The organism is Chryseobacterium sp. 2P, assembly GCF_059579425.1.
Genome location: NZ_CM184194.1, coordinates 1,729,686 through 1,787,356 on the forward strand (window position 1 = coordinate 1,729,686; position 57,671 = coordinate 1,787,356).

Consider the following 57,671-nt stretch of genomic DNA (forward strand, 5'->3'; position numbering starts at 1 on the left):
CAGAGTGGTCGTTCCGTTTCCTATCTCCTGTGGAAGCTGTTTTTTTTGTCAGCACGATCTTCCCACCGCCTGCGAACACAGCAATCCCGAACATTACGGTCCGGAAGGAGGAATTGTTACGGAAAAAGGAGGAGCGCTTTTCGGATACTCAGATCTTTACGGAGGGTACGACGGCGGACAGGTGCAGTACGTGAGAGTTCCTTACGCTCATGTGGGACCGAGAAAAGTTCCTGAAAACCTAAGCGATGAACAGGTTTTATTCCTTACGGATATTTTTCCTACAGGTTACACCGGAGTACTTTGGGGAGAACTGAAAGGAGGAGAAACGGTGGCGATTTTCGGCGCAGGTCCTGTAGGCTCCATGTCTGCAAAAAGTGCCATCCTGCACAATGCCAGAAAAGTGATCGTTATAGATACCCAGCAATACCGTTTAAATCAGATTAAAAACATTACAGGCTGCGATACAATTCTCTGGGAAGACGCAAAAGATGTCATCCGGCAGATTAGAGATATGACAGAAGGACGGGGTGCGGATGTCTGCATTGATGCAGTAGGATTTGAGCCCGACAGAAATTTACTGGACAGAGCCAAAGCGGTTTTAAACCTTGAAAAAGGTTCTGTTAAAGTGCTTGAAGCTTGTATGAGTGCCGTAAGAAGAGGTGGAATTGTTTCTGTTTTGGGAGTTTATCCCGTGAACTACGATAATTTCAAATTAGGACAGATTTTCGATAAAGGAATTACAATAAAGGCAGGACAGTGTAACGTTCATGCGATTATTGATGATCTTATGGATCATGTTCAGAGCGGTCGGGTTGTTCTCGATGATATCATTACGCACCGTCTGTCTCTTACCGAAGTTGCCAAAGGCTACGAAATTTTCGATAAAAAAGAAGATGGCTGTGTAAAAGTGGTTCTTGATCCATGGAAATAATTAAAATCATCAATCTTTAAATCACTTAAAATGAATATGAAAAACCAATATGCCTTAATAACCGGCGCAACCAGCGGAATCGGTTACGAACTGGCAAAAATTTTCGCTAAAAACGGCTACGATCTCGTAATTGTTGCCCGAAATTATGACGAGCTGAAAAAGAAAGCCGCAGAACTGAAAAGCTTTGGAGTAAATGTAATCACCATAGCTAAAAACCTTTTTAATCAGGAAGATGCGTATTCTTTGTATTCTGAACTGAAGCTGAACGGAATAAGCCCTGAAATTCTTGTAAATGACGCAGGACAGGGAGTGTACGGAAAATTTCAGGAAACCGATATTCACCGTGAAGTAGACATCATCAATCTGAATATTGTCTCCGTAATTATTTTAACCAAATTATTCTTAAAAGACCGTTTACAGAAAGGTTCAGGAAGAATTTTGAATCTTGCTTCCATCGCGAGTAAAGCTCCCGGACCTTGGCATTCTGTATATCACGGTACAAAAGCCTTTGTTTTATCTTGGTCTGAAGCCATAAGAGAAGAGCTGAAAGATTCGGGGATTACCGTAACAGCACTTTTGCCGGGACCTACTGACACAGATTTTTTCAACAAAGCAGATATGAACGAAAGTAAAATTCTGGATGATCCCGATAATCTTGCCTCACCCGAAGACGTAGCAATGGATGGGTTTAATGCTTTAATGAAAGGAGAAGACAAAGTAATTTCAGGATTGAAAAATAAACCCTCTGTTGCCATGACGAATATAACAACAGATCAAATGGCGGCTCACAGAATGTCGGAAATGCAAAAACCTTCAAGCGAAAATAAAAACAATTAAACTGAAACTTTTATGAAATCAATTGCCACCATACTATTGGGAATTTTTTGCGGTTTTGTTTCCCTGTCCTGCAGATGCGATCCGGATCAGGACGATCCCAAAGAAAACACAGAAACCAATGCCGAAAATAAAATTTTAAATAAGCACTATACAGAATCCGATTCTGCTGTTGTAACCCAAAAATAGAGCCTGAATTTCAGGCTCTATTTTCATTATTTAATCAATAGTAATTGTGAATACTCTGAAAGATGTAAAAATTAATAAAATATTTTTCGGTTTTCAATTCTTAACTGATGGTTGTCATGCATTTTTTTAATCGTTCTGATCACCGTTTCCACACGAAGTCCCGTTAAATTGGCAAGCTGTTGTCTCGTAAGAGGAACCTGAAAAGAATATTTATCTCCCGATTCACCTTTCAGGCTTTCCATAACGGTTTTTATTTTGTACGATGGATCCGGCGAAGAAATATTAAAAAGCATGATGTACTTATCATACAGTCTGTCTGCAAGACATTTGAACATTTTTGCGGAAACTTCAGGATTCTGATTCAGAAGGCTGAAAAAATCATTCTTGGGAAGTTTAAAAATCCTGCAGGCTGTTTTCGCAGTCGCATTGGTGGGATAAACTTTATCATCAAATAAAAAAGATTCTCCCAGACTCTGTCCATCCGATAATATATTCTGGGTAAACTCTTTTCCGTCTTCATGGTAATTATTCAGTTCCACGGTGCCGCTGTCTATCTGAAAATAATATTTGGGCAAATTTCCTTCATGAAAAACGGTTTCGTTTACATTGTACATCTCATAGATTGCACCATATGCTAACAATAAATCTTCACTAATTATCATATATTGAATTTTAATGTTAAAAAAATGAATATTTAAGCTTTATTATTTCTTAAATAATTACAAATAGCAAACCATAACAGGAAATATTTACAATAAAAAATACCACATTTATGGGAAATATTGTGAGTTTTCTTCAATTTAAATCATCAATTATGAGAGAGATCATAAAATATCACAGGAAGTCCTTATTATCTTTGAATAAGCATACTTTATCATTTTTGCACTTATTCTAAACAGGCTTCCCGATTCGGGAAGCTTTTTTAATTAACGTAAGCTCGGCGTAAAAACAATTAAATCTCTGTAAATCTGATTTTCAGAATAAGCAAAAGTCACCAATGGCAAACAAAACCTTTGGCGTATGGTTAAATAAAAAGTTTAATGAGACTTATTGTGACCTGCATCATAATTTTTTCGTTTTCCGATCCTTAAGTTTGATAATCAAATCCAGATTAATATGAAAAATTTAGCATCACTTATCTTTATGTTATGCATTTTGTCGTCGTGCACAAAATCCGAAACGCAGTATACAGATCAGAACAATAAGAAAGAAACGGTAAATGATAAAGCTTCGGATACTATTCAGACACTGAATGAAGTTTCAGATACGGCAAATACGGCAAATACCGCGAAAGACAGAACCCATGTGAAAACGGATAATGAATAAGGGAACATTCGCCCATCCGAAAGGCAGACTCATCATTGCCGGCGGGAAAGTTCAGAAAGAAGTTCATGATACTGAAGAGTTTTTCCCGATCAGAGAAGTATTAAAGTTATTGTACGGTCAAAAAGATGAGGAAATTGCAGTGATTATATTTTCACAGGATTTGGAACCGAAAGAAAAAATTTCTGAATTACTTTCAGATCATGGATTTGCAGATATTTTATTTATTGATCCTGAAAATTATCAACATGAGCATCTGTTAAAGCTTTCTTCTGCGAAAGCAGTTTTTCTCACCGGAAACAAAACGGAACTTTGTGAAAACTTTAAAAAGTCATCCCTTTCAGAAATTGTATACCAAAAATACTGTACGGAAGAAGATTTTACACTGGCAGGAACCGATGATATTGCAATGTTTATCCCCAGAATTACCGTAAGCCCCTCTTTTGGAGAAGAAGGTCTGAACTTTATCAGCAACTGTATTATAGATAATCAGTTTGCGCACGGTTTGCGCTTCAGAAATCTGGTGAAAGCGGTTATACAACATCAGGAATGTTTAGGTTTCGGAATTGGAAAGCAAATGATCCTGATTATTGAAAAAGGCTACAGGATTTCATGCATCGGTAATGGCTCCGTAATGGTTGTTAACGCTAAAAACGTTAAAAAAAGAAGACTGAAAAAAGGAGCTTCCGTGTATATGAAAAATCTTAAAGGACATATTCTGATTCCGGGATCTGTTCTTAATCTGCACAATGGGAAAATCATGAATGAACAGATATTCGATTATAATTTAAATTTTACAAACAGAAATATCATTATTTAATTAAAAGACCTGAACTATGATTCCAAAAGGACGATTATTAATTATAGGCGGTAAAGAAGACAAAGACGGAAACGAGCCTGAAATAGAGAAAAAGAATAATAATTTTTCGCCCAATGAGATTCTTAAACTATTGGTGAAATCCAAAGATGACCGCATTGAAGTTATTACCGCTGCAAGCACAGAGCCGGAAGGAATGCGCGATACCTATACTAAAACTTTCGATGAGATAGGATTTACAAATTTTGATTTTCTTGATATCTGCGACGATCAGGTACATTCTGATTATCATCTGAAAAGGTTAGAGGAGGCGAAGACGGTTTTCTTTACGGGAGGAGATCAGAACAGAATCTTTGAGACTCTTCAGCAGTCGGTTTTAACGGATCTCCTGAAAAAGAAATACTTTGAAGAAGAAGATTTTATGATCGCAGGGACAAGTGCGGGAGCGATGTGTATGCCTAAAACTGCCATTCTTGAAGCAGTAAATGGTGAAGCAATTCTGGAACATGATATCGAACTGGTTTCCGGACTGGGTTTTATTGAAAACTGCATTATTGATACCCACTTTGTGCATCGTGCGAGATTCGGGAGGCTGGCTCATGCCGTTATTCTTCATCAGGAATGTTGGGGAATTGGTCTGGGAGAAGATACCGCGCTGATTATTAAAGAAGGCTGCAAGGCAGTCTGCCGCGGATCCGGATCGGCGTGGATCATTAATGCAAGAGAAATCGGAAAAACCAATACTTCGGTGGTTCAAAAAGGATTTCCTGTGTATGCTGAAAATCTGAGAGTTCATATTTTAACAGACAACTGCACTCTTGATTTCAGTACCAATACTTTTAAAGGAACATCTACCGGAAATCAATAAAAAAAGGAAACTGCTTTGGTTTCCTTTTCTTATCATGAAAATGTTTTTTTTATAATGCCTTGCTGTTGAGATTGGTATCTGCAACTTTTGTAAGCAGTTCATCACATTTCTTTTCTTCTTCCAGAGTACTTAGAAGATGCTTCATACAGTCTTTTTCTTCCAGTACTTTTGCAAATGCCGCCAGAGTTCCGTAGGTTGCGATTTCGTAATGTTCCACTTTCTGTGCTGCGGCAATAATTCCGGCATCTCTTACAGGTCCCGGTTCCGTTTCTTCAATAATGCTTTTTCCCTCATCCAGTAAACCCTGCATAGCGTCACATTTTTTAGCCTGAGCTTTTTTACCCAAAGCTTTGAAGCATTCCTCCAGTCTTTCAACATGCCCTTCAGTTTCAATAATGTGGTTTTCTATTGCTTTTTTCAGCTTTTCGTGAGTTGCATTTTTCATCATCACAGGCAATGCTTTCAGCAGGGCTTTTTCTGCCCAGTAAATATCTTTCAGAGAATCTTCAAAAAGATCCTTGAGTTCTTTTGCTGCATTTTTCTTTGCAGGTGTTTTGGCAGTTGCCTTTGTTGAGGTTTTCGCATTGGATTTGGCTGCTGTTTTAGCCGGTGTTGTTTTTTTAGCAGGCGCTTTTTTAGTTGCGGTCTTCGTTTCCATAATATAATATTTTAGTGTTTGGCTGCTGAGGTTTCTGCAACTATAAGACCATTTTTAACCAAAGTACCGAACTGTGGTATCTAAAATTCAGACATGAATTTTTCTGTTGATGATTTTCAGATATTTTTCTTTTTCCAGCCTTTTCACTGCTCTTACGACGGTTTCCACTCTTAAAGCGGTTATAGCAGCAATTTGCTGTCGGGTAAACGGGACTTCATAAGAATATTTCGACTGATCTTCATAAAAGCTTTTATGATAATCCAGTACGCCTACAATCCGGGTATCCGGTCGGAGAGAAGAATTATTTTCCAGCATGATGTATTTATAGTAAAGCCTTTCCGATAAAAATTTATTGATATCCCTCGAAATTTCAGGATTGTCGTCCAGCATTTTTATAAATCTTTTTTTAGGAAGCTTCAGAATAGTACATTTTTCAAAAGTTACAGCATTTACAGGATAGGTCTGGTCTATAAACAAAAGAAGTTCACAAACGCTCAGTCCTCTGTCCAGAATAGCAAGAATAAGTTCCCTTCCCTCATCGTTGTAATGGTTCAGCTTTATTCTTCCTTCCACCACCTGATAATAATATTGAGGTTTATCTCCTTCATTAAAAATGGTGTGATGGCGCCCGAAAGTTTCTTCTTCTGCACCGTAATCGAGTAAAAGTTCTTCTGATATAAGCATATATAAGGTTTTAGATGTAATGAATTTGTTGAAGTAAGCTGAATTAAATGTAGAAGTAAAAAAATTATACCAATATGACTGAGATCATAATTTTACTTTTCTTGTCTAAGAATTTTAATACCGAAAAATTTTCTCTCTGTATCTAAAGAATTATGATGAGCATCATAAAATAAAGATCGCTTTTCGCCTAATTTTAATTTTACTAAATCAAAAATAATGACGCTGAGAAAAAATCTGAATCTTACTTTAAAAATCTGGAGACAGAAAAACAGAAAGGTTAAAGGAAAATTTGAAATCTATAAAATTTCGGATATTTCCACAGACTCTTCTTTTTTAGAAATGCTGGATATTCTTAATGAAAAACTGATTAGCGAAAATAAAGAACCGGTAGCCTTTGACCACGACTGTCGGGAAGGAATCTGCGGAATGTGTTCGCTGTACATTAACGGAAGAGCGCATGGACCCGATACAGGAATTACGACCTGTCAGCTTCACATGAGAATGTTTAAAGACGGAGAAACCATCGTTATTGAACCCTGGAGAAGTATTGCCTTTCCCGTGATTAAAGATCTGATTACAGACCGGAGCGCTTTCGACCGGATTATGGCTGCAGGAGGATTTATTTCCGTCAATACTTTAGGAAATACACTTGATGCCAATGCAGTTGCAGTTCCTAAAGAAGATGCCGACAAAGCAATGGATGCCGCTTCGTGTATAAGTTGTGGTGCCTGTGTTGCGTGCTGTCCGAACGGAGCTGCAATGCTTTTTGTGGGAGCCAAGGTTTCTCATTTTGCATTGCTCCCGCAGGGAAGAACAGAAGCCAAAAGAAGGGTTCTGAATATGGTTAAGGCAATGGATGAGGAAGGCTTCGGAAACTGTTCCGTAATCGGAGCCTGTGAAGTAGAATGTCCTAAAAATATTTCGCTGGATAATATCGCAAGGATGAACCGCGAATACATGTCCGCATGGCTTGATAAAAAATAACCTGCCATCAGTTTTTATCCGTTCGTTTAAAACTTTCAGACTTTTTGCTGTTTGAAAGTTTTAAACGAAACCTTTGATATAGATCTGAAGATTATAGACTTGTATCAACTTAATAACTGTAATCATCAATCCTTGTTAAAAATCTTTGATTTCTTGCACCTTGAAGATTTTAAGCAATAAAAAAATCCTGTGTCTTTGCTTTTTCCAACAGAAATATTTTATTTGAAAAAGCTTAAACAAACTCTATTTCTGATCTCTGTTGTAAGCTATCAGATCCATTACTTTCACAATATCTTCATTTCGGTATTCAGAGTACACATGAGAATGGAAGTCATTCAGTTTTCGCAGCAGCTCAAGAAGTTCTGCTTTTTCCTTATTTTCCAGTTTACCGGCAAGAATTCTGGAGGTCATGTTCACTTTTTCAACAGAACGGTGGAAGTAATCTTCCCCTTTCGCCGTAATGTTGAGGCGTTTGCTTCTTTTGTCTTCGCTGTCGTTTTTCTCTTCAATTAAGCCATATTCAAGAAGACGTTTGATGATCTGCGTTCCTGTCTGTTTCTCGTGCCCGTTTCGTTCAATAAGCTGAATTTTGGTAAGATTCGGCTCATCTTTCAATCGGTAGAGATAGGTAAATTCTTCATTGGCAAGTTCAGGGAAATCATTGAGACCCTTTCGGATCAGTTGTTTAGAATATCGTCCCAGAAGCAGAACCTGTTTGCAGATTTCATTCTCTGTGAACGAAACCTGATGCTGTTCATTTTTAAAAAGCTTGGTCGGACTCTCTTTTCTGTATTTTTTATCATTCAGCCACAACCGGAAATCTTCGACTGTAGAGTTAGGTCTGTAAGCATCGGAGTTTTCAAATTCTTTAACCTGATGAAGCAGATCAATGAAAAAGTCGGTATTCATAATGCAAATTTAATCTAAGTATTTTTAATAATGTAACAATTTAATAGTCTGGAGATGTATCAATGTATAAAGTCATAACTCCAAAACTCAAAAACCCTCAAACTCTCCAACTAAAGTTTCACACTTCCCATTCCGCCATCGATTCCGAAAATCTGTCCTGTAATCCACGAAGATTTATCTGAAACTAAAAATGCCGTCATTTCCGCGATTTCTTCCGCAGTTCCCACTCTTTGTAACGGATGTCTTTTCGCAGAGGCTTCTCTTTTCTCAGGCGTAGCCAAAAGCTGTGATGCTAAATTCGTGTCCGTTAAAGAAGGTGCAATCGCATTCACCCTGATTTTCTGTGCCGAAAATTCTGCCGCCAGACTTTTCGTAAGACCTTCCACCGCATTTTTACTCGCCGCAATCGAAGCGTGAAAAGTCATTCCCAGTTTTGCCGCCACGGAACTGAAAAGCACAACAGAGGCACTTTCCGACTTTTTAAGATTCGGCAATAGTTTCTGAATAATTTTTACCGCTCCCAAAACATTAATTTCAAAATCATTCTTAAAATCATCTACAGAAAGTCGGTTAAAAGGTTTCAGATTAATACTTCCCGGCGCATAAACCAATCCGTCCACAATTTCCGGAAAACTGATTTCATCTAAATTTCCCGAAAGAATATCCATTGTGTGGAATTCAATATTCGGATGATTCAGTTCAGGATTTTCCGTTCTGGAAATTCCAATGATTTTGTGTTGTTCTGAAAGGATTTTTGCTGTTGCTAATCCAATTCCTTTTCCGCAACCGATAATGACGATATTTTTCATAATTTTTATTTTTTTGAACACGAGGTTCACAAGGTTTTTATTTTGAGACACTTCGACAAGCTCATTGTGACATCTCTAATACTATTCACTTAATAATCTGAATTGTCGGACTAAGCTTATTAAAGTCTTTATTCACAAAGCTTTTTTGCTCTTTGATAAAACTTATCTTCAGACAATTCTTTTGTGCCTTTTGCGGTTAAATCAACTACCTTTTTGAGATTTTATTATTGCTGATAACTCTTTGTCTGCTGCATTTAAAGCGATCGATTTTTTCACTTCTTTTCTTCAGGTGTTTCTGGCTTACTCCCGAATTCACTCTTTTTCTCCAAAGCTTAAAGCTCGATTCCTTCAGTTCCGAACGCATCAGTTCAATCACTTCCGATTCACTGATTCCGAACTGAAATTGTATCGCTTCAAACGGCGTTCTGTCTTCCCACGCCATTTCTATGATTCTGTCGATTTCTTGTATGTTGAGGTTTTTATTCATTTTTTTTGATTTTTAACGCAAAGTCCGCAAAGATTTTTCTTTAAAATTTTGAAAATATTTTTTGTTCGCAAAGGCGTTTCACTCAGCAAAGTCTTTTTATAGAATCTTTTTTGCTCTTTTGAAAACTTTTTACCAATCAATTCTTTTGTGTCTTTTGTGGTTAAAAAATCATTTCAAATTTCCCATAACTTCCTTCGCTGTTTTAAAATGCTGTTTTCGTTTTTCTTCCGGCATTTTCTCCAATGTTCTCAGCATCATTCCCAACCTTGGATTTTTAGCAAAAAAATCTTTGTTGTCATTGATGAAATTCCAAAATAATGCATCCCATTGTTCCGCCCATTCTCCATCGGGATAATCGCTCATTTTTTTGATGTAATTGCTTCCGCTGATGTACGGTTTCGTGCTCATCTTTCCGCCGTCAGAAAAACTGCTCATTCCATACACATTCGGAACCATTACCCAGTCGTAGGAATCGATGAACATTTCCATAAACCATTGATAGACTTCATCCGGATCGAACTGAACAAGATTCATAAAATTGGCAAAAATCATCAGTCGTTCGATGTGATGCGCATAACCTGTTTTCAGGATTTTCTGAAGCGAACTGTCAATCGGGCGGATTCCTGTTTTGGCAGTGTAGAAAGACTCCGGAAGTTTTTTGTTGTGTTTCCAGTAATTTTTATTCCGCTGATAAGTTCCCTGATAAACATAAACCCCGCGAACAAATTCTCTCCAACCCAGAATCTGGCGGACAAAACCTTCCAGAGAATTCACCGGAATACCGTTGTCTTTTGCAAATAAAATCGCTTTTTCCAGCACATTTTCAGGTGTTAAAAGTCCGACATTCATTAACGGAGAAAGCACGCTGTGATGCAGAAAATATTCTTTTTCAACAATACTGTCCTCGTAAACGCCAAATTCGAGAAAACGGTTTTCGAGAAACTGTTCCAGCCACTGTTCCGCTTCCTTAAAAGTAGTCGGGTAGAGCTGTTCATCTGTAAGAATTCCGTAATTCCCCGCAAAATGCTTTTCGGTGTATTGTTTTGCTTCCTCGTAAAATTCATTGTTTTTCGGAAAATGAATCGCGGGCGCTTTTTTATTTTTCGGATATTTTTTCCGGTTTTCGGTGTCGTACGTCCATTTTCCGCCCAAAGGTTTTCCTGCTTTCATCAGGATATTTCGGGTAATTCTCTGCTGCTTATAAAAATCAGTCTGATGATAGGCTTTTTTACCTTCAAAATAATCTTTCAGGTCTTCTTTGCTGTTGATGAAAAGCGGACTATCTAAAATTTCGAGTTCTAATTTCGTTTCCTTTAATCTTTTTTCCAGCCAGTTGTCGCAAACATCCGTTGTTTTTATTGTTGTAAAATTTTCTTTTTCAAGCTTCGGAATTAAATTTCGGATGTCTGAATATTTGGATGAACCTTCTATATATTCAACTTCAAAACCTGACTTTTTTAGTTCATTTTCATAAAACTTCATTGTCGTACGGTGAAACGCAATCTTCTGTTGATGGAATGAATACTGTTTAAAAAACAAGAATTCCTCTATCAAAAATACAGGCTGACTTTTATCCAGATAATCCGTATCCTCGAAAAGCTGATGCGGAAAAATCAATTGGGCGGTATGTTTTACTGCTTTAGCCATAATTTTCTGAATTCTTGGTTAGAATCATACATTTCTGCCTGTTTTTCTGGGTTAAAAGTCCGGTCACGATTGTCATTTCCGACTCCGGCAAGATACATCCAGTTGCCATAATTGCTGTGAACATCATAATCAATCAGCATTTCTTCAAAATACGCCGCTCCGATTCTCCAATCCTGTTTCAGAATTTTGCAGAAGTAGGAAGCCACATTTTGACGACCGCGATTGCTCATCCAGCCTGTATTTTTCAGTTCAAGCATATTCGCATTCACGAAATCGGAATCCGTTTCTCCATCCTTCCATTTTTGAATCAATGTTTTATTGTTTTCCGCGAAATATTTTTGATGATTGATTCCGCTTTTCCAGAAAATCAAATCTTTATACTGTAAAGAAACATATCTGAAAAAATCCCTCCAAAGCAATTCAAAAATCAACCAATACGTTGAATCATTGGCTCCGAATTCCTCCTCATATTTTTTTATTTCGTAGTAAATGGTTACCGCAGAAAGACTTCCATCTGACAGCCAAGCGGAAAACTTTGAACTGTAATCTGTTCCCACCAAACCGTTTCGGGTTTGTTTATATTGACTCAGATTTTGCGTTTCCGAGAAATAATGATGCAATCTTTTCAATGCTTCATTTTCTCCGCCTGAAAATGGAAAAGCTGTTCTTTCATCTGTTTCAAAATCTTCAAAACCGAGCGATTTTAATGAAATGGTATCACTTTTAAAATGAATTTCCGGTTTATCGTACATCAAATCTTCCGATTCAAATTCAGGGCGGATCAGCAGATTTTTTTCAATTTTCTGCCGGAACGCGGTAAAAAGCATCGGAATTTTATCCAAAGTTTTAAAAACAAAAAGCGGATGAACAAGAAATTGAGAATACGATTTTTCCCAAACGGCAGCCGGAACCACACTTCGGATTTTTGTCTGAAGATCGGTTTCCTCTTTTGTCCATTCTTCCTGACAGAAAATCTTCACGATTTCAAATTCCTCGGAAATGTCTTTAAAAACGTCTTCCGTTTTGCCGTATTTGACTATAAAAGGAATCTTCTGTTTCGCTAAATTTCGGTTTAAATCTTCCACACTTTCCAGCAAAAATTTTGCACGGTATTTTCCGATTTTTCTTGAACCGAACTGTTTTTGAGCAAAAAATTCAGAGTCAAAAACATACATTGCAAGAAACGGCAAATCTTCCTGCATCACTTTGTATAAGGATTCTGAATCTCTCGTTCTCAAATCTTTGGTGAACCAGAGGATGTTGATTTTTTGTTTTTCCGGCATCTTTCGCTGCAATATTTTACTTCGTCCCAGTTTTTCTTCCACTTTTTGCGCCAGTTGAAGGGCAGTCCGCAGACTTCACAGATTTTGGACGGTAATTGTGAAGGCATAATTTTTATATTAAACTTTAATTCAAATACAATTGTAATATTAACAGGTCGCTCCTACGGAGCTTCCTTTTTACGGCTTTCTATTTTCTATTAACAGTCAATTCCTACGGAATTTTATAATGCTCCGATAGGAGCTGACTATTAATAGCTAACATTTTTATTTTTAGAAGATGAGAGCTCCGTAGGAGCGACCTGTTAATGATCCATTTATTCCAAAAAAAATCGTTTCAAACCTTTTTTGTTCTTTGAACAATTTAAATTCATCAAAATCTTTTGTGAATTTTGGCTCCGTCGAATCTTCGATTTGTGGTTAAATATCACTTATAATAATTTTTAAAATTATTAATCGCTACATCTTTCGCTTTCAGATCGTGCATCATATTATACAGTCCGAAAAACGTACGGTTCAGGTAAATAAAATGTCGGGAACCGCGGTTGGTGTTCATTCCTTTCATATCACTTGCTTTCGCATATTTTTGTCCCAAATCGGCAATCTCCTGAAAGAATGATTCGTCTGAAAAATCGAATTTTTCCTGATTAAATGGTCTTGTAAACAATTCAAGCAATTCGTAGAATAATTTGGCAAAAAACTCCTTTTCCTGTAGCGAATCTTCTTCACGCAAAATTTCCAGCGTAAATAATTTCTCACGGAAAATCTCAGGGTTTTTTAAATTTTCTTCTTTTGCCAGTTCAAAATAAGGAATATAAAAATCTTCCGGAATCTCTTTGATACAGCCAAAATCGATAACCAATAATTCCTTGTTTTCCGAAATCAGGAAATTTCCCGGGTGCGGATCGGCATGAACTTTTTTTAGGATATGCATCTGATACATATAAAAGTCCCAAAGCATCTGTCCGATTTTGTTCAAATCTTCCTGAGAATTCTGCTTTTTGGTAAATTCCGAAAAATGAATTCCGGACATCCAGTCCATTGTGATGATTTTCTCACACGAAAATTCCGGATAATAATGCGGAAAATTTACATTCGGAAGATGACTGCATTCTTCTGCAAAGTGTTGACTTCTTTTCAGTTCCAGATTATAATCTGTTTCCTCAAATAGTTTGTCTTCCACTTCCTGAAAATAAGATTCCGAACCTTCCTTTTTGATGTTGAACATTTTCATCGCAATCGGTTTTACCATTTTAAGGTCGCTCGAAATACTTTCTCTTACGCCGGGATACTGGATTTTAACCGCCAGTTTCTTGCCGTCTTTTTTTGCAGTATGAACCTGTCCGATACTCGCGGCATTAACCGATTCGGCGGAAAATTCATCAAAAATATCTTCAGGATTTTTCCCGAAATATTTTCTGAATGTTTTCTTCACCAAAGCACCCGACAATGGCGGAACCGAAAACTGTGAAAGCGAAAATTTCTCCACATATTCCACCGGAAGAATGTTTTTTTCCATACTCAGCATTTGGGCAACTTTCAGCGCGGAACCTTTTAATTCTTTTAGTGAGTCGTAGATGTCTGTTGCATTATCCTCATTCAGGATTTTGCGGGCTTCATCTTCATCTTTCGTGATTTTATTTCCGTAATATTTCAGGTAATTGACACCGACTTTTGCTCCTGCTTTAAGCAGGCTGCTTGTCCGTTCTAATTTTCCTGTAGGAATTTTATCTAATGTTTTCATTTTTAAATTTTGTTTGTCAAATGTTTTTAACGCAATGTCGCAATGATTTTTTTAATTGCTAACTGTTTTAAGTTCGCAACGGTGCTTCGACAAGCTCAGCATAACTATTCATTTCTTAAGCTCCTTTAGGAGCTTTATCTGTGTAGAAAAAGGATATATTTCCCATTTTGGAGCACTCCGTAGGAGTGCTATTTTTAATTCATCTTTGAATTTTCAGATTGAACTCCTACGGAGTTCTCTTCAACACAATTATTCGTAATTTCTACACAGATTCCGCACCTACGGAGCGTAACATCCTTCTATCTATTTTCTTTCATTTTTCGCAGCCGAAGTGCTTCATTTTTTTATTTTTAATTCTTGAGTCGGTAAATCTCGCAGCCCGACCTGAACGTAGCTCTTTTTGTAAATTAATGGCTGAGGAATCAAAGTCATTGGTTTGCAAAAAAGCGGGAGTGGAGGGCGGAAATAGCTGCCCAAATAAAAAATAGCTTTATTTGAAGCCAAAAGCCATTCATCAACTCATTTTAAACTTTTCCTTCCAAAGAAACTTTCCAAGGTCGAAAACTTTTCTTAACGGTTCATTATCCATTAATTCAAAACCGGTGTCAATGGTTTTTTCGATGAAAATATCGGTTTTTTCAAAATCGGGAGAAGTGTCTTTTTTCCAGAAATCAATGGCGGAAATCAAATGGAGCCAAAGTGCTTCCTGTCTTGATTTTTCGTTGAATTTTCGGATGTCTTCCTTCGCTTTTTCAATCATTTCCCATTCGTTGAAGTTGAGCGTATTGACAAATTGTTTGTGGGTTTCCCTAAGATTCTGAAGGGTTTTAATGTTCTGGATTTTATTGCTTCCTAAAATAGATAAAACTAAAGAACGGTTCATCGTCATATTTTCAAAGAAAATATAATATACATTCAGGAGTTTTTCTTTGGTTGTCACTTCGCTCGAAGAATTCACTTCCGAAGCGAGTTCCAGAGATTTCGTGAAAAGATGATTCAATATTTCTTTTTCAATCTGCTCGAATCCTGAGAAATAATGATAAAACTCTTTCTCCTCAAAATTATTTTCTTTCGCAAAAAGGTAAACGTTTTTCGGTTTTTCTCCGTGATTCAAAAGATAATCTCCGTATAATTCAAATAATTTTTCCTGCGTGATATTGGCTTGTTCTTGCATAATAGAATTTATTTATTGACAAATTTAGTAAATAAATTTACATTTAATTAAAATAAAGTATAAATTTGTACTATATAGACCATTTAATTTTTGAATTATGTTGACAATACAGGCACAATCGAATATACCTACAGATTTTGGAATGTTTACTGTTTATGCGTTCTCAGAACACGAAGAAGACTGGAATCCGCACTTGGTTTGGGTGGCAGAAAATACAGATTTCAGCAAAACGGTGAATGTCCGTTTTCACTCGGAATGCATCACAGGTGAGATTTTTCATTCTAAAAAATGTGAATGCGGACAGCAATTAGACGCTGCAATGAAATATATGTCGGAAAACGGAGGAATGATTATTTATCTTCGACAGGAAGGTCGTAATATCGGAATCATCAATAAGTTAAGAGCATATGCGCTTCAGGAAAAAGGTTTTGATACGGTGGAAGCCAATTTAAAGCTGGGTTTGCCCGCAGACGGAAGAAATTTTGATGTGGCAGTTGAAATGCTTAAGATTCTGAATGTGAAAGAAATTAATCTGCTGACGAACAATCCGGATAAGCTTAAATCTCTGGAAAACAGTGGAATTATTCTGAATCATAGAGTTCCTTTGGAAATAGAATCTAACGAGGTTAACGAAAGTTATCTTTCAAAAAAGAAAGATTATTTTGGACATCTCTTAGAAAAGGTATAATTTTCTCATTACGCTGAAAATAATTTCCATTCACCAAAACCAATCTTATGAAAAAAATTCTGCTAACCGGAGCCACCGGATACATCGGGAAACGAATGATTAACGTAATCGCTGCACAAGGTTATCAGGTAATCTGCTGCTGCAGAGATAAAAACCGTTTTTCCAAAAGTGTGGACATAGACGACGCTCAGATTGAAGTGGTGGAAGTGGATTTTCTGAAATCTGAAACATTGGAAAATATTCCAAAGGATATTTCCGGAGCGTATTACCTTATGCATTCGATGAGTAACAGCAACGATTATGCAGAAATTGAAAGACAATGCGCCGTTAATTTTTCAAATTATATTGAAAAAACTGATTGCAAACACATCATTTATCTTTCGGGTCTGGCAAATGAAAAAGAATTATCACAACATTTAAGTTCAAGATTTGAAGTTGAAAAAATCCTGATGAAATGTAAAGTTCCGGCAACCGTTTTAAGAGCGGGAATTATCATTGGTTCAGGAAGTGCATCTTTCGAAATCATCAGAGATCTGGTGGAAAAATTACCGGTGATGGTGGCTCCGAAATGGCTCCACACAAAATGTCAGCCGATAGGAATTGCCAATGTTCTGGATTTTCTAATCTTTACTTTATTTAAAGAACAGGCGTATCACAGAAATTTTGACATTGGCTGTGATAATGTTTTGACCTACAAAGAAATGCTTTTGGAGTTTGCTAAAATCAGAGGACTGAAAAGAAAGATTTTTACCGTTCCTGTAATGACTCCGAAATTGTCTTCATACTGGCTCTATTTTATTACTTCAACATCTTATAATTTAGCTTCTGCATTGGTCGGAAGCATGAAGATTGAAGTCATCTGCAGACCGGAAAGCCTTGCGGAAATTAAACATATTACCGGAGTTCAGCCTTTTTCTTATGATACGGCTTTAAGAAGAACGCTGGCTAAAATTCAGGACAACGAAATTGCCTCAAGCTGGAAGGACAGTTTTATCAGCAGCAGAAGCGATTCCACCCTGAAAGATTATCTCGATGTACCAAAGTACGGCTGCTTTGTAGATTTAAGAACTGAAGAATATGATGACCGTGAAAAATGTCTCTACAGAGTTTTTTCTTTGGGTGGCGCAAACGGATGGTACGGTCAAAGTCTCTGGAAGATCCGTGGTTTTATGGATTTATTGGTTGGCGGACCGGGATTGAGACGCGGCAGAACGCATCCCGATAAACTTCATGAAGGCGATGCACTGGATTTCTGGCGTGTTCTATATGCCAACAAAGAAGAAGGAAAACTCATTCTCTTCGCTGAAATGAAGCTTCCCGGAGAAGCGTGGTTAATGTTTAAAGTCTACAAGGGTAAACTTTGGCAAAAAGCGGTTTTTCGACCTCATGGATTAACCGGAAGATTATATTGGTATTCTGTTTTGCCGTTTCACGGGATTATTTTTAAAGGAATGGTGAGAAGACTGGCAGGAAAAATTTCTTGATTTCAAATATATCCGATTATTTTTTGAGAATTGGCAACGCAGATATGTGTTGCCGGTTTTTTATCGAACAGGATAAACAATTGAGGATGATATTTTTAAGCAAGTTTTAAAATTCACCTTAAACATCAGATAGAAAATTTTTATGAATCATATTTCGGTATCACTTTCATAATGCTTAATTTTAAAGCTTTAAACGTTTAAACATTCACTAATACATCATCATAATGGAAAAATACAGTTATGGTATGATCGGACTGGGAGTTATGGGGAGAAATCTCCTGTACAACATCGCCGATCACGGATTTTCTATTGCAGGATTTGATCTTGATCATGAAAAAATAAAAGATTTGGAAGAACAGAAAACTTCCGGTATGAATATCAAAGGAATACCTTCTCTGGAAGATTTTGTATCGCAGCTGGAAACACCGCGAAAAATTATTCTGATGGTTCCTGCCGGAAAACCGGTAGATGCGGTATTAGAAAATCTTAAACCGATTCTAAGTGAAGGAGATATCGTAATAGATGCCGGAAATTCTTATTTCAAAGATACCGACCGACGTGTGGCAGATCTGGCTTCCAAAAAACTTCATTTTATGGGAATGGGAGTTTCGGGAGGTGAAAAAGGAGCGAGAACGGGACCAAGTATTATGCCGGGCGGAGATCAGGAAGCTTTTGGACTTTTACAGCCGATGCTCGAAGCCATTGCAGCCAAAGTAGATGGCGATGCGTGTACAGCCTATATGGGAAAAGGTTCTGCCGGAAATTATGTAAAAATGGTTCACAACGGGATTGAATATGCCATTATGCAGCTCATCAGCGAAGCGTATGATTTACTGAGAAAAGGAGCAAAGCTTACAAATGATGAGCTTTATGAAGTGTTTAAAGAATGGAATAACGGAGAGATGAATTCTTTCCTGATCGAAATTACAAGAGACATTTTCCAGCAGAAAGATTCTTTAACCGATGGTTATCTTGTTGATCAGATTTTAGATAAAGCAGGTGCTAAAGGAACCGGAAAATGGACTTCCGAACAGGCAATGGAAATCGGCGTTTCAATTCCGACGATTGATATTGCAGTAACTTCCAGAATTTTATCAGCTTATAAAGACGAAAGAATAAAAGCTTCTCAACTGTATTCTCACAGTGAAGTTGTAACTCCAGAGAACAAAGAAATTTTCATTAAAGAAGTGGGAGAGGCTCTGTATTTGTCTACACTAATCAGCTATGCACAAGGTCTGGCTTTACTCGTAAAGGCTTCTGAAGAATATCAGTTTGAAATTCCTCTGAAAGATGTGGTAAAAATCTGGAGAGGAGGATGCATTATCCGTTCGGTTTTACTGGAGAAATTCTACACTGCTTATACAAAAAATCCTCAGCTTTCTAATATTCTGCTTGATGAAAATATCGCAGCTATCGTTAAAGAAAAGGTTTCTTCATTGAGAAAAACAGCAGCTTTTGCAGTTTCAAACGGTATTTCAAGCTTAGGACTTCAGACGGCTTTAGGATATTTTGATGCCTATACTACAGAATCTCTTCCGGTGAACCTGATTCAGGCGCAGAGGGATTATTTCGGAGCGCACACTTACCAGAGAACCGACAGAGAGGGAGTTTTTCATACCAACTGGGAAAGTTTTAATCATTAAAATTAAGAAATGAGCGAAAATAAAGTTTTGCAGCCAACAACAATTATCATTTTTGGCGCAACAGGAGATTTAGCAAAAAGAAAACTTTTTCCTGCTTTTTACAATCTTTATATTGATGGAAGAATGCCGAAAGGCTTCAATATCATTGCTTTGGGAAGAGCAGATAATTCTGACGAATATTTCAAAAATTACATCAGAGAAAACCTGAACAGCTTTTCCAGAAAAAAAGTAACTTCAGAAGACTGGGCGGGATTTCAGGCACATATCACCTATTTTCAGCATCAGCTTGATGAAGAAAATTCCTATAAAAATCTTAATCAGAAGCTGGAAAGTTTTGATAAAGTCTACGGAACAAGAGGAAACAGACTTTTTTACCTTTCAATAGGTCCTAATTTTGTCGCTACTATTTCCAATCATATCAAAAATGCATCGCTGGCTTCAGATCCTAAAAAAGACCGTATTATTATCGAAAAACCTTTCGGACACGATAAACAGTCTGCGATTGAACTGAACAGCCTTTTGGCAGATGCTTTTGAAGAAGAGCAGATCTACAGAATCGATCATTATCTTGGAAAAGAAACTGTACAGAATATTCTTGCCTTCAGATTCGGAAATGCTATTTTTGAACCTTTATGGGATCGTAAACATATTGAATCTGTACAGATTACGGTAGCGGAGGAAGTAGGAGTGGAAACCAGAGGAAGCTTCTACGAGCAGACCGGTGCGCTCAGAGATATGGTTCAGAATCATCTTTTGCAGATTCTCTGTATGGTGGCAATGGAACCGCCTGCTTCACTGGAATCCGGAGAGATCAGGGATCGTAAAGTAGATGTCTTAAAATCTATCCGAAGAATTCCTGCGGAAAAAGTAGACCATTATGCCGTGAGAGGACAGTACGGAAAAGGAACGGTAAATGGCGAAAAAGCAAAAGGTTACAGACAGGAAGAAGGAATTGCACCGGATTCTAACACAGAAACTTTTGCCGCCGTAAAATTTTATCTGGATAACGAAAGATGGCAGGATGTTCCTTTCTACGTAAGGACAGGGAAAAAGATGAAAGAAAAACATTCTTACATCACCATTCAGTTTAAGCCGCTTCCGCATTCTACGTTTTCAGAAAGTTTACAGCATTTGTCTGCCAATAGACTGATTATCAATATTCAGCCTTTAATGGATATCAGACTGCAGTTTATGGCAAAAAAGCCGGGACTTTCTCTGGTTTTAAAACCTGTGGAAATGATTTTTGATAATTTTGCCTGTCAGGAAGACACTCCGGAAGCGTACGAAACCTTATTGCTGGATGCTCTTTTAGGAGATTTAACACTCTTTATGCGTTCCGATCAGGTAGAAGAAGCATGGGATGTGGTGAAAACCATTCAGGAAGCGTGGGCAAATGAAAAAGATACTTCTTTCCCGAATTATGAAGCCGGAAGCTGGGGTCCGGAAGAAAGTACGGCTCTGGTAGAAAGACAGGGGCATCACTGGGTTTAAAATTTAATAAAGAAAAGTAAAAATGAAGATTACCGTATTTAACGATTTAGATACATTATATAAAAAATCCGCAGATCGATTTGTAGATTTGGCTGAAAAGTCCATTAAAAATCACGGTCGTTTTGTAGTGGCACTAAGCGGAGGTTCTTCTCCGAAAGCTATCTTTAAACTTTTGGCTTCCGAGGAATATGCAGATAAAATAGAGTGGAGCAAAGTCTTTTTTTTCTGGGTAGACGAAAGATGGGTTCCGCTGAATGACGAGAAAAGCAATGCTAAAATGACATTCGATACCCTTCTCGATCATGTTTCCGTAACTAAAGATCACATTTTCCCGATGTATAAAGACGGAGTTTCTGCAGAAGAATTTGCTGCGGAATATGAAAATCAGATCAGAAATGTTCTGGGAAATGACGGACGTTTTGATTTTATTCTGTTGGGAATGGGAGACGACGGACATACAGCATCACTGTTTCCGGGAGAAAAAGTGCTTTGGGAAAAAGAAAAGTGGGTGGATGCGTATTACCTGAAACCTCAGGAAATGTTCAGAATCACTCTTACAGCTCCCGTCATCAACAACGCAGAAAATATTCTGATTGTTACCTTTGGAGAAAACAAAAAACACGCTCTGAATGAAGTTTTGAACGGAGTTTATAATCCGGAACAATATCCGATGCAGCTTATTGAAAAAAGAGATTGTGTAGAACTTTTCACAGACGAAAAAGCAAAAGGGTAATCATTAAGTTTAAACTTGTTTAAGCTCTTTATTTGAACCACAAAAAAGGACAAAAGATTGAGCTGCTGTAGTTAAAGTTAATAAAGATTTTTAAAGTTTTTTAAAACAAAAATATTCTTGTTGGAAAATGCAAAGACGCAAGATTTCTATTAGTCTCAAATCTTTAAGGCGCAAGAAAATCAAAGATTTTCAATAAAGAATTGATGTTTAATTTTATCGTAGATAAAATCTTTTCTGGTTAAATTAATAATTGTTTAAATAGGTATCGCATATATTAAGCAGCGACGGCACTTGTGCCGTCGCTGCTTTCTTTAAAACCATAGTATAAATATTTACTTACCCTTTATGATACGGACAGCCTGATGTCACAGCCGGAGCATTTAAGGATATATTTTGCGAAGCTTTTGTTCCTTCAAAAAACTGCTCTTCTATAATTTTTCTCTGATCTTCAGGAATATCCTCCAGTTTTCGCAGCGTGTTCACCTGAATATGCGGCCAGCTTGTCGTTCCGCCGTCATCTCCGAAATGGAATTCAAAAAGAATAATCTGCTCATACTGAAGCTGAAGAATCTCTCTTCCGTTTTCTACCACGGTTTCAATCCACATTCTGAAATTTACCTCTACGGTTGGAACAAAACGGTTTACGAAAGGAACATTTAAGATCCCGCCTTGTGCGCCGGTCTTATTTTTGGAAGACATCTGAAGAAAAACATAATTCTTAACTTCCTGTCCGCTGAGTGTATCTCTCAGTCTCAGATCCGGTCTTACGGAATAAGGATAAAGATCGTGTGCAAGAATTCTCTGCGTGTAAATTTTATTTTCTCCCGGATCATTTTGGTCATTCAGCGTTTCGTGAACCCACGCCGGAGCGGGCTCATCCAGATTGATAGGATGGGTTTCACTCGCTCCTGCTCCTCCCATCGTTGGCGAAACAGAAAGGAAATCATAATTCCATGCCTTATCGCCTTCCGGAAACTGCGGAGCTCCCTGTATAAGATAATTGGATTGGGAAGGCACGATATCGCCCAGTAAAGTAATCGTGCTTCCGTGAGGAATCACTCCGCTTCGCGAAATAGAATAATCGGGAATAAAATACGGTCCGCGATTACCGGCTCCCGGTTTCAGTTCTTTTGCCGGAATGATCTCATAATATTCCTGATCTTCCTTCAGTTCGCTCATCAGAATATACTGAGGATTTCCGTTTTCATCTTTTACCTGCACCAAAGGTTCGTTTCTGTATTCGCCTTTGTACCCGTAGTTTTTGTAATCTTCCTCATCAAAAGCATGAATTCCGCGGTCTCTTTCTATAGATTCTTTTGTGGCTGCGTGATTGTAGACATCACTCAGCCAGAGATACATCCCGTTTTCTTCATGAATAGGCGTGTACAGCAAATCCGGATTATCTTTTTGGGTATTCACACTTTTAATGCTCTGCTCATACTTTACAGCACCGCAGAACAGCTCATTTGCACCGCCCCGGTTACGCACACCTCCCGGAACAAGAGAAAAAACCAGTTTTTCAATGTATTCTTCACATTCGAAGCTGAATTTTCCCGGAATTGTTCCCGAATTGGTTCCCGGCGAAGGCATAATCGTGGTATGAACGCCGCTTCCGTTCATTATTCTGTCGATATTTTTATTGTAATCGGCGTTGTAGCTCACCCAGGTTCCTTCCAGTGCTTTTAAAATTCCGTAATCCACATTATCTGCAATCTGGTTCAGGTCTTTTTCTCTGAAAGGAATCAGCGGATCATCAATCGTAAGTTTAGAATAGCCTTTCATAAGATTCTCCAGAAATCCCTGAGAACTGTCTGCTGTAGTTCTTAGAAACAGGCTTTCCTGCTCAATACTTTCTTTTTGTCTTTTCAGCATGGTAATTTCGTTTTTATAATGGTTAGTATTTCTGATTCTGAAAATTATTCAAACTTCAAAATAGAGGTCTGAATCTTTTCGGAATCGTCAGTTTTATGCATCCAAAATTAATGAGTTTAAGAAACAAAAAACTCAGTAGTTTTACTTAATTGTGCAGGGTGAACAGAATATTCCGTACTTTAAAAATTCAACGATAAATTGTAAATACATATTTTTCATTTGTTTGAATTTCTTAACTTTGAAGCATGAAAGACAAAGTAAAAAGAACCGTTTCGGATTTTAACAGTGAACTGAAATTAAAAGGATTCCGTGCTTTTCAGATAGAGCAGGATACCAATGAAACCCGTACTTACAGCCGTAAAGAATTCTACAAAATTTGTCTTACTACCGGTAAAAGCAAAATTCATTATTCAGATAAAACCTTTGAGCAGGAAGGAACCATACTGTTTTTCGGAAACCCGCATATTCCGTATTCCTGGGAAACTATTTCTTCAACTTATGCAGGCTATACCATTCTTTTTTCTGAAGAGTTTTTTAAAAATTCCGAACGTTCAGAAAGTCTTCAACAGTCTTCATTTTTTAAGATCGGAGGAACTCCTGTTCTGAAAATCACCGAAGAACAGAGAGATTTTCTCAACACCCTGTTTCAAAAAATGATTGCCGAGCAGGAAAGCGATTACCTTTATAAAGATGAGCTGATCCGAAATTACATCAGTCTTATTATCCATGAATCTTTAAAGCTTGAGCCTGCTGAAAATATAGATCATAATCAAAATGCGGCATTCAGATTAACTTCCGTCTTTTTAGAATTGCTGGAAAGACAATTCCCGATTGAAACAACAGATCATCCGCTGCAGTTGAAATCTGCTCAGGAATTTGCGAAAAGCCTTAATGTTCACGTTAACTATCTTAACCGTTCTGTAAAGGAAATCACCGGGAAATCCACCACATCGCATATCACCGAAAGAATTCTTACCGAAGCGAAAGCTCTTTTGCAGCACACCGACTGGAATATTTCTGAAATTGCCTTTGCATTGAGGTTTGATTATCCTACTTATTTCAACAATTTTTTTAAAAAACAGACCGGAACCAATCCGAAAGCTTTCAGATCTGCTGAAGTTTGATTTTCTTAATTTTTGGTTTGATTATCATTACCTGCTGCACTGCTGCGGTTTCTAATTTTGTACCATCAATTTTTAATTTAAAATGCGGATATGAAAATAGTAACAACTGCGGTGGTTTTGTCCTGTATGCTCATCGGGCAGACCTTTGCACAAAAGAATCAAACCAATCAGAAAAAAATGAATGCAACGGAACAAAAAGAACATTACACGTTCACCCTGAGCGATAAAGTGGTAAGAAAGAAAGTCAGCTTTAAAAACCGTTACGGAATTGTACTTTCAGGAGATTATTATCTTCCTAAAAATAAAGAAAATGAAAAGCTTCCTGCTTTGGCGATCAGCGGACCTTTCGGAGCAGTGAAAGAACAGTCTTCGGGCTTATACGCGAATCAGATGGCAGAAAAAGGGTTTGCGGTAATTGCATTTGATCCTTCTTATACCGGCGAAAGCGGAGGAGAACCGAGAAACATTGCTTCTTCGGACATCAATACGGAAGATTTCAGCGCGGCAGTAGATTTTCTGGGTTTACAGAAGAATGTTGACCGGGATAAAATCGGGATCATCGGAATCTGCGGTTTCGGAGGATTTGTACTGAATGCAACTGCCATAGACAAAAGGGTAAAAGCGGTTGCCACAACAAGTATGTATGATATGCCCCGCGTTTCTTCAAAAGGATATTACGATAAAATGACTCAGGAAGAGCGGGATAAAATTTTAAAAGAAATGAGCCTGCAGCGATGGAAAGATGCTGAAAAAGGCAGTCCTGAATATGGAAACAGCCCTAACCCAAATGTTCTGAAAGGTGATGAACCACAGTTTGTAAAAGATTATTTTGATTATTATAAAACGCCGAGAGGATTTCACGAACGCTCTGTAAATTCAAATCAGGCATGGACGAAAACAAATGGTTTTTCTCTGATGAATATCCCGATTTTAGCCTATGTGAAGGAAATTTCTCCAAGACCGCTTCTTTTGATTGCCGGAGAAAATGCCCACTCCAGATATTTTTCTGAAGATGTTTATAAAATGGCTGCAGAACCTAAGGAATTAATGATTATTCCTAATGCAGTTCATGTTGATCTGTACGATAAAACGGACATTATCCCTTTTGATAAACTCGAAAGTTTTTTCAGAACATATTTGAAATAATTGAACGATCCGCCGATGAAAAGGCGGATCTTATGTTTACCCCTAAAAATATCAGATTTGAATAGTAAAGAAAGTATCTTCAGCAGATTACAGAATGGCGGGACGGTTTTGCCGGATGATCCTGAAATCCATCATTTGAGAGAAGCATTTTATGAAATCAAAAATAAGCTCAATCAGTTGAATAATTCTTCCGATCCGGATAAGATTTCAGAATTGTTAAGTGAGATTACAGAACAGAAACTTGAAAATGTAACGGTTTTCACGCCGGTTTACATCAATTATGGAAAAGGGATTACCATCGGTAAAAATGTGTTCATCAATTTCGATTGTACTTTTCTGTCTTTGGGAGGAATCACAATAGAAGATGATGTTCTGATCGGCCCGAAAGTCAGTCTGATCACGGAAAATCATCCTTTAGAACCTCAACACAGAAAAGGTCTTACTGGGAAATCTATCGTTATTAAAAAGAATGCGTGGATCGGAGCTAACGTAACGATTCTGCCCGGCGTTACCGTTGGAGAAAATTCCGTAGTTGCAGCAGGAGCAGTCGTTTCCAAAGATGTTCCGGAAAATACAATTGTAGGAGGAATTCCGGCAAAAATTATTAAAACGATTGATTCCGTTTAAGTTTTAACTACCATGAAAAAAGCAGTATTTATCATTCTGGCTCTTATATTGTCAGGATGTCAATATCATAAAAAAGAAACAATGACTACAGCAGATCTATTTAAAAAAGGAGAGCCGCTTCCGGCAGAATGGTTTACCGGAAAAGCATTTCTTACTCCCTTGGTTTCAAAAGATAAAAACAATAATTTTTCGGCAGGAAGTGTTGCTTTCGAGCCTGAAGCCAGAACAAACTGGCATACGCATCCTAAAGGACAGGTTTTACTGGTTATTGACGGAGAAGGTCTTTATCAGGAAAAAGGAAAACCCGCTCAGGTTATTAAGAAAGGAGACGTAATTAATATTCCTGAAAATACAGAACACTGGCACGGAGCGTCTTCCAAAACTTCCATGACGCATATTGCGATCACCAATTATGAAGGTGATGAGCAGGTTACGTGGCTGAAAGCGGTGACAGATGAAGAATATTCAGGCGACATTCAGTAGGAATTTTTAAATGCAGCAGAATTGTTTTTCGATTCCTCCGGATCGGCTTGTTTTACGGCAATCTGAAGCATTTTGCCGGAAAATTGAAATTATTTGTGAATTCTTGGAAATTTTTTCTTCACTATTAGGCTGGAATCACCATAAAAGCTATATTTGCAGCCTAAATTTTAAAAATAATGAAAGAACTAATTGAAAAAATCAACGCAGAATTTGAAGCTTTCACAACTGAAGCAAACCAACAAGCAGAAAAAGGAAACAAAGCAGCTGGAACAAGAGCTCGTAAAGCAGCTTTGGAACTAAGCAAGCTTTTCAAGGAATTCAGAAAAGTTTCTGTTGAAGAATCAAAAAAATAGTTGTTCCCAAAACCGGCTTTTCAGTCGGTTTTTTTATTTGAATTTTTACAAAGAAATTTAGTTTTTTAAATCATCACTCTTATGTAGTCTTAACTTGTGGATTGTGAACTGTAAATCAAAAGCGAATCTCATTCACCCTTGACTTTTTCACCATTCACCATTCGCAGCTACCATTAATAGCTGCCATTCACCATCAGCAAATCCTTTCCGCGTTTTCCCATTTCCGCGAATCTCTTTATCTTTAGGGCTACAATGATTAATATGAAGATAAACAGATTTCTTGCATTGCCTGTTATGATGGCGATGACGCAATTTTCTCTGGCTCAGAATGCCGTTTCTCAGGAAAAACTTAATCCCGTAGTTCAGAATTTCGTGAACGAGGTAAACAATAATTCCCAGCTTGAAACGATGGCGTATGAACTTTTGGACGGAATCGGTCCTCGACTGATCGGAACTCCGGAAATGCTTGCCGCCAATGAATGGACAGCAAATAAACTGAAATCATGGGATATCGAAGCCAATCTGCAGCAATTCGGAACATGGAAAGGATGGCAAAGAGGAATTACTCATGTGGACATGACGTTTCCGCGCATGAAAAGTTTATCGGCAACCCAGTTAGCATGGAGTCCGGCAACGAAAAAAGCGGTGGAAGCAGAAGTTGTTATTCTCCCAAAAGTCTCTTCCAAAGCTGAATTTGATGAGTGGATGTCTTCCGTGAAGGGAAAAGTTGTTTTGATGGCACAATACCAGAAAATCGGTCGTTCAGACGATCAGATCAAAGAATTTGCTACACCTGAACTGTATGAGAAACTCAAAAAAGAAAAAGAGCAGGCTTCAAAAGAGTATCAGAATTATATAAAAAGCATCGGCTATAACAATGAAACGCTTCCCGAAGCTCTGGAAAAAGCAGGAGCGGCAGGAATTGCGATTTCCAACTGGACAGGAATTATGGGAGCCAACAGAATTTTTGAGGCAAAAACGAAGAACATTCCCATGTTCGATATTGAGCTTGAAGATTATGGAATGTTGTACAGAATGGCGGAAAACGGCGCAAAACCCAAGATCAGGATCGAGGTGAAATCAAAAATCCTTCCTGAAGCCAAATCGTTCAACACCATCGGAATGATTAAAGGAAAAGAAAAACCTGATGAATACGTTATTCTTTCTGCGCATCTGGATTCGTGGGACGGCGCGCAAGGCGCTACAGACAACGGAACGGGAGTTTTAACCATGTTGGAAGCGATGAGAATTCTTAAGAAATATTATCCTGATAACAAAAGGACGATTATTGTAGGACTTTGGGGAAGTGAAGAGCAGGGACTGAACGGATCGAGAAGTTTTGTAGCGGATCATCCGGAGATTGTAAAGGGAGTTCAGGCGGTTTTCAATCAGGACAACGGGACGGGTAGAGTAGTAAACATCGGCGGACAGGGTTTTGTACATGCTTACAATTATCTTGGAAAATGGCTAAACGCGGTTCCTAAAAATATTAAAAGCCAGATTAAAACGGATTTTCCGGGAACTCCGGGTGGAGGAGGTTCCGATCATGCTTCTTTCGTGGCAGCGGGAGTTCCGTCGTTCGGACTGGGTTCTTTAAACTGGGGTTATTTTGGCTACACGTGGCATACAACAAAAGATACCTACGACAAAATTATTTTTGATGAGGTGAAAAGCAATGTGATTCTAACGGCAACTTTAGCGTACATGGCTTCAGAAGATCCCGAATTTTCGAACCGGGAAAAAAGAGCAATGCCTTTGGATGATAAAGGGCAGGTTACCCAATGGCCGGAAGTGAGAAAAGCGGTAAGGAATTCTAAGGATTACAAATAGTTTAAGAATTCTAAAGTGGCAATAGAAGCGGGGCTGAAGTAAAGCTTCAGCCCCGCTTCGGGTAAAATACCTTCTTGAATACTGTTGTCTTTTCAGTTCTATTGTATTTCAATTGAAAAAGATGTTCAGATTTTGACCGGAAGTTTCTGTTTTACTGTAAATCTTTCTGTTTTCATGACGTCAGATAATCAATTTTGCTTTGTCTTGTTTTTGTACTCAGGTCTATTACATCAAAACGTCTGACCTCTGTAAAAGAACCCATATCACTGTCGCTGTTAATCAGGATTGCTCCAACAAGAATCACGTATTTACAGCTATAATTTGTTTTGTCTACCAATTCATTAATGCGTTGGTCAATGGCTTCGTAAATTACTTCCGTTGCTTCAAACAAAGGCGTTTCAGCTTGGAGAACCCTTTCTTTTTTATTGAAAAGAATTTGTTCAATTGTATTCATCTGATAATCCAGCTCGGTGATGTTGCCTGCGATAATCTGGTCATTAATAAGCTTTCCTAATGCTCCCTTTGCAGCCCCGCAACAGCCGCTGTTTTTGCTTTGCCCCAAACGGTGGATTTCCCCAATTGTTCCGTCTTTGGTGATGCCAATGTGCGGACCATAATAGATAAAAACAGCTCCATCATCCGGAACATGACTTGCAAAAGCGCCCATCCCTGTAAGTCCTGTAAACGGAAATCCGTCTAAACCACCCATTTTAAAAGGGCCTAAAAATTCCTGCGTTCTTGCGGGATATTGGATGCTGTTTACATCATCACTGCAAATGCTGTCGGCAAGCATTACCTGTCTTGGTTCTAAATCCAGATCGTATTCAACAAAATCAATGATTTTGTTGACGTTGTCGATGGTAGTCATTGCTTTGGGATACCATTTGTGAATGATGTTTAATTTTTCTCTTTTCTTCATTTTAATTGTTTTTAAAGTATAATATTATTTTTTGGCTGTAAGGCAGGCGGCAAATCTGTCTCCCCCAGCATTTCTCTCATATCAATCTCTATTGTTCTGCTCATTTGCGAGATCGGAACATCATTTGCGCTTCCTTCAAATGGATTTTCTGTACTTTCGCCCACCTGCTCCAATGAAGTATATACCCAGGAAATTAAAGCGCTGAACGGAATAACCAGCCAGACCATATTTCCTTTCATAATACCTTCCATACTTTCATTCAGCTTATCAAATTCTTTAAGCATACCGAAGGGCAGAAGAACGCAGAATAACTTGATGAAAAATGAATTGATGGTTGCAAACTGCCTTGGATACGGGAAGTTTTTTATTCGTTCGCTTCTGCCTTGCTGGTTGTAAAAATCCGCTATCATTTTTTGCATTTCTACAAATTGGTAGCTGTCAATTTCCTTATTGAGAAAGAGCTCTTTCAATGTTTTGGACTGCAGGCTCATAAGCTGTGTTGCTTTATTTTTTGTGCTTAAAATATATTTTAATTCATCTTCCGAAATATATTTTAACAATTCTGTTTCCAAAGCTGTTTCTTTCTCGGGGATGCTGTAAAACTCTTTGTATTCTTCGTTATGTGCTTTACTGACGGTTTCCCATTCCCTACTATCTCTCATTGCGTAACGCAAAGCTGTAAGCCATGCAAAATGACGGTAGACCAACTCTTTTGTTTTGTCGGGATTGTTTAAAAAATCTCTGCTCATCGTCCCAAAAGCACGGCTGCTGTTGATAATTCCTCCCCAGATTTGTCTGGCTTCCCAGGTTCGGTTATAGGTCTGTGTATTTTTAAAACCGACAATAAAAGCTGTTGCAGTTCCCAAAAGAGCTACTACAGTCCATGGAATTACCAGCCATTTCAAACCTGCTATCTGAAATAAAACAACAGGTATAATGCTGATAATTAATGTTATGTAAATATTTCTTCTCGTCCAAATGAGAAATTCTGACAATTTGTATGATTTACCACTGTGCATTTTTTTAAGTATAAATGATTAATTGTTAATTATTAATGTTCACTTTAGTTGTTTTGATGATGCTTTTTATCAATTTAAAGATTTCAATGATGTCTTTATTGAGGCTGATAAATTGATGGCTGTTAAAAATTCTGCTTCTTTCACTAACTCTTTATGATTTATAATTACTGGAAAATTTGCTGATAAGAATACCGACCAAAACCACTGAGTAAAACTGTCCTGCAATACCAAAAAAAGAAGTGATCAGTTTTGTATTGTAGGCGTTTGGAGTTATATCGCCAAAGCCAATACTAGTAAGGGTAATGGAACTGAAGTAAACCAGATCAATATACGTTTTTGCCGGACTTGAAAAATCAATTCCTTTAAAGGGTGAAGGATCTTGATAAATGAAGAATTGGAACAAAAAAGTGCTGATTTCTATCAGTAAAAAGTAACCGCAGCCCGAAGCCGAAATAATATCTGTATTGATATAACTGGGTTTGACTAAATATTTAAGCACCTCCAAAAAAATAAACATAAAGAAAACAACATAACCGATATTTAAAAAAATAAAATAGTAATGATTGTTTCCCAAAAAGGTTAAACCTATCGGCAATGCTACAACAAGAAAGAAAAGTATTTTTTGTAAAATATTTTTCCAGCGTCCTTTTTCTATAAAAACGCCAACACTTGCCATACCCAGAATCAGCATGTTTACAGGCCAGATTACTTTTGTGTAAAAAGCCAGATCGCTTAAAAAAATGGCTATGAAAAGATGTTGAATTAATGCAAAAAGCAATAATTCATATTTTTTCTTTTGTAAAAAGGGCTTTATGTTTTTAATCATTTTCAATTAATTGGCTTGTCCGATATCCAGACGATTTATTTTTCCTCCGGCATTGATGTGAAATTTAAAATAGGTTTTAAAATTGCCCCAGCGTTCGCTATGAAAATTTCCTGTAATGTCTCTTCCTTCGTTTTCCACTTTTTCAATACTTGTAAATTTTTCGTGTCCGCAGGCATCTTTTACAAACTTTTGAAAGTCTCTCGGATTGCCATCGTCGAAAAGTTGTACATCTGTTGCAAAAAATGATAAAAATGTTTTACTGTCGCCATTTTTCCATGCTTCAAAAGCATTTTTTACCGTTTCGTTGGTAAGTTTTTGGGTATCCATTATCGTATTTTTTGAGTTGTCTGAATGGCTGTTTTTTTGTGTAGCAGATTGTCCGCAAGCAGTAAAACCGGTTACTGAAAGGGGAATGCATGAGAATTTAAAGATGGTCTTTTACGCTTTGTTAAGGGGATGCTGGAAATAAAGAATCACTAAATTCAGCAACAGAAAAGGGAGTTCTATGGATGCCCCTTTCAGATCTTTGCTTACTAATTGCAGACAGATAATCATTAAAATTCCGGCTGCCATTAGAAAATTTCCCCAGACAAAGGTTTTTGGAAAAAGAATAAGAACGGCTGCCAGTATTGTAGTACCACCGTTTATCATCACCGCAGTTTTAGAGAAATTCCATTTGCCGAACATTTCCAGCATTTCCGGCTTACCGGAAAACATGGCGTACCTTTGCTTCACTCCCATACATATAGCAATGAGAATAAGGACTGAGTTTATTAGTTTTAAAATCATAATGTGTTTTTTTAATTAAAAAAAATGGATCATCGAAATCAATCATCCATTTTAATTTTACGAATTTACTTAATTTTATCTTGTGGTGTATCCTCCGTTGGCAAAAATAGTTTGTCCCGTAATCCACCATCCGTCTGTTACCAGAAAAGTAACCAAAGGAACAATATCTTCAGGATCGGTTAATCCTGTTTTGCTAAAACTGCTTAACGCCGCTGCAGATTTATTGTAAGCCGCCGAATCTGCAGTTTCCTGACCATAGAAAAACGGCGTTTCCATCGGACCCGGACCTACGGCAGTAACAGAAATTCCTCTTGAGCCAAATTCTTTTGAAGCAGCACGGGTATAGTGTTCTATGGGGGCTTTGCTTCCCGGATAGATGGCGTAATCGCTTGTATAAGCTGCCAGAAGTGAACTTACAATGGTACAGATTTTACCGTTATCGGATAGTTTTTTTCCGGCTTCCTGCATAAAAAAGAATGCCGCTTTAGCATTTACAGCAAAAATTTTATCATAATCTTCCTCGGTAACCTGTACAATCGGTTTTTTAATAACCATCCCTGTCGTGTTTACTGCAATATCTGCTTTTCCGTATTTTTCAATAGCTGCATCAAACAGTCTGGTGTTGTTCTCCACAACTGTTAAATCTCCCTGAAACATAAATGCTTCACCGCCTGCTGCAGTAATATCTGCTACTGTTTTCTCCGCATCTGCTCTGGTACTGTCACTATTGAAATGAACCACCACTTTAGCTCCTTTATCTGCAAAATCCAAAGAAATTAATCTTCCTAAATTTTTGGCACCGCCTCCTACAATTGCTACTTTTCCTTTTAAATCGTTTCTTGACATAATTTGTAAATTTTTAATTTTTTACAAATTTCGAGAAGATAAATTTTAAAAATATGGTGAACTTTTCGGAAGTTTATTCTCTTTTCTGAAATTTCCCGGAGTTTCACCTGTCCATTTTTTAAAGAACTTACCGAAGTTCGATGGATCGTAGGTTAGTTTCTTTGCAATTTCAGCAATCGATAACTCGGTATCTGTCAAAAGAAATTTGGCTTTATCTGCAATTTTAAGATCGTAAAAATAACAGGGATGATGTCCGGTTTCCCGTTGCAGAGTGTCAGAAAGATGCGAGTGAGAAACATGCAGTATTTTGGCAATTTGGTTGAGTTTCAGGAAATCGCTGATATTTCCGCTTATCACCTCTTCGATATGCTGGTCCAGAAAAGCGAAATATTCGGCAGTAATTTCTTTGCTTCGTTTTAAATTATTTTGCTTAGAGTCTGTCATTACTTTTTATCTTTCGATTTTTAGGATGTATGGGAATGGCTTTCTTTAATTTCCGATAAAAACATTTACAAAACCATACTCAGCTGAATTCTTTTTCTCGCCTCATCAATCTCCGTTACTCTTACCTGAACGTGCTGATGCAGTTTTACCACTTCGTTCACATCGGAAACAAAGCCGTCTTTTAACTGGGAAATATGAACCAATCCGCTTTCCTTGATTCCCAGATCTACAAAACAGCCAAAAGCCGTGATATTATTGACGATTCCGGGCAGAATCATTCCTGTTTTTAAATCTTTGATGCTTTTTACATTCGGATCAAATTCAAAAACTTTAGCCGCTTTTCTTGGGTCCAGTCCCGGTTTTTCAAGCTCTTTTAAAATGTCTTTGATTCCTAAAATTCCGATGTCTCCGGTGATGTAGTTTTCGGGTTTTATCAGTGCAATTTTTTCTTTATTGGCAATCAGTTCATTGGTTTTTATGCCTAAATCTTTTGCCATTTTTTCAACAATTCCGTAAGCTTCGGGATGTACGGCAGAATTATCCAGCGGATTTTTGGCATTATGGATTCTTACAAATGCGGCTGCCTGCTGAAAAGCTTTTTCTCCCAGCCTCGGAACTTTTTTAAGCTGCTTTCTGTCCTCAAAAGCTCCGTTTTCAGTACGGTAGTTCACAATGTTTTCTGCCATTTTCTCGCCGATTCCCGACACATAGCTTAATAAAGATTTACTTGCTGTATTCAGATTGATTCCTACAGAATTTACACATTTCATCACTGTAGAATCGAGTTCGTTTTTTAACTGAGTCTGATCCACATCATGCTGATATTGTCCGACTCCGATGGATTTCGGATCGATTTTTACCAGTTCTGCCAACGGATCCGCCAGTCTTCTTCCGATAGAAACCGATCCGCGAACCGTCACGTCATAGCTTGGAAATTCTTCACGCGCAATTTTACTTGCAGAATACACCGAAGCTCCGGCTTCCGAAACAACGAAAACCTGTAAAGGTTTGTCGAATGCAATTTTCTTGATGAAAAACTCGGTTTCGCGGCTTGCGGTTCCGTTTCCGATGGAAATGGCTTCAATGTTATAGGCATTTACCATAGAACGGATTTTTTTCATTGCCATTCCGCTTTCGTTTTGCGGAGCGTGCGGATAAATGGTCTCGTTGTGGAGCAGATCGCCTTTTTCGTCTAAACAGACTACTTTACAGCCGCTTCTGTAACCCGGATCGATCGCCAGAATCCTTTTTTCTCCCAAAGGCGGCGCAAGAAGAAGCTGTGTAAGGTTTTCAGAGAAAATCTCAATGGCTTTTTTATCAGCTTTTTCTTTGGCTTCCTGTAAGGTTTCGTTGGAGATTGCGGGTTCCAGTAATCTTTTGTAGCTGTCTTTGATCGCCAGTGAAATCTGTTCCGATGTTTCATTGTTGGATTTGATGATGGCATTTTCAATAAATTCAATGGCTTCCTCTTTATCGATTCCGACATTGGTTTTCACAAAACCTTCGGATTCGGCTCTTAACATGGCTAAAAGGCGGTGAGAAGGGGTTCTGTTCAGGTTTTCTTCCCATTCGAAATACTGAGAGAATTTCTGTGCGTCTTCTTCATCTTTTTTGGCTTTCACCACTTTTGAAGTAACCACCGCTTTTCGCTGAAATAATAGGCGTAGATTTTTTCTCACATACATATTTTCGTTGATCCATTCTGCCATGATGTCTCTTGCGCCATGCAAAGCTTCCTCTTCGGAGGCAACCTGATCGTTCAGATATTTTGAAGCCAAAAACTGCAGATCCTGAACTTTCTGGCTCATAATCATTTTCGCTAAAGGTTCCAGCCCTTTTTCTTTCGCTGCATCGGCTTTGGTTTTCTTTCTTTTTTTGAAAGGTAAATAAAGATCTTCAATTTCCTGAATATCAAAACTTTCTTCAATTCTCTGTTTCAGTTCCGGCGTTAAAGCGTTTTGTTCTTCAATCGATTTTAAGATGGATTCTTTTCTTTTTACAATTTCTTCAAACTGTTTACTGAGTTTTGAAATCTGTTCAATCTGTGTTTCGTCAAGGTTTCCGGTTTTATCCTTTCGGTAGCGGGAAATGAAAGGGATGGTGCAGTCTTCCGCCAATAGTTCTAAAGTGGAATTGATGTTTTTTCCGGATATATTGAGGGATTGCCGTATGTATTGTGTTGTGTTCATTTTAAAATTTAAAGGGCTAAAATAATCAAAATGTCTTTTGTAAACACATTTTAAATTTAACTACATTATGAAGTTGTTTAAAGTAAAAGAGTTTGCTCCTTTAGGAGCAGAATCTGTGTAGAAATAAGAATAAATCCGTCAATCCATCCATAGTATTGATATCTTAAATACGATAAATTTTCTAAAGATAGCGTTCCTACGGAACGCAGAACGCCTTGCGAATATGGGGTCTACACAGATAAAACTCTATAGAGTTTTTAAAAAACTTTAATTTCTAAAAAGCTTTATTGTCTTATTTAAATTTAACAAAGAGGCTTAACTTATTAAAGGTAAAAATAAATTATAAATTTAATACGCTTTTAAACACTTTAGTTGTTTAAGTTTAATACCTAAATGAAAAAAGGGCACGTAAGTTAAAAAAATCAAATATTTTTCTCTTTGCAAACTTTTGAAATACTTTACATAGATCCGATAAAGTGTTTTGCTTTTTTGCGGTTAAATTTATAATTGGTTTAAACAAACCTGATACAAAGATTTTTAAATGTACCATGTCTATTTAATAATTCTTATTTTAGCGGAAAGGCATTAACGGAAACCCTGAAATCTTATTTCTTGATGTATGATAAGATAAAAGTGTGGGATGTTTTCTATTTTTGGCTCCGGAATTTAGAGATTACGAATCAACTTTAAACAATTTAAATAATATGAAAAAACTAAGTGTTATTGCATTGGTTGCAGTAGGATTGCTTGCAGCGTCTTGTAACAAAGAAAAATCGGCTGAAAATGCAGCAACTTCTACCGAGCAGAAAGTAGCAGAAAGCAAAGGGGAAGTTTTGCCTGTAGATACAGTAGGTTCTGTGGTAAACTGGAAAGCATTCCACAAAGGGGGAATGGCTCCGCGTTGGGGAACTTTAATGGTAAAATCGGGAGATCTGAGCATTGAAAACGGCGGTGTAACGGCAGGAAACTTTGTGATCGACATGAACTCTATTAAAGTAGATCCGGCTTCTGTAACGGAAAAAGATAAAAAACCGGCAGATCTTGAAGCGCACCTTAAAAACCCTGATTTCTTCGACACGGCAAAAAATCCGACGGCTGATTTCAAAATTACAAGCGTAGCAGATCTTAAGGAAGCTCCAAAAGATGGGGTAGCAGGAGCTAACAAAACGGTAAGCGGAAACCTTACTTTATCCGGAAAAACAATGAATGTAACATTCCCTGCAAAAGTGGATGTAACGGAAAACTCAGCGGCAATCCAGGCTAAATTCACGGTGAACAGAGCAGACTGGGGAATTAAATTCGGAACTTCTGAAGCGGATCCTGCAGAATGGATGATCAGCAAAGACATCGAAATCGCTGTAGATGTAAAAGCTAAAAAATAATATTGTTAGATATTTCAGACTTGTAAAGCTGCCTTTTTTGAGGTGGCTTTTTTTATAATATAGTTTATTTTATAACTGTTGCTTTTTTATAATTTCCGATTCAATAGCCTTATGTTGTATGTATTTAATTTTTTTATATATTTGTAATTCCAATGATTCAATAACTTACTTCATTAGGCTGATTGAATCGGTTGTGACTTGCTTTTAAATTATTAAGAATGATAACCTCCATAATTTGGAGATGGATAAAACGAAAAATCCCTCGATGTTGGCGCATCAAAGGATTGTAACTTAGAATTAAATGTTTAATTTTTTAATTTATTGAAATGGAATTAAAAAACCTTATTTGCTTTCGTTCATTTAGACATTGGCGAAGCAAAAAGATAGTTCATCTATCTAAGCCTTTCTGTTTTTATTGCAAAAAGCGTAAATAAAAACATTTCAATTGGGCAGTTTTTTTAGCTGCCTAATTGTTTTGCAAATATACTAAAATTGTACGATTTGTTATAAAATAAAGAAGGCGAGTTACCCCGCCTTAAATGTTTTCACAACGGAATAATCCTTATTGTGAATTGCTTTCAAAATTATTGGTACAAATATAAAAGAAAATTTCTTTGAATGGTTTACGGAAAACCTCATTTTTAATATTTTTTTTCTTACTATTTTTATTTACTTCAAAAAACTGATACTTATGATTAAAAATATACTCGGACTGGACTTAGGAGTTTCATCAATTGGCTGGGCTTACGTTCAGGAGGATTCTGAAAATTTAGAAAACAATAAAATCATCAAATTAGGGGTTCGTGTAAATCCATTAACTGTTGATGAACAATTAAATTTTGAAAAAGGAAAACCAATTACAACTAATGCGGGAAGAACTTTAGCCAGAAGTGCAAGAAGGAATCTTCAGAGATTTAAGTTAAGAAGAGCCAATCTTATTGATGTTTTAAAGAAAAATAATATTCTTAAAGAATCTGACTTACTTGCCGAAGTTGGTGAAAATTCAACATTCCAAACTCATGAATTAAGAGCGAAAGCAGCAAAAGAAAAAATAGAACTTTCAGAATTTGCCAGAGTTTTGCTTCTTATCAATAAAAAAAGAGGGTATAAAAGCAGCCGCAAAGCTAAAAATGAAGATGAAGGACAGATTGTAGACGGAATGGCTGTTGCCAAAAAATTGTATGAAGAAAATTTAACACCTGGAGAATATTCATATCAACTTTTACAGCAGGGGAAAAAACAGTTGCCAGATTTTTACCGTTCAGATTTACAGGCTGAATTTGATAAAGTATGGGATTTTCAGAAACAATATTATTCAGAAATTTTAACCGATGACCTTTATAAAGAATTACAAGGCAAAAATAAAAATGCAACTTGGGCAATTCTGAAAGAGCCATTTTCTCTCGTTGGAATCAAGCAAACTGGAACAATGCAGGAGAAGAAAGTTGAAAAATACTTTTGGAGAAGCGAAGCGGTAAAAAAGCAATTGGATTTTGAAAGTCTGGCTGTTGTATTTCAGGAAATTAACAGCAATCTGAATAATTCTAGCGGTTATTTAGGTGCGATTAGTGATCGAAGTAAAGAGCTTTATTTTCATAATCAAACAGTTGGAGAGTATTTATTTCAGCAGTTGAAAGAAAACCCTCATACAAAGCTTAAAAATCAGGTTTTCTACAGACAGGATTACTTAAATGAATTTGAGAAGATATGGGAAACTCAATCAAAACATTATAAAGAATTAACGAAAGAATTAAAGGAAGAAATTCGGGATATTATCATTTTCTATCAAAGGAAACTCAAATCACAGAAAGGATTAATCAGTATCTGTGAGTTTGAAAACAGGGAAATTGAAATTACAGAAAATGGAAAAACAAAAAAGAAAACCGTTGGGCTAAAAGTTGCTCCAAAATCATCTCCTTTGTTTCAGGAATTTAAAATCTGGCAGGTTCTGAATAATTTACAATTTCAAAATTTAGATACAAAGGAAATATTCCCAGTAGATTTAGATTTCAAGCAATCTATTTTTGATGAGGTGAATATCAAAGGAAAGCTTTCTGCAAAAGATGTTTTAGATCTTGTTGGATATTCAGGAAAAGAATGGAAAACTAATTTCAAAGATATTGAAGGAAATTATACTAATGAAAATTTATATACTGCTTTTTTAAAGATTATTGCGAGTGAAGGGATAGAATTTCCAAAAGAATTTAAATTAACCATTGATGACGAAATTAAAGTTTCTAAAATAAATGCTTCGGCAGAAGTCATAAAATTATTTGTCAGAGAAAAGCTTTCAGAATTAGGAATTGATACATCTATTCTGGATTCTAATCCGGAGTTGGAAGGAAGTAATTTTGAAAAACAGGCTTCTTATCAGCTATGGCATTTATTATATTCCTATGAAGGCGATGATTCTCCTTCCGGAAACGAAAAATTGTATGAATTATTGGAGAGGAAATTTGGTTTCAAAAAAGAACATTCCAAAATATTAGCTGAAATTAGTTTTTCTCAGGATTATGGAAGTTTGAGCTCTAAGGCAATGCGAAAGATTTATCCTTACATTAAAGAACATAAATACAGCGTAGCATGTAATTATGCAGGTTACAATCATTCTAAAAATTCTTTGACCAAAGAGCAATTGGAGAACCGGATTTTGAAAGAACAATTAGATATTCTTCCTAAAAATTCTTTACGAAATCCAGTCGTTGAAAAGATTTTGAATCAAATGATCAATCTGGTCAATGAAATAATCAAAGAATACGGAAAACCAGATGAAGTAAGAATTGAACTAGCACGCGAACTCAAACTTAATGCGGAAGAACGAGCTACAATGACTTCTGAAATTAACAAAGCGACTATACAGCATCAGAAATATGCAGAAGTTTTGCAAAGAGAATTTGGCATAAAAAGTCCTTCAAGAAATGATATTATTCGCTATAAATTATACTTGGAACTGGCAAATAACGGCTTTAAAGATCTGTATACAGATGTAAAAATTGAAAGAGAAAATTTATTTACAGATAAATACGATATTGACCACATCATTCCTCAATCTCGATTTTTTGATGACAGTTTTTCCAATAAAGTTTTAGTTCCGAGAAGTGCTAATCTTAAAAAAGGAAATTTTACGGCTTTCGACTATCTTGAGAATGAAGGAAAGGAAAAATTAGAGAAATTTCTTAATGTCATAAAAGATCTTTATGATAAAAGTATTATAACCAAAGCGAAATATGAAAAGCTACAAAAAAAAGGTTCTGAAATAGGAGAGGGATTCATTGAAAGAGATTTAAGAAATACACAATATATCGCTAAAAAAGCAAAAGAAATTCTTTTCGGAATTACTAATTCTGTGGTTTCCACTTCGGGAAGAATTACCGATAAACTTCGGGAAGACTGGAATCTTGTCAACACAATGAAAGAACTTAATATCGAAAAGTACAGAAAATTAGGTTTAACGGAATTAATTGCAAATTCCAAAGGAGAGGAAAAAGAAAGAATCATTGATTGGACGAAGAGAAATGACCATCGCCATCACGCAATGGATGCTTTAACGGTTGCTTTTACCACCCACAGTCACATCCAATATCTGAATTATTTGAATGCAAGAAAAAATGAAGCTCATAAAGAACATAAAATAATTACAAATATTGAAAATAGCATTACAGAAATTGTAGAAAAGAAAAACGGATCAAAAGAAAGAAGATTCAAATTACCGATTAAAAATTTCCGTAGTGAAGCGAAAAAACAATTGGAAGAAGTTTTGATTTCTCATAAAGCTAAAAATAAAGTAGTTACCAAAAATATTAATAAAATTAAGAAAAAGGGAAGTATAATTGCAAAAACAGAACTAACCCCGAGAGGACAGCTTCATAAAGAAACAATTTACGGAAGTTCGAAATTTCTTAAAACAAAAGAAGAAAAAATATCTGGAAAATTTGATCTCGAAACTATTCAGAAAGTTCAAAATGAAAAATACAAAAATGCTCTGCTAAAAAGATTACAGGAGTTTGGCGGAGATTCTAAAAAAGCATTCACTGGGAAAAATATTATTTCTAAAAATCCAATATTTCTTAATGCTGAAAAAACGGAGCAATTACCTGAAACCGTAACTTTAGCTTGGTATGAAACAGGTTATACCATCAGAAAAGTTGTTAATCCGGATAATTTTAAAGATTTTAAAAATATTGAAAAAGTTATTGATAAAGGAGTTCGCGATATTCTAACTGAAAGATTAAAAGAATTTAACGGAAACTCTAAAGAAGCCTTTTCAGATTTGGAAAAGAATCCGATCTGGATTAACAAATCAAAAGGAATTTCAATAAAGACCGTTACTATTACAGGAATTAATAATGCCGAAGCTTTACATTATAAAAAAGATCATTTAGGAAAAGAAATTTTAGACGAAAATGGTCAAAAGATAGCCGTTGATTTCGTCAGTACAGGAAATAATCATCACGTTGCAATTTATGAAGATGAAAATGGAAATCTACAGGAGAAAGTTGTGAGTTTTTATGAAGCTGTAGAAAGAGTAAATCAGAATTTACCAATTATTGACAAAGAATATAATTCTGAGTTAGGTTGGAAATTCTTATTTACAATGAAACAGAATGAAATGTTTTTATTTCCATCAGACGATTTTGATCCGAAAGAAGTTGATTTATTTGATGATAAAAATCTGAGTTTGATTTCTAAAAATCTTTTTAGAGTGCAGAAGTTCGGATCATTGCTTTCTGGATTTTGGTTTAGACATCATTTAGAAACAAGTGTAGATGTAAATTCTGTGTTAAGAGGTACGTCATATAAAGTAATTCAAAGCTCTAATAATTTGAGATCTATTGTAAAAGTAAGGCTTAATCATTTAGGTAAGATAGTTCAAATAGGAGAATATTAAAACATTTATAGTATGATCACCCGCTCCATCTACATCGGCAATCCCGCCTATCTTAAGCTCAAAGACGAGCAATTGAAAATCCTTTGCCCGGAAACCAAAACGGAGAAGGGGAGTGTTCCTGTGGAAGATTTGGGGTTATTGATGCTGGATCATTATCAGATTACCATTTCACACCATCTGATTCAGAAAATGATGGGAAATAGTGTCGTGGTAGTGAGTTGTGATGCCCATCATTTACCGCACGGAATAATGCTTCCGCTGTATGGGCATACCGAGCATTCCGATCGCGTAAAAGATCAGTTGGAAGCCAGTGAACCGCTGAAAAAACAGCTTTGGAAACAGACAGTAGAATGTAAGATCGAAAACCAGAAAAATGTACTGATGAAACTGGGGAATTACTACGAACCGATGATTGAATATCAGAGAAACGTAAAATCCGGCGATATAACGAATATGGAAGGGATTGCGGCGCAGCATTACTGGAAATACCTCATCAGTCTGGACTTTTTGAGACAGCGTTTTGGAGATTCACCCAATCAGTTTTTTAATTTTGGATATGCCGTGCTTAGAAGCATTGTGGCAAGAGCCATTGTAGAAACCGGACTGTTGCCTGTTCTCGGCATTTTTCATAAAAATAAATACAATCCGTATTGTCTTGCCGATGATTTAATGGAACCTTATCGTCCGTTTGTTGATTTACTCGTGATGCAATGGCTGAAAATTCATCCGGATACCGAAGAACTGACGAAAGAATTTAAAGCGCATATTCTCCAGATTGCGACCAAAGATGTGCGTATTGATGACAAAACAAGACCGTTGCTGGTTGCTGTAAAAATGACCACATCATCGCTTTACAAATGCTACACAGGAGAAAAGCGGCTGATTTCTTATCCGGAATTGATGTAATTTTTTTATGGCAGCTTTATCCGCCCGTAGTTTATCCTGAGCGGAGCCGAAGGACAAAAATCTGCAAAAAGAGCTCCACTCAGGTCGGGCTGCAAACGTTACGATAAACAAACAATAGTCACCAAAAATGAACGCCGAAAGGTTTAATGCATACCGAATTATGTGGGTTTTAGTATTATATGACCTCCCGACCGAAACGAAAGCGAATATGAAAGATGCGAACCGTTTTCGGAAAGCTTTGATTGATGACGGGTTTACCTTATTTCAGTTTTCGATGTATGTACGACACTGTCCGAGCCGCGAAAATGCAGAAGTACACATCAAAAGAGTGAAATTTATGCTTCCTAAAGCCGGAAAAGTAGCCATTATGTGCATTACCGATAAACAGTTTGGAGACATCGAAATTTTTTTTGCCAGAAATAAAGAAGAACCGCCACCGACCTTCCAACAACTCGAATTGTTCTGAATTTTAAATCCTGAAAATAAAAATAATCTACTGAAAACCAGTAGATTATTTTTTGAGCTTGCCCTTCATCGCGAAGATAATAATTTTGAAATCCGCAGCTGGATAAGCGTAGGCGGATTCGACGAAAAGCGTTGGATTCGATTTGGCTGAGTCAAAGCAATTCTCAAATAGAAAATCAAAAAAGATAATTAGAGATAGATTATAATTACCTTTTAGAGATTTTGTTATTTTTAAAATACAAAATAATCCATTGAAAACCAATGGATTATTTTTTGAGGTTGTCCTTCATCACGAAGATAATAATTTTGAAATCCGCAGCCGGATAAGCGTAGGCGGATTCGACGAAAAGCGTTGGATTCGATTTGGCTGAGTCAAAGCAATTCCCAAATAGAAAATCAAAAAAGATAATTAGAGATAGATTATAATTAACTTTTAGAGATTTTGTTATTTTTAAAATATAAAATAATCCATTGAAAACCAATGGATTATTTTTTGAGGTTGTCCTTCATCACGAAGATAATAATTTTTGAAAGCAATTCACAACATAACATTCAACCCAATGTATACAACGGAAGTTGTCCTTCATCACGAAGATAATAATTTTTGAAAGCAATTCACAACCATAAACGGAAAAGGTAAAACGGAAAAAGTGTTGTCCTTCATCACGAAGATAATAATTTTTGAAAGCAATTCACAACATCGCAAGTAAATAGCGTAGTTACGCTATGGTTGTCCTTCATCACGAAGATAATAATTTTTGAAAGCAATTCACAACAATTAAATTAACCTAACCTAAAAAATAAAAGTTGTCCTTCATCACGAAGATAATAATTTTTGAAAGCAATTCACAACAATGCCGCTTATGTTTATTACGATCAAAAAGTTGTCCTTCATCACGAAGATAATAATTTTTGAAAGCAATTCACAACTAAAAAAAGTCAAGCCAATTACAATAATGAGTTGTCCTTCATCACGAAGATAATAATTTTTGAAAGCAATTCACAACTACATTTTTTTAACAGATTTTTATCTTTTTGTTGTCCTTCATCACGAAGATAATAATTTTTGAAAGCAATTCACAACCCGGTGACAGCTTTGGAAATAACTCAGGATGTTGTCCTTCATCACGAAGATAATAATTTTTGAAAGCAATTCACAACATATGGATAAGATTTACCGCGCCTGGAAAAGTTGTCCTTCATCACGAAGATAATAATTTTTGAAAGCAATTCACAACAGTTCTGTGCTGTCTACCTCATTTTCATAAGTTGTCCTTCATCACGAAGATAATAATTTTTGAAAGCAATTCACAACGAAAATTTCACAATCTGGAACGATTTCGATGTTGTCCTTCATCACGAAGATAATAATTTTTGAAAGCAATTCACAACTTTTTCTCTTTTCAAATCCAGTAAACAAGTGTTGTCCTTCATCACGAAGATAATAATTTTTGAAAGCAATTCACAACGCCTTCGCCTTTAGATTCTACCAAACCACCGTTGTCCTTCATCACGAAGATAATAATTTTTGAAAGCAATTCACAACGGGAAGAAAACACAGTCAAGGCGGGGAGAAGTTGTCCTTCATCACGAAGATAATAATTTTTGAAAGCAATTCACAACTGAAGTCTCGACCCGACCAAATTAATTATAGTTGTCCTTCATCACGAAGATAATAATTTTTGAAAGCAATTCACAACATGATGGTATAGCGTTTATTTTTCAAAACCGTTGTCCTTCATCACGAAGATAATAATTTTTGAAAGCAATTCACAACCAATTAATTGGTTTATGGCTGAAAATCCCAGTTGTCCTTCATCACGAAGATAATAATTTTTGAAAGCAATTCACAACCACCGCCCGGAACATCTTCATAATTCCATTGTTGTCCTTCATCACGAAGATAATAATTTTTGAAAGCAATTCACAACAATCGTCTCTTCTATCACTGCTTTCTCTTCGTTGTCCTTCATCACGAAGATAATAATTTTTGAAAGCAATTCACAACTATATTCTACGCTCCAAAATATCGGCGTACGTTGTCCTTCATCACGAAGATAATAATTTTTGAAAGCAATTCACAACTACAACAGTACGAATATCTCATTAAAGAAAGTTGTCCTTCATCACGAAGATAATAATTTTTGAAAGCAATTCACAACGAATGGGTTGATTATTCGGAAAATGCTCAAGTTGTCCTTCATCACGAAGATAATAATTTTTGAAAGCAATTCACAACAAAATAGGTATCGTAGCCGGCGGAACTTACGTTGTCCTTCATCACGAAGATAATAATTTTTGAAAGCAATTCACAACAACGCTTTTGGTACATCGCCGTTTAGACTTGTTGTCCTTCATCACGAAGATAATAATTTTTGAAAGCAATTCACAACAAACATGGAAGATAATGCAATTTTTAAAGTGTTGTCCTTCATCACGAAGATAATAATTTTGAAATCCGCAGCCGGATAAGCGTAGGCGGATTCGACGAAAAGCGTTGGATTCGATTTGGCTGAGTCAAAGCAATTCCCAAATAGAAAATCAAAAAAGATAATTAGAGATAGATTATAATTAACTTTTAGAGATTTTGTTATTTTTAAAATATAAAATAATCCATTGAAAACCAATGGATTATTTTTTGAGGTTGTCCTTCATCACGAAGATAATAATTTTTGAAAGCAATTCACAACAAGAGTTAAAAATAGAGGAGCAGGAATTCAGTTGTCCTTCATCACGAAGATAATAATTTTTGAAAGCAATTCACAACAATTAACTTAACCTAAAAAATAAAAAAAATGTTGTCCTTCATCACGAAGATAATAATTTTTGAAAGCAATTCACAACTAAAATGCCAGTACCAACTTGCCCAACAGAGTTGTCCTTCATCACGAAGATAATAATTTTTGAAAGCAATTCACAACTTCTATGGGAATATTAGCGCCAAAACAAGGGTTGTCCTTCATCACGAAGATAATAATTTTTGAAAGCAATTCACAACATTAGCGCCGGTAAAATGAATAAGAGGGGTGTTGTCCTTCATCACGAAGATAATAATTTTTGAAAGCAATTCACAACCTGGGGAATTCAATCAATTAAATCAATTAAGTTGTCCTTCATCACGAAGATAATAATTTTTGAAAGCAATTCACAACAAACCTGTTGACTTCTCAGGTGCAAACCAAGTTGTCCTTCATCACGAAGATAATAATTTTTGAAAGCAATTCACAACGATGTCAATTATATTAACATAACAATAAACGTTGTCCTTCATCACGAAGATAATAATTTTTGAAAGCAATTCACAACAATTGAACGAAGACAATGGCAGAAATCAAAGTTGTCCTTCATCACGAAGATAATAATTTTTGAAAGCAATTCACAACCTGAACAGGCTTTTCTTGAAGAATTAAAAGGTTGTCCTTCATCACGAAGATAATAATTTTTGAAAGCAATTCACAACTGGAAATCCATATATATATTAGTACTAATTCGTTGTCCTTCATCACGAAGATAATAATTTTTGAAAGCAATTCACAACGGGGAGAACGTAGTGGAAATTCACAATCACGTTGTCCTTCATCACGAAGATAATAATTTTTGAAAGCAATTCACAACTAACGGCGACGATGAGGCAATGAAGAGGTAGTTGTCCTTCATCACGAAGATAATAATTTTTGAAAGCAATTCACAACGATTATGATATTGAAACGGAAGCGGAATTTGTTGTCCTTCATCACGAAGATAATAATTTTTGAAAGCAATTCACAACATAGTCGAGTTGATCGTCAGAATTTCGCTCGTTGTCCTTCATCACGAAGATAATAATTTTTGAAAGCAATTCACAACCTTGACCTATTAACGCTGTCATGTATGGCAGTTGTCCTTCATCACGAAGATAATAATTTTTGAAAGCAATTCACAACTTGTCCCGAACAAATCAATCGTAATATCTTGTTGTCCTTCATCACGAAGATAATAATTTTTGAAAGCAATTCACAACCGGATCAGTAAGATTTTATGATTTGCTGCGGTTGTCCTTCATCACGAAGATAATAATTTTTGAAAGCAATTCACAACACAAAAAGAAAAATTTTTAATGCGACTTTTGTTGTCCTTCATCACGAAGATAATAATTTTTGAAAGCAATTCACAACTGCCAAAGATCAGGATTCGCGATTAATGAAGTTGTCCTTCATCACGAAGATAATAATTTTTGAAAGCAATTCACAACAGTTTTCAAAGTGGTACGGGAAAAAGGCTTGTTGTCCTTCATCACGAAGATAATAATTTTTGAAAGCAATTCACAACAAAACAAACAAAACAACCTGTAAACGATGGGTTGTCCTTCATCACGAAGATAATAATTTTTGAAAGCAATTCACAACAAAGTAATGATGCGCTTCACATGGGTTGACGTTGTCCTTCATCGCGAAGATAATAATTTTTGAAATCCACTGCAGGAAAAGCGTAGGCGGATTCGACGAAAAGCGTTTGATTAAGCTAGGGCTGAGTCAAAGCAATTCACATTCAACTTTTGCTGTCCCAAAGATAATAATTTTTGAAATCCGCTGCAGGAAAAGCGTAGGCGGATTCGACGAAAAGCATTTGATTAAGCTAGGGCTGAGTCAAAGCAATTCACATTCAACTATTGCTGCCCATATATAATAATTTTTTAATCTGCTGCAGGAAGAGCGCGGGCGGATTCGACGAAAAGCATTTGATTAAGCTATGGCTGAGTCAAAGCAATTCACATTAAACCTTTGCTGTCCCAAAGATAATAATTTTTGAAATCCGCTGCAGGAAAAGCGTAGGCGGATTCGACGAAAAGCATTTGATTAAGCTAGGGCTGAGTCAAAGCAATTCACATATATTCTTGTTAGCCCAAAGACAATAGTTTTGAAATCCGCTGCAGGAAAAGCATAGGCGGATTCGACGAAAAGCGTTCGATTAAGTAAGCCAAGCTGATTTACAGACTTACAAAAAATAGCCACAACCGAAGTACAATCGGTTATGGCTAAAGGATATTTTAATAAAAACGAAATTAAATTCCGTCGATGATTTCATTTAAAACCGTACTCGGTCTCATGGCAGCGTACGTTTTGTACGTATCTGTTTTATAGTAACCGTCAATGTTCTGAGGTTTTCCCTGTGCACCAATTAATTCTGCGTTAATCACTTCTTCGTTTTCCTTCATTGCCTCTGCAATCGGAGCGAATTGTGCCGCTAATTCTGCATCAGCAGTCTGGTTTGCCAAAGCTTCAGCCCAGTACATTGCCAGATAAAAGTGAGAACCTCTGTTGTCGATTTGTCCCACTTTTCTTGCAGGCGATTTATCGGTAGCTAAGAATTTAGCATTAGCCTCATCCAGTGCATCTGCTAAAACCTGAGATTTTGTATTCCCCTGAGTTTGTGCCAAATGCTCTAAAGATGCCTGTAAAGCAAGGAATTCCCCTAAAGAATCCCATCTTAAATAGCCTTCTTCGATGAACTGTTCAACGTGTTTTGGTGCAGAACCTCCTGCTCCGGTTTCGAACAATCCTCCGCCGTTCATTAACGGAACAATAGAAAGCATTTTAGCAGAAGTTCCAAGTTCAAGAATCGGGAAAAGATCGGTTAAGTAGTCTCTTAATACATTTCCGGATACAGAAATGGTATCTTTCCCTTCTCTTGCTCTCTTAAGCGTTTCCGTCATGGCATCTTTTACATCAAGAATCTTAATGTCAAGACCGGTAGTGTCGTGATCTGCTAAGTATTTTTCAACTTTTTTGATGATTTCTCTGTCGTGTGCTCTTCCTTTGTCTAACCAGAAGATAGCCGGAGTATCAGATAATCTGGATCTGTTGACAGCTAATTTTACCCAGTCCTGAATCGGAGCGTCTTTCGTCTGGCACATTCTGAAAATATCTCCCTTTTCAACTTTCTGAGAAAGAAGTACGTTTCCGTTTTCGTCCTGAACTTCGATAGTTCCTTCTGCAGAAGCCTGGAATGTCTTATCATGAGATCCGTATTCTTCAGCTTTCTGAGCCATTAAACCAACGTTCGGAACAGAACCCATTGTAGTAGGATCTAATTTTCCGTGTGCTTTCATATCATCAATAACAGACTGATAGAAACCTGCGTAAGAACGGTCCGGAATGATACAAACCGTATCTTCTTCTTTTCCGTCTTTGTTCCACATTTTTCCGCCTCCTCTTACCAATGCAGCCATAGAAGCATCAACGATGATGTCTGAAGGAACGTGGAAATTCGTGATTCCTTTATCAGAATTTACCATTGCTACTCTTGGACCGTTTGCCAAAGCCGCTTCAATATCTGCTTTAATATCTGCTTCCTGAGTATTTCCTTTGATTTTTTCGAAAAGATCAGCCAGACCGTTGTTTGGATTAACATCTAAAGATTTAAATGTCTCTGCATATTTTGTGAAAACCTCTTTGAAGAACGTTTCTACGATGGCTCCGAAAATAATAGGATCGGAGATCTTCATCATGGTTGCTTTAAGATGCGCAGAAAGAAGAACGTTTCTGTTTTTTGCCTCTTCAATCGCTTCCTGTACGAAAGTCTTCAAAGCATTCAGATTCATTACGGAAGAATCAATTACTTCTCCTGCCTGAAGATTAGCGAAGTCTTTCAGTTGCGTTTCTGAACCGTCATTTCCTTTGAAAATGATTTTATATTTTGTAGCATTCTCTACCGTTACTGAAGTCTCAGTACCGTAGAAATCACCTGAGTTCATATGGGCAACATCTGTTTTGCTGTCAGAAGCCCAGTCGCCCATTCTGTGAGGGTTTGCTTTTGCGTAGTTTTTAACGGCTTTTGGAGCACGTCTGTCAGAATTTCCTTCTCTTAATACAGGATTTACGGCACTTCCTAAAACTTTGGCATATTTAGCCTTAATTGCTTTTTCGTCTTCATTTTTAGGTTCAGCTGGATAATTCGGTACCGCGAAACCTTTGGACTGCAGTTCAGCAATTGCTTCATCCAGCTGTGGCACAGAAGCGGAGATGTTGGGTAATTTAATGATATTTGCGTCAGGTTGAGTTGCCAGCTGACCCAATTCAGCCAAAGCATCGCCGATCTTCTGATCGTCTTTCAAAAATTCCGGGAAGTTTGCTAAAATTCTTCCAGCCAAAGAAATATCCGGAACGGCGATCTCAATGTTTGCAGATTTTGTGAAAGCTTTTACAATCGGTAAAAACGAGTGTGTAGCCAACATAGGAGCCTCATCCGTAAGGGTGTAATAGATTTTTGATTTGTCTGACATTATACTGTAATTTATTATTTGATTTTTTTAAGACTCACAAATTTAGTGATTATGATTGTTTTATAAAGATATTTTGCCCAGAAATTGTTTAAAGTGCCCTTAAGTAAATTGTTTAGAAATTTAAGACGAGGATTTTAAACCTTTTTGCAGATGGGTCCTGTGCTGTTTTTGAGACTTCATGATGGTTGTGGAGATGTTAAGAACCCTGCTTAGTTAAATTCAATTATTTCCCCAGTTTTATGGATAGGAAGCCTGCTTTTGTAGGGTAATTGGTTTGAAATCCTTATCCGAAAGGGTAGGGGGGGCTGCCAAATTATTGAATGATTAGCTTACGGGATTATCATCATGAATAAGGGTTCAATCTTCTCGATGTTCCACTAAAGGATTGATTGCATCTCAACGAGGTATTTAATTGGGAAAGGTGAGATTTCTTCTTACAATAAAGAAGTTATGGAAAACAACTTACATTCTTAGATCCTTCTATGAAGTTTTTCCTTCACAGATGTTTTTTTATTGAAACTTCTGTTCCTGAAAGGGAGCGGCATCTTATAAAGCATATCCTAAAGATACTCCTAAGACGAATCCTGCTTTTCTGTTATTTACACTTGGAAATTCTATCATAGGGTTCACTCTCACCACAAAACCACCCGTAGCAATCAACCGATAACCTACCCCCGCATAGTACATATTTTCAGACTTTCTATAAGTTACAGCAGGATCTTTTAATGTGTTTGTGAAGTTCTTCCCAAAAGTAGGCGTAACCCCTAAAATAAATTCCACATTATTATGATTTCCATATAATACTATTACCTGAACAGGTATACTATATCTTGGAGTCATATCATTTTTTGCCTGATCAGCAAAACCAAACCCAATTCCAGCTCTTCCCGCTATCCTAAACCTATTATCTCTTGACAAACTATAATTACGTTCATAATTGGCACTAAATAGCTGATCACTATTCCCTAATACTTCACCATAAATAATATTTTTTGAATCAACTCCATGTTCTTGCGAAAAAGCAAATGAACACAATGTTAGAAGAATAATTGTTAGTAGTTTCATTGTTCTTTGTATATCTTATTAATCTTTTCATCGGAAAGATTTACTATCCCCAAGACTTTTTTGCGCTTTGGAAGTCTTTACAGGCTGATTTTTTGTTTCCTATTTTGTTACAGGAAGAAGCTCGAAAGAGCAACAGATCATTAATTTAAGGCTCAATATTTAAAGCTTTCATTGCGTATTTATGGACATTTTATGATCTTTTCATCTGATAATAACAAACAGTAAGCGGAATATTATAACTAAGCGCATGGGAAAAGTCTGTTTAATCTTATGGGTATTGCTCATTAACCGTCTTTGGCAACCATTTTCAGGATTGTTGTTTTTGTATTATAAAAGAGTAATACATCTTCGGAACCAAAAAATGTATGCAAAGTTTTTTACATTTCCTGATCTGCTATCGTAAAATAAAATGAAAAACCTCATACACCTTCCTGATTAGATTTTTTTTAGAATATTTAGTTGGTTTCTAAAATTGAATTATTAATCTTGACAGTATCTACGTATATTGGTAACTCTTTTATATTCCATCCATTCGTGGGAGGGGATAAAAAATCATCCATTGGATAAATATCTAAAAGAACATTATTTTCATGATGTAGCGAATCAAAAACTAAAAGATATTTTTGCCCTTTTTTTAAATCTAGATTTATTGTATTATAATATTTTCTACTATCTATAAAATATTCATAATCTACACCTATACCGTTATTATTTTTATGATGCCAATCGCTAGTGGCTACTGCTAGGGTATATTTTTTCCTTTTTGATATATTCTTAAGACCATTTAAGGAACTTAGATACCAATAGCCAACTAAAATAACAAGTGCTGAAATTACAATCAAATGTAAATTTTTATCAATTATTTCTTTCATATTAAGGTAATAGATACTACTACTACTACTACTACTACTACTACTACTATTAATTAATAGTCTTTATTATTTCAAAAGTATAAATTTTAAATCAATAAAATATCGGGTTTTTCCTATTTTAAAATTTATCGTTTCATTTTTCTATTAAAGAGCGAAACTAAATTATAGAACAAAGAGACTGGTCTTTTGAAACAGTCTCTTTTATTATTGCTCATGGATTACAAATCCGCGAGAGCGGAAGATAAAAAGGAACTCGAACAGATCAGATTAATACAACAGCTCGAAGAGGAAGACAAGCAAACTATTTTCCAGCTCGTGGAAAAAATGCTTACCCATAAAAAGTTTAAAGATTTTTTTGCCAAAAACCAGCTACGCTATAAAACACAAAAACCACCGAAAAGCGGTGGATTCTTTATTATTGCTCACAGATTACAAATCCGCGAGATCTGGGGATCCGGTGCATTTTATAAACCATTACCTTTAGTCATATCTTTTCTTATTTTATTTTTAAAATCTTCAAAATTAGAATCAAAAAAATATGGAGGACGTGTAGAAAAACAGAATATTAACTCGTCCATAAAAAATACAACTCTTTCCCAACAATTATCTTCATATTCGTCATAATTATATTTATGATGAATAAGCTTATTAAATTCTACAAAATCTTTTTTACTTAAATGATATTTGTCTTTGTATAAATTTATATATTCAAATGTTGAAATTAAAAAATCACCATATTCATCCAGAGTCAACTGATATAGATTTTTCGGATCAAATTTAATATATAATTCGTCTAATATTTTTCTTATAATACTATCTCTTTCTTCCATGTAATTCCCTTAACTATTTTACAAACCATTACCTTTCGTGACATGTCTTTTCATTTTATATTTGAAATCCTCAAAATTAGAATCCCAAAAAAATGGTGGATTATAAGTATATATAATCGCTAATTCATCCATAAAAAATCTTACGCGTTCGCTACAATTATCTTCATAACCATCATCTTCATAATTGTAAACAAAATCATTTGCAAATTCCCTGAAGTCCAAGGATGTCAAAAGATATTTATCCTTATATAAATTGATAGACTCAAATATTGAAATAATAAAATCTCTATATTCATCCAAGGTCATCTTGGAAATATTTTCTGGTCTTAGTTCAATTTCTAATTTTTCCTGAATTTGTTTTATAATTAAGTCTCTTTCTTTCATATGATTTATTTTACAGGTTGCCAAGCCGGGGCAGTAGTTTGGATTAATGCCCTAAATGTCCCCACATTTATAGGAATTGCAGGGTATATTTGTCCATAATTTGGAATCTCAGGATTAAATACAGGCATTCCTGTCAAGCCATAAAATATTAAAGAATTTGCTGGTATTTAAAAACTATTCCTTTGCTTCTTGTAAAATCAGGCACTTTTTAATCAATCAATTGAATTCATACTTGTAAATTCGCTTTCATCAATTTCACGTTCTAAGTATCCAACAACTTCATTCCAATTTTCACTCAGAAAAAAAATTCCGTAATATTTTTTCCCTAATACACTTACAAACCTCAGTTTACTATTAGAATAATTTTCTAAATTTAGTATTAGAGTACCTATTTCTTGTGATAAATTATCATTACCATTTCTGGTAGCGCTATATTGTCTAATTTTATATATTCCTATTAAGTTATCTCTATCAAAGTTATCACTATTGCTGATTTTAATTTTATATTGATCAATATTTCCTAAGAAATTTCTTTCTTTTTTAATTAATTTAAAAATGTCTTCTGATCTTAACATATGGAATACTTTATTTTGACTGCCTTGTTCAGTTAAATTCTGGCTCTCCAATCATTGTAGGCACAAATATAGCTCCAGCTATAAGACCGGCTGTAGAAAATAAACCCGTTCCGACGGCTGCTCAGGAAAGAGCTCTGGATTATTACCATACTCTGATTGATAAAAAAATAATAAATAAATTAAGTATTATCAAAACACATAGGATAATCTGATTAGTAATATTTTTTTTAATTAAAAATGCACTTGCAAAAAGAGACATAATTAGAAAAAAATATATCACGGACTTAATTTCCGGCATTTTATAATTAAAAAGATTATTCATATTATCAAAAATATTTTTATTGGATGGGCTATAAAATATTCTAAAAGCAAAAATGATTATAGCTGTTATCGCTTGTATTAAACTAAGTATTCTTGTTTTCATTTTAACTATATTAATTTCTATGTATAATCCAATCCTGCCTCCAATAAATATTCCTTCATGCTTCATCCCAAAAGGGTAGAAGTTGTTTTCTTCAAGAACTTCTGCGCTGCCATTGAAGTGATCCCTAAATGGTCTTTATCATTTTCAAAAGTATAAATTTTAAATCATAAAATATTGTGCTTTCTCTATTTTTATTGAAAATAATTCTTTAAGATTTATTGTTCCGTTTTTCTATTAGAGAACGAAACCAAATTATAGAACAAACCCCACCGCAATTTTGCTGTGGGGTTTTTATTATTGCTCACGGATTACAAATCCGCGAGATCAGGAGCTTGCAGAAAAGTCTCAGGTAAATAACAAAAGCCTTTCCCGTTACGAACTGGGAAGCAGTATTCCGCCTGCCGATGCGCTTAAAAATATTGCCGATGCTTTAGGAGTTTCAAGTGATGCATTACTGAACGATGAAACAGTTGCTATTAAAGATAAGGAACTTCTTAAAAAATTTGAAGCCATACAGGAGATGAGCGAAGAAGACAAAGCTCTGGTAACAAGGTTTCTTGATCTTACCATAAGAGATTTTAATGCAAGAAAAGCCTATAAGTAAGTTTTGCTTTATTATAAAAAACAAAACCCACCGCAATGCGGTGGGTTCTTTATTTTGCTCACGGATTATAAATCCGCGAGAGCGGGGTTCGTAAAATTCGTTTGATAAATATTCCAGTTAATTCCATCTATAATTAGCCATGCTAAAACATTTTTGTTAATCATATATGAAAGATCTTTTTTTAACATATCATCATCTATAATTATTCCTTTATAATTACTTTCAATAAAGCTTTTAAATTTCCAAAAGGAAAATTTGATATCAAATTCATTTAAAGGAGCTTTATCATATTCACAAATAAAAGTATCTTTCTCAACTATAAATCCAGAACCATGCAAAATATATTTATATGAAGCAACAGTTCCCTTTACCTTAGAATTACTTATCATATAACTCCATATATTTACATTATCTGGAATACTATCCTCTTTTCTTACTGTTTCCTCAAATTTTTGTATGAAATCTATATACTCTGTTAATTTTTTTCTTGTATCCATACTTTTTATTTAAATAATCCAGCATTAATTTGTTGTACTTTATCTTTGAACATTTCTAAAGCCTTTTTTCCAGAAACTTCAATAACTTCTAAAGTCTTACTTTCTTGTATTGCAGCTTGTATTCTATGATGCCCATCTAGAATATATCTTTCTCCATCTTTAAAGTAAACAACTATTTTTTCACTATATATTCCTAAATCTCCTTCACGCATTAATTTAGCTATTTTTTGTACTTTTTCTGAACTTTGAGCTAATATTTCTGTTGATTTAAAGGTTTGCAAAGCATCTTTACTAGCCAACAAATATTTTAACTCTCCAGCACCACTGATATATTCTAAAGGTCCAGCACCACCTATAACCTTCATTTCATTCCAACCTCCTAAATATAAATAGACCTTTTTACCATCATAATACGAATCACCATATTTAGCTTTTTTAGGACATTTAGGACATTCACTACCTCCACCGTCATCCAAACCAAATCTAGAAAAATCAATATTTTTAAAATATTCAGGTTATAAATCCGAGAGATCGGGTCGGGATTAATTTTTATTCAATCGTGATAGCTTAAGATACTATTAAAATTGACATTGGGCCTTTTATTTAATCTTTCAATTTTAAAATCAGGTTTTACATGGATGACTTCATTTTTATCATTAATAATATAGATTACATTTTTATCATTACTTATATAGATGCTGTCTATTTTATCAACTATTGTTTTTCCTAATATAAAACTGTTTTCATTATTTTTCTTCTTCACAAGTATTGATCTCGTGGTATGATCCAAATAGATATCACCTTTTAAATGATACATAAAACTATTTATATTCTCATTAGATATTTTATTACATGATTGTGTGAATAAATAGCTTAATATGAGTAGTAAAAATATTATTTTTTTTTGCATAATTTCTTATTGTGTATTAATCCATTGATAATTAAAATGAATATTAATTGTAGTTGTTCCTAAAGGTGTAATTGATTTCCCTCTATTAAAAGAATCTGAATCATTTCTTGATACTCCTGAGGATACTGTATACTTATCAAAAACATTTACATATAATTTATCACCTCTTTTTTGCATATTATAAATCATTCCTCCACGCCAAATAGATTGATCAGCAAGTCCTTTGAGATGAGCAGAGATACTACCACTAATTCCAATTTTATCAGGACTAGAACCTATATAATATTGGACAGTTTCTCCATCCTTTATTCTTCCTGAATTATAGTCATCAGCGAACATTGTAGTTGCCCTTGCAGAAGAATTTGACCATTTGATATCTTCTGTTATAGCATCTTCAGGATAGAAATTTCTGTGTGCAGGACCCGTTCCTGATGCATACTCATACATTAATATAGCGGTTGTTTTTCGTGCACTTTGTTTAAATATAGCTTGCTTTTCTGATTCTGTAAGCTTATTTAAAGTGAAAGGAGTTCCAAATAATTTATTTGCAACAGTTGATAAACCTTGAATGAGTAAAAAATGTTGTTTTGTATATTTAGGATGAGGATCACCATTTTTAACCTGAGCCATAATATCTTTGTACAACTGGGTTTCCCCGAAAGTTTTCGGAGTGCTACTTCCCCCACCACCACCATAAGCACCATTGGCTCCTTTGTAGAAAATAAGCATATCTTTTCCTAAGAACTCATTATATGATGCATAAG

52 protein-coding genes and 2 CRISPR repeat arrays (2 of these 54 cut by a window edge) are annotated in these 57,671 nt (G+C 36.0%); of the genes, 24 read left to right on the forward strand and 28 right to left on the reverse strand.

What is annotated here, in order from left to right; all coding sequences use genetic code 11:
• The 3 genes in view from AC52CF_RS07935 to AC52CF_RS07945 are tightly spaced (at most 30 nt apart) and all read left to right on the forward strand, a layout consistent with a single transcriptional unit that may run on beyond the window.
• Window positions 1-931, forward strand: partial view of a zinc-dependent alcohol dehydrogenase gene (locus tag AC52CF_RS07935; protein ID WP_496518034.1) — the 3' portion only. 236 nt of this gene lie to the left of the window's left edge; the window shows 931 of its 1,167 coding nt (coding positions 237-1,167); the start codon falls outside the window, past its left edge; its stop codon occupies window positions 929-931.
• A gap of 30 nt (window positions 932-961) precedes the next feature.
• Window positions 962-1,768: an SDR family NAD(P)-dependent oxidoreductase gene (locus AC52CF_RS07940; protein ID WP_375191167.1), complete on the forward strand. Its 807-nt coding sequence runs from the start codon at window positions 962-964 to the stop codon at window positions 1,766-1,768.
• A 12-nt stretch (window positions 1,769-1,780) separates the two neighbouring features.
• Window positions 1,781-1,954: a hypothetical protein gene (locus tag AC52CF_RS07945; RefSeq protein ID WP_290266238.1), complete on the forward strand. Its 174-nt coding sequence runs from the start codon at window positions 1,781-1,783 to the stop codon at window positions 1,952-1,954.
• Window positions 1,955-2,025: 71 nt separating this feature from the next.
• Here the strand turns inward: AC52CF_RS07945 and AC52CF_RS07950 are convergent, their stop codons facing one another.
• Window positions 2,026-2,616, reverse strand: coding sequence for a Crp/Fnr family transcriptional regulator (locus tag AC52CF_RS07950; protein WP_496518035.1), 591 nt, complete (start codon window positions 2,614-2,616; stop codon window positions 2,026-2,028).
• A gap of 454 nt (window positions 2,617-3,070) precedes the next feature.
• Here AC52CF_RS07950 and AC52CF_RS07955 point away from each other — a divergent pair, with 454 nt between their 5' ends.
• From AC52CF_RS07955 to AC52CF_RS07965, 3 genes are read left to right on the forward strand one after another with little or no spacing between them, the layout of a single operon-like run.
• Window positions 3,071-3,280 carry a hypothetical protein gene (locus AC52CF_RS07955; RefSeq protein ID WP_496518036.1) on the forward strand — a complete coding sequence of 70 codons (210 nt, stop codon included), beginning with the start codon at window positions 3,071-3,073 and terminating at the stop codon, window positions 3,278-3,280.
• Window positions 3,273-4,097 carry a hypothetical protein gene (locus tag AC52CF_RS07960; protein WP_375181160.1) on the forward strand — a complete coding sequence of 275 codons (825 nt, stop codon included), beginning with the start codon at window positions 3,273-3,275 and terminating at the stop codon, window positions 4,095-4,097. The genes AC52CF_RS07955 and AC52CF_RS07960 overlap by 8 nt, the downstream gene beginning before the upstream one ends.
• Window positions 4,098-4,113: 16 nt before the next feature.
• A complete protein-coding gene (locus tag AC52CF_RS07965) occupies window positions 4,114-4,962 on the forward strand; it encodes a cyanophycinase (protein WP_496518037.1) in 849 nt (282 codons plus the stop codon).
• 49 nt (window positions 4,963-5,011) lie between these two features.
• On the opposite strand, the gene AC52CF_RS07970 is transcribed toward AC52CF_RS07965, so the two are convergent.
• Window positions 5,012-5,620, reverse strand: a complete 609-nt coding sequence (locus AC52CF_RS07970) for a YciE/YciF ferroxidase family protein (RefSeq protein ID WP_496518038.1) — start codon at window positions 5,618-5,620, stop codon at window positions 5,012-5,014.
• Window positions 5,621-5,707: 87 nt separating this feature from the next.
• Window positions 5,708-6,304 (reverse strand): Crp/Fnr family transcriptional regulator, encoded by a 597-nt coding sequence (locus tag AC52CF_RS07975; RefSeq protein ID WP_214590070.1) that lies wholly within the window; start codon window positions 6,302-6,304, stop codon window positions 5,708-5,710.
• A gap of 216 nt (window positions 6,305-6,520) precedes the next feature.
• On the opposite strand from AC52CF_RS07975, the gene AC52CF_RS07980 reads away from it, so the two are divergent.
• Window positions 6,521-7,288, forward strand: a complete 768-nt coding sequence (locus AC52CF_RS07980) for a succinate dehydrogenase/fumarate reductase iron-sulfur subunit (protein WP_336734324.1) — start codon at window positions 6,521-6,523, stop codon at window positions 7,286-7,288.
• 243 nt (window positions 7,289-7,531) lie between these two features.
• On the opposite strand, the gene AC52CF_RS07985 is transcribed toward AC52CF_RS07980, so the two are convergent.
• The 8 genes from AC52CF_RS07985 to AC52CF_RS08020 form a co-directional block, all read right to left on the reverse strand.
• Window positions 7,532-8,197 carry a MarR family winged helix-turn-helix transcriptional regulator gene (locus tag AC52CF_RS07985; RefSeq protein WP_496518039.1) on the reverse strand — a complete coding sequence of 222 codons (666 nt, stop codon included), beginning with the start codon at window positions 8,195-8,197 and terminating at the stop codon, window positions 7,532-7,534.
• Between the two features lie 110 nt (window positions 8,198-8,307).
• Window positions 8,308-9,006, reverse strand: coding sequence for an SDR family NAD(P)-dependent oxidoreductase (locus AC52CF_RS07990; protein ID WP_214590067.1), 699 nt, complete (start codon window positions 9,004-9,006; stop codon window positions 8,308-8,310).
• A 205-nt stretch (window positions 9,007-9,211) separates the two neighbouring features.
• A complete protein-coding gene (locus AC52CF_RS07995; protein ID WP_214590066.1) occupies window positions 9,212-9,493 on the reverse strand; it encodes a TIGR03643 family protein in 282 nt (93 codons plus the stop codon).
• A 168-nt stretch (window positions 9,494-9,661) separates the two neighbouring features.
• Window positions 9,662-11,140: a cryptochrome/photolyase family protein gene (locus AC52CF_RS08000; RefSeq protein WP_214590065.1), complete on the reverse strand. Its 1,479-nt coding sequence runs from the start codon at window positions 11,138-11,140 to the stop codon at window positions 9,662-9,664.
• The gene (locus tag AC52CF_RS08005) at window positions 11,125-12,423 is read right to left on the reverse strand and encodes a DASH family cryptochrome (RefSeq protein ID WP_214590064.1); all 1,299 of its coding nucleotides are present in this window, start codon (window positions 12,421-12,423) and stop codon (window positions 11,125-11,127) included. Before AC52CF_RS08005 ends, AC52CF_RS08000 begins: the two co-directional genes overlap by 16 nt.
• On the reverse strand, window positions 12,375-12,530 hold the full coding sequence (locus tag AC52CF_RS08010; protein WP_143883645.1) for a DUF2256 domain-containing protein: 156 nt from the start codon (window positions 12,528-12,530) through the stop codon (window positions 12,375-12,377). Before AC52CF_RS08010 ends, AC52CF_RS08005 begins: the two co-directional genes overlap by 49 nt.
• Window positions 12,531-12,847: 317 nt before the next feature.
• Entirely contained in the window at window positions 12,848-14,164 is a 1,317-nt protein-coding gene (locus AC52CF_RS08015) for an ABC1 kinase family protein (protein WP_214590063.1), read from the reverse strand.
• A 514-nt stretch (window positions 14,165-14,678) separates the two neighbouring features.
• Window positions 14,679-15,338 carry a TetR family transcriptional regulator C-terminal domain-containing protein gene (locus AC52CF_RS08020; protein ID WP_496518040.1) on the reverse strand — a complete coding sequence of 220 codons (660 nt, stop codon included), beginning with the start codon at window positions 15,336-15,338 and terminating at the stop codon, window positions 14,679-14,681.
• A 97-nt stretch (window positions 15,339-15,435) separates the two neighbouring features.
• On the opposite strand from AC52CF_RS08020, the gene ribA reads away from it, so the two are divergent.
• From ribA to pgl, 5 genes are all read left to right on the forward strand, one after another.
• Window positions 15,436-16,026: a GTP cyclohydrolase II gene (gene ribA, locus AC52CF_RS08025; RefSeq protein WP_087710699.1), complete on the forward strand. Its 591-nt coding sequence runs from the start codon at window positions 15,436-15,438 to the stop codon at window positions 16,024-16,026.
• 47 nt (window positions 16,027-16,073) lie between these two features.
• Window positions 16,074-17,510 (forward strand): SDR family oxidoreductase, encoded by a 1,437-nt coding sequence (locus AC52CF_RS08030; RefSeq protein ID WP_214590061.1) that lies wholly within the window; start codon window positions 16,074-16,076, stop codon window positions 17,508-17,510.
• A 224-nt stretch (window positions 17,511-17,734) separates the two neighbouring features.
• Window positions 17,735-19,153 carry an NADP-dependent phosphogluconate dehydrogenase gene (gnd, locus tag AC52CF_RS08035; RefSeq protein WP_214590060.1) on the forward strand — a complete coding sequence of 473 codons (1,419 nt, stop codon included), beginning with the start codon at window positions 17,735-17,737 and terminating at the stop codon, window positions 19,151-19,153.
• 9 nt (window positions 19,154-19,162) lie between these two features.
• Window positions 19,163-20,644, forward strand: a complete 1,482-nt coding sequence (zwf, locus tag AC52CF_RS08040; protein ID WP_214590059.1) for a glucose-6-phosphate dehydrogenase — start codon at window positions 19,163-19,165, stop codon at window positions 20,642-20,644.
• Between the two features lie 22 nt (window positions 20,645-20,666).
• Window positions 20,667-21,377, forward strand: coding sequence for a 6-phosphogluconolactonase (gene pgl, locus AC52CF_RS08045; protein WP_214590058.1), 711 nt, complete (start codon window positions 20,667-20,669; stop codon window positions 21,375-21,377).
• A 336-nt stretch (window positions 21,378-21,713) separates the two neighbouring features.
• On the opposite strand, the gene AC52CF_RS08050 is transcribed toward pgl, so the two are convergent.
• On the reverse strand, window positions 21,714-23,249 hold the full coding sequence (locus AC52CF_RS08050) for a peroxidase, FMP-type (RefSeq protein ID WP_214590057.1): 1,536 nt from the start codon (window positions 23,247-23,249) through the stop codon (window positions 21,714-21,716).
• Between the two features lie 245 nt (window positions 23,250-23,494).
• Here AC52CF_RS08050 and AC52CF_RS08055 point away from each other — a divergent pair, with 245 nt between their 5' ends.
• The 6 genes from AC52CF_RS08055 (at window position 23,495) to AC52CF_RS08080 (ending at window position 28,812) form a co-directional block, all read left to right on the forward strand.
• Window positions 23,495-24,373 carry a helix-turn-helix domain-containing protein gene (locus AC52CF_RS08055; RefSeq protein ID WP_214590056.1) on the forward strand — a complete coding sequence of 293 codons (879 nt, stop codon included), beginning with the start codon at window positions 23,495-23,497 and terminating at the stop codon, window positions 24,371-24,373.
• Between the two features lie 90 nt (window positions 24,374-24,463).
• The gene (locus tag AC52CF_RS08060; protein ID WP_214590055.1) at window positions 24,464-25,519 is read left to right on the forward strand and encodes an alpha/beta hydrolase; all 1,056 of its coding nucleotides are present in this window, start codon (window positions 24,464-24,466) and stop codon (window positions 25,517-25,519) included.
• A gap of 57 nt (window positions 25,520-25,576) precedes the next feature.
• Window positions 25,577-26,146 carry a sugar O-acetyltransferase gene (locus AC52CF_RS08065; RefSeq protein WP_375181172.1) on the forward strand — a complete coding sequence of 190 codons (570 nt, stop codon included), beginning with the start codon at window positions 25,577-25,579 and terminating at the stop codon, window positions 26,144-26,146.
• A 12-nt stretch (window positions 26,147-26,158) separates the two neighbouring features.
• The gene (locus tag AC52CF_RS08070; protein WP_250902158.1) at window positions 26,159-26,629 is read left to right on the forward strand and encodes a (R)-mandelonitrile lyase; all 471 of its coding nucleotides are present in this window, start codon (window positions 26,159-26,161) and stop codon (window positions 26,627-26,629) included.
• Window positions 26,630-26,805: 176 nt separating this feature from the next.
• Window positions 26,806-26,982, forward strand: a complete 177-nt coding sequence (locus AC52CF_RS08075) for a BF3379 family histone-like protein (protein WP_076394683.1) — start codon at window positions 26,806-26,808, stop codon at window positions 26,980-26,982.
• A gap of 261 nt (window positions 26,983-27,243) precedes the next feature.
• The gene (locus tag AC52CF_RS08080) at window positions 27,244-28,812 is read left to right on the forward strand and encodes a M20/M25/M40 family metallo-hydrolase (RefSeq protein WP_214590053.1); all 1,569 of its coding nucleotides are present in this window, start codon (window positions 27,244-27,246) and stop codon (window positions 28,810-28,812) included.
• A gap of 172 nt (window positions 28,813-28,984) precedes the next feature.
• On the opposite strand, the gene AC52CF_RS08085 is transcribed toward AC52CF_RS08080, so the two are convergent.
• The 8 genes from AC52CF_RS08085 to AC52CF_RS08120 all read right to left on the reverse strand — a co-directional run bounded on the left by AC52CF_RS08085 (window position 28,985) and on the right by AC52CF_RS08120 (window position 35,844).
• On the reverse strand, window positions 28,985-29,731 hold the full coding sequence (locus AC52CF_RS08085) for an LCIB family protein (RefSeq protein WP_214590052.1): 747 nt from the start codon (window positions 29,729-29,731) through the stop codon (window positions 28,985-28,987).
• A gap of 11 nt (window positions 29,732-29,742) precedes the next feature.
• Window positions 29,743-30,750, reverse strand: coding sequence for a bestrophin family protein (locus AC52CF_RS08090; protein WP_214590051.1), 1,008 nt, complete (start codon window positions 30,748-30,750; stop codon window positions 29,743-29,745).
• 151 nt (window positions 30,751-30,901) lie between these two features.
• A complete protein-coding gene (locus AC52CF_RS08095; RefSeq protein ID WP_250902157.1) occupies window positions 30,902-31,576 on the reverse strand; it encodes an ion channel in 675 nt (224 codons plus the stop codon).
• 6 nt (window positions 31,577-31,582) lie between these two features.
• Window positions 31,583-31,903 carry a nuclear transport factor 2-like protein gene (locus AC52CF_RS08100; protein ID WP_214590050.1) on the reverse strand — a complete coding sequence of 107 codons (321 nt, stop codon included), beginning with the start codon at window positions 31,901-31,903 and terminating at the stop codon, window positions 31,583-31,585.
• A gap of 111 nt (window positions 31,904-32,014) precedes the next feature.
• Window positions 32,015-32,365, reverse strand: a complete 351-nt coding sequence (locus AC52CF_RS08105) for a hypothetical protein (protein ID WP_375181173.1) — start codon at window positions 32,363-32,365, stop codon at window positions 32,015-32,017.
• Window positions 32,366-32,440: 75 nt separating this feature from the next.
• A complete protein-coding gene (locus tag AC52CF_RS08110) occupies window positions 32,441-33,211 on the reverse strand; it encodes an SDR family oxidoreductase (RefSeq protein WP_214590048.1) in 771 nt (256 codons plus the stop codon).
• 45 nt (window positions 33,212-33,256) lie between these two features.
• Window positions 33,257-33,655 carry a helix-turn-helix domain-containing protein gene (locus tag AC52CF_RS08115; RefSeq protein WP_214590047.1) on the reverse strand — a complete coding sequence of 133 codons (399 nt, stop codon included), beginning with the start codon at window positions 33,653-33,655 and terminating at the stop codon, window positions 33,257-33,259.
• Between the two features lie 65 nt (window positions 33,656-33,720).
• On the reverse strand, window positions 33,721-35,844 hold the full coding sequence (locus tag AC52CF_RS08120; protein ID WP_214590046.1) for a Tex family protein: 2,124 nt from the start codon (window positions 35,842-35,844) through the stop codon (window positions 33,721-33,723).
• Window positions 35,845-36,548: 704 nt separating this feature from the next.
• Between AC52CF_RS08120 and AC52CF_RS08125 the strand changes: the two genes are divergently transcribed.
• From AC52CF_RS08125 to cas2, 4 genes are all read left to right on the forward strand, one after another.
• On the forward strand, window positions 36,549-37,226 hold the full coding sequence (locus AC52CF_RS08125; RefSeq protein WP_214590045.1) for a YceI family protein: 678 nt from the start codon (window positions 36,549-36,551) through the stop codon (window positions 37,224-37,226).
• 694 nt (window positions 37,227-37,920) lie between these two features.
• Entirely contained in the window at window positions 37,921-42,114 is a 4,194-nt protein-coding gene (cas9, locus tag AC52CF_RS08130; protein WP_214591099.1) for a type II CRISPR RNA-guided endonuclease Cas9, read from the forward strand.
• A 12-nt stretch (window positions 42,115-42,126) separates the two neighbouring features.
• Window positions 42,127-43,020 (forward strand): type II CRISPR-associated endonuclease Cas1, encoded by an 894-nt coding sequence (gene cas1 / locus AC52CF_RS08135; RefSeq protein ID WP_214590044.1) that lies wholly within the window; start codon window positions 42,127-42,129, stop codon window positions 43,018-43,020.
• Between the two features lie 127 nt (window positions 43,021-43,147).
• Window positions 43,148-43,486 (forward strand): CRISPR-associated endonuclease Cas2, encoded by a 339-nt coding sequence (gene cas2 / locus AC52CF_RS08140; RefSeq protein ID WP_007842732.1) that lies wholly within the window; start codon window positions 43,148-43,150, stop codon window positions 43,484-43,486.
• A gap of 497 nt (window positions 43,487-43,983) precedes the next feature.
• A CRISPR array of direct repeats spans window positions 43,984-45,879; the repeat unit is 47 nt; unit sequence GTTGTCCTTCATCACGAAGATAATAATTTTTGAAAGCAATTCACAAC.
• A 249-nt stretch (window positions 45,880-46,128) separates the two neighbouring features.
• Window positions 46,129-47,870: a CRISPR direct-repeat array (repeat unit 47 nt; unit sequence GTTGTCCTTCATCACGAAGATAATAATTTTTGAAAGCAATTCACAAC).
• A gap of 656 nt (window positions 47,871-48,526) precedes the next feature.
• Here cas2 and AC52CF_RS08145 read toward each other — a convergent pair.
• The 3 genes from AC52CF_RS08145 to AC52CF_RS08155 form a co-directional block, all read right to left on the reverse strand.
• A complete protein-coding gene (locus AC52CF_RS08145) occupies window positions 48,527-50,746 on the reverse strand; it encodes an NADP-dependent isocitrate dehydrogenase (protein ID WP_214590043.1) in 2,220 nt (739 codons plus the stop codon).
• 546 nt (window positions 50,747-51,292) lie between these two features.
• A complete protein-coding gene (locus AC52CF_RS08150; RefSeq protein ID WP_214590042.1) occupies window positions 51,293-51,811 on the reverse strand; it encodes a hypothetical protein in 519 nt (172 codons plus the stop codon).
• Window positions 51,812-52,266: 455 nt separating this feature from the next.
• Window positions 52,267-52,683 carry a hypothetical protein gene (locus AC52CF_RS08155; protein WP_214590041.1) on the reverse strand — a complete coding sequence of 139 codons (417 nt, stop codon included), beginning with the start codon at window positions 52,681-52,683 and terminating at the stop codon, window positions 52,267-52,269.
• A 213-nt stretch (window positions 52,684-52,896) separates the two neighbouring features.
• Here AC52CF_RS08155 and AC52CF_RS08160 point away from each other — a divergent pair, with 213 nt between their 5' ends.
• Window positions 52,897-53,307, forward strand: coding sequence for a hypothetical protein (locus tag AC52CF_RS08160; RefSeq protein WP_375181826.1), 411 nt, complete (start codon window positions 52,897-52,899; stop codon window positions 53,305-53,307).
• 224 nt (window positions 53,308-53,531) lie between these two features.
• Here the strand turns inward: AC52CF_RS08160 and AC52CF_RS08165 are convergent, their stop codons facing one another.
• Window positions 53,532-53,897: a hypothetical protein gene (locus tag AC52CF_RS08165; protein ID WP_214590039.1), complete on the reverse strand. Its 366-nt coding sequence runs from the start codon at window positions 53,895-53,897 to the stop codon at window positions 53,532-53,534.
• A 212-nt stretch (window positions 53,898-54,109) separates the two neighbouring features.
• Window positions 54,110-54,472, reverse strand: a complete 363-nt coding sequence (locus AC52CF_RS08170) for an enoyl-CoA hydratase (protein ID WP_214590038.1) — start codon at window positions 54,470-54,472, stop codon at window positions 54,110-54,112.
• Between the two features lie 701 nt (window positions 54,473-55,173).
• On the opposite strand from AC52CF_RS08170, the gene AC52CF_RS08175 reads away from it, so the two are divergent.
• The gene (locus tag AC52CF_RS08175; protein ID WP_375181827.1) at window positions 55,174-55,500 is read left to right on the forward strand and encodes a helix-turn-helix domain-containing protein; all 327 of its coding nucleotides are present in this window, start codon (window positions 55,174-55,176) and stop codon (window positions 55,498-55,500) included.
• Window positions 55,501-55,565: 65 nt separating this feature from the next.
• On the opposite strand, the gene AC52CF_RS08180 is transcribed toward AC52CF_RS08175, so the two are convergent.
• The 3 genes from AC52CF_RS08180 to AC52CF_RS08190 form a co-directional block, all read right to left on the reverse strand.
• Complete coding sequence (locus tag AC52CF_RS08180) at window positions 55,566-55,997, reverse strand: DUF6896 domain-containing protein (protein ID WP_375181828.1); 432 nt, start codon at window positions 55,995-55,997, stop codon at window positions 55,566-55,568.
• 5 nt (window positions 55,998-56,002) lie between these two features.
• A complete protein-coding gene (locus tag AC52CF_RS08185) occupies window positions 56,003-56,473 on the reverse strand; it encodes a ParB N-terminal domain-containing protein (protein ID WP_375181829.1) in 471 nt (156 codons plus the stop codon).
• 440 nt (window positions 56,474-56,913) lie between these two features.
• On the reverse strand, window positions 56,914-57,671 hold the 3' portion of the coding sequence (locus AC52CF_RS08190) for an RHS repeat-associated core domain-containing protein (RefSeq protein ID WP_496518041.1). It continues 181 nt past the right edge of the window; 758 of the gene's 939 nt are visible here — the last part of the coding sequence; the start codon falls outside the window, past its right edge — the gene reads right to left on this strand; the stop codon is at window positions 56,914-56,916.

Bases quoted from the DNA above. Each gene is read 5' to 3' on its own strand.
- AC52CF_RS08070 (WP_250902158.1), top strand. From the start codon at position 26,159: ATGAAAAAAGCAGTATTTATCATTCTGGCTCTTATATTGTCAGGATGT.
- AC52CF_RS08075 (WP_076394683.1), top strand. From the start codon at position 26,806: ATGAAAGAACTAATTGAAAAAATCAACGCAGAATTTGAAGCTTTCACA.
- AC52CF_RS08000 (WP_214590065.1), bottom strand. From the start codon at position 11,140: ATGGCTAAAGCAGTAAAACATACCGCCCAATTGATTTTTCCGCATCAG.
- AC52CF_RS08155 (WP_214590041.1), bottom strand. From the start codon at position 52,683: ATGAAAGAAATAATTGATAAAAATTTACATTTGATTGTAATTTCAGCA.
- AC52CF_RS07975 (WP_214590070.1), bottom strand. From the start codon at position 6,304: ATGCTTATATCAGAAGAACTTTTACTCGATTACGGTGCAGAAGAAGAA.
- AC52CF_RS08010 (WP_143883645.1), bottom strand. From the start codon at position 12,530: ATGCCTTCACAATTACCGTCCAAAATCTGTGAAGTCTGCGGACTGCCC.
- pgl (WP_214590058.1), top strand. From the start codon at position 20,667: ATGAAGATTACCGTATTTAACGATTTAGATACATTATATAAAAAATCC.
- gnd (WP_214590060.1), top strand. From the start codon at position 17,735: ATGGAAAAATACAGTTATGGTATGATCGGACTGGGAGTTATGGGGAGA.
- AC52CF_RS08095 (WP_250902157.1), bottom strand. From the start codon at position 31,576: ATGATTAAAAACATAAAGCCCTTTTTACAAAAGAAAAAATATGAATTA.
- AC52CF_RS08145 (WP_214590043.1), bottom strand. From the start codon at position 50,746: ATGTCAGACAAATCAAAAATCTATTACACCCTTACGGATGAGGCTCCT.
- AC52CF_RS08150 (WP_214590042.1), bottom strand. From the start codon at position 51,811: ATGAAACTACTAACAATTATTCTTCTAACATTGTGTTCATTTGCTTTT.
- AC52CF_RS08180 (WP_375181828.1), bottom strand. From the start codon at position 55,997: ATGGATACAAGAAAAAAATTAACAGAGTATATAGATTTCATACAAAAA.
- AC52CF_RS08100 (WP_214590050.1), bottom strand. From the start codon at position 31,903: ATGGATACCCAAAAACTTACCAACGAAACGGTAAAAAATGCTTTTGAA.
- AC52CF_RS08080 (WP_214590053.1), top strand. From the start codon at position 27,244: ATGAAGATAAACAGATTTCTTGCATTGCCTGTTATGATGGCGATGACG.
- AC52CF_RS08090 (WP_214590051.1), bottom strand. From the start codon at position 30,750: ATGCACAGTGGTAAATCATACAAATTGTCAGAATTTCTCATTTGGACG.
- AC52CF_RS07955 (WP_496518036.1), top strand. From the start codon at position 3,071: ATGAAAAATTTAGCATCACTTATCTTTATGTTATGCATTTTGTCGTCG.
- AC52CF_RS07960 (WP_375181160.1), top strand. From the start codon at position 3,273: ATGAATAAGGGAACATTCGCCCATCCGAAAGGCAGACTCATCATTGCC.
- AC52CF_RS07965 (WP_496518037.1), top strand. From the start codon at position 4,114: ATGATTCCAAAAGGACGATTATTAATTATAGGCGGTAAAGAAGACAAA.
- AC52CF_RS08165 (WP_214590039.1), bottom strand. From the start codon at position 53,897: ATGAAAGAAAGAGACTTAATTATAAAACAAATTCAGGAAAAATTAGAA.
- zwf (WP_214590059.1), top strand. From the start codon at position 19,163: ATGAGCGAAAATAAAGTTTTGCAGCCAACAACAATTATCATTTTTGGC.
- AC52CF_RS08160 (WP_375181826.1), top strand. From the start codon at position 52,897: ATGGATTACAAATCCGCGAGAGCGGAAGATAAAAAGGAACTCGAACAG.
- AC52CF_RS08110 (WP_214590048.1), bottom strand. From the start codon at position 33,211: ATGTCAAGAAACGATTTAAAAGGAAAAGTAGCAATTGTAGGAGGCGGT.
- AC52CF_RS07980 (WP_336734324.1), top strand. From the start codon at position 6,521: ATGACGCTGAGAAAAAATCTGAATCTTACTTTAAAAATCTGGAGACAG.
- AC52CF_RS08115 (WP_214590047.1), bottom strand. From the start codon at position 33,655: ATGACAGACTCTAAGCAAAATAATTTAAAACGAAGCAAAGAAATTACT.
- AC52CF_RS07940 (WP_375191167.1), top strand. From the start codon at position 962: ATGAATATGAAAAACCAATATGCCTTAATAACCGGCGCAACCAGCGGA.
- AC52CF_RS07985 (WP_496518039.1), bottom strand. From the start codon at position 8,197: ATGAATACCGACTTTTTCATTGATCTGCTTCATCAGGTTAAAGAATTT.
- AC52CF_RS08030 (WP_214590061.1), top strand. From the start codon at position 16,074: ATGAAAAAAATTCTGCTAACCGGAGCCACCGGATACATCGGGAAACGA.
- AC52CF_RS07970 (WP_496518038.1), bottom strand. From the start codon at position 5,620: ATGGAAACGAAGACCGCAACTAAAAAAGCGCCTGCTAAAAAAACAACA.
- AC52CF_RS08085 (WP_214590052.1), bottom strand. From the start codon at position 29,731: ATGAAGAAAAGAGAAAAATTAAACATCATTCACAAATGGTATCCCAAA.
- AC52CF_RS07990 (WP_214590067.1), bottom strand. From the start codon at position 9,006: ATGAAAAATATCGTCATTATCGGTTGCGGAAAAGGAATTGGATTAGCA.
- cas1 (WP_214590044.1), top strand. From the start codon at position 42,127: ATGATCACCCGCTCCATCTACATCGGCAATCCCGCCTATCTTAAGCTC.
- AC52CF_RS08005 (WP_214590064.1), bottom strand. From the start codon at position 12,423: ATGCCGGAAAAACAAAAAATCAACATCCTCTGGTTCACCAAAGATTTG.
- AC52CF_RS08170 (WP_214590038.1), bottom strand. From the start codon at position 54,472: ATGTTAAGATCAGAAGACATTTTTAAATTAATTAAAAAAGAAAGAAAT.
- AC52CF_RS08105 (WP_375181173.1), bottom strand. From the start codon at position 32,365: ATGATTTTAAAACTAATAAACTCAGTCCTTATTCTCATTGCTATATGT.
- AC52CF_RS07945 (WP_290266238.1), top strand. From the start codon at position 1,781: ATGAAATCAATTGCCACCATACTATTGGGAATTTTTTGCGGTTTTGTT.
- AC52CF_RS08120 (WP_214590046.1), bottom strand. From the start codon at position 35,844: ATGAACACAACACAATACATACGGCAATCCCTCAATATATCCGGAAAA.
- AC52CF_RS08015 (WP_214590063.1), bottom strand. From the start codon at position 14,164: ATGAAAACATTAGATAAAATTCCTACAGGAAAATTAGAACGGACAAGC.
- AC52CF_RS08055 (WP_214590056.1), top strand. From the start codon at position 23,495: ATGAAAGACAAAGTAAAAAGAACCGTTTCGGATTTTAACAGTGAACTG.
- AC52CF_RS07950 (WP_496518035.1), bottom strand. From the start codon at position 2,616: ATGATAATTAGTGAAGATTTATTGTTAGCATATGGTGCAATCTATGAG.
- AC52CF_RS07995 (WP_214590066.1), bottom strand. From the start codon at position 9,493: ATGAATAAAAACCTCAACATACAAGAAATCGACAGAATCATAGAAATG.
- AC52CF_RS08125 (WP_214590045.1), top strand. From the start codon at position 36,549: ATGAAAAAACTAAGTGTTATTGCATTGGTTGCAGTAGGATTGCTTGCA.
- ribA (WP_087710699.1), top strand. From the start codon at position 15,436: ATGTTGACAATACAGGCACAATCGAATATACCTACAGATTTTGGAATG.
- AC52CF_RS08050 (WP_214590057.1), bottom strand. From the start codon at position 23,249: ATGCTGAAAAGACAAAAAGAAAGTATTGAGCAGGAAAGCCTGTTTCTA.
- AC52CF_RS08020 (WP_496518040.1), bottom strand. From the start codon at position 15,338: ATGCAAGAACAAGCCAATATCACGCAGGAAAAATTATTTGAATTATAC.
- cas2 (WP_007842732.1), top strand. From the start codon at position 43,148: ATGAACGCCGAAAGGTTTAATGCATACCGAATTATGTGGGTTTTAGTA.
- AC52CF_RS08060 (WP_214590055.1), top strand. From the start codon at position 24,464: ATGAAAATAGTAACAACTGCGGTGGTTTTGTCCTGTATGCTCATCGGG.